Source organism: Bacillus cereus group sp. Bce019, from assembly GCF_051781745.1.
Taxonomy (GTDB): domain Bacteria; phylum Bacillota; class Bacilli; order Bacillales; family Bacillaceae_G; genus Bacillus_A; species Bacillus_A cereus.
On record NZ_JBPWJX010000016.1, the window covers coordinates 57,672 to 115,342 of the forward strand.

Here is a 57,671-nt window from a genome sequence, read left to right on the forward strand (position 1 = left end):
CAGCGTATATTACTGACTTTTTAAAAGAAGAAGGAATTTCATATAGAACATTTGATGATTGTCCAGGTGTAATTGCTGAGATTGGAGGCGGGAATCCAGTTATTGCGATTCGTGCTGATATGGATGCACTTTGGCAAGAAGTAAATGGAGAATTTAAAGCGAACCATTCATGTGGCCATGATGCTCATATGACCATTGTAATGGGACTTATTTTACAATTGAAAAATATGAGATGGAAAAGTGGTACGGTTAGATTTATTTTTCAGCCAGCAGAAGAGAAGGGGAATGGTGCTTTGAAGATGGTGGAGAAAGGTGCTGTAGATGATGCTGATTTCTTATTTGGCGTCCATCTAAGACCAATTGAAGAACTATCTTTGAAACAAGCAGCCCCATCTATTCGTCATGGAGCAGCAGGATTTTTAGAGGGTATGATTCATGGGGAGGATGCACACGGGGCAAGACCACATCAAGGTGTGAATGCAATTGATGTCATTTCCATGATTAATATCGGTTTGAAAAATATTTGGCTGCCACCGCAAAGTTCTTATTCAGTAAAAATGACGAGATGCCAAGCTGGTGGTGATAATTTAAATATTATTCCGGGAAATGGTCATTTCAGTTTAGATGTAAGAGCAGAGAGTAATATACTATTAGAAGAATTAAAGAAAAAGATTGAGCATGTAATAGAATCAGCTGCATCGATGGGATCAAAAACTTCATACGAATGGATGGATCTTGCACCAGGAGCAGAGGTTTCCGAAGAAGCAGAGCGCTTTATGCGTAAAGGTATTCTCGAAGTGTATGGGGAAGAGAGATGTACAGGGCCTCTCTATACGACAGGAAGCGATGATTTCCATTACTATACAGTGAAAAGACCACATTTAAAAGCTGTCATGCTTGGACTAGGAGCAGACCTACAACCTGGATTACACCATCCGTATATGAGGTTTGATCATAGTTGTATTATGGATGGGGTAGAAATATTGAAACAAACTGTATTGAAAGTGTTAGAAGACAGGGGCTAGAGAGCTCCTGTTTTTTTGTCGTGAATTGTCGGTAAATCGATATATTTGAAAAATCGTTGATATATTTGAAGTTATGATAGATATATTGAGAAAATCGTTGATATATTTGAAGTTACGATAGATATATTGAGAAAATCGTTAATATAATTTCACGTACCTATTAATTTGATGAAAAATGAGCCTCCAGTACATGGTGTATAATAATAAGTACCATTTTTTAATAGGAGAAAACGAATGAACGAACAATATTACGATGCAGTTTTACATATAAAAACAGTCGGTGAGCAAAAAGGGTTTAACAAGTCTATGCATTATCATCGCTATGAACCGACACCGTATAGCGGGTTAGATGAGTTATTGAATCAATATGAAATACGAAGTAGCGACCGAATTGTAGACTTTGGGTGCGGAAAAGGGCGATTAAACTTTTATATGCATCATAAATGTGGTGCTTCAGCAGTTGGAATTGAAATGAATGAAGAATTTTATAAAGAAGCGATGGATAATCGAGATCGTTATGCACGAAAGGCACGAAACAGTAAGGGGAAAATTCAATTCCAATGTTGTTTAGCGCAGGAATATGAGATTGATCCACATGATAATAGGTTTTATTTCTTTAATCCATTTTCTGTACAAGTGTTTATGAATGTAGTAAATAACATTTTGCTTTCAGTAGAAGAAACGAGGAGAGAAGTGGATATTATTTTATATTATCCTTCTGAGGACTATATTTTCTTCTTAGAAAATCAGACTGCGTTTGAGCTGAAGAAAGAAGTAAGGTTGCCTGGGGCTTATGAGAAGAATGGGAATGAGAGGTTTTTAGTGTATAGATTGGAGTGTTAATGTATGGGGGCTTGGGGAGTAGCAATATTATCAGACGATATTGCTGAAGATATTAAGTTACTGTATAAGGATTTGTTAGCAAATGAATATTCAAATGAGGACGCAAGTAGGATTGTAATTGAGGAATACAAGAATGAATTAGATAATGAAGAGACTATTGTTTTTTGGTTAGTATTTGCTTCCATACAATGGAGGTTAGGGAGACTTCAAGAGAATGTTAAGCAGGAGGCATTGCAAATAATAGAAAGTGGTGCAGATTTAGCCCGTTGGGAAGAAGAACCTAAATTACAGAAGAAACGTGAAGTAGTTTTAAATAAACTAAGAGAGCAGTTACATTCTCGGCAGCCAGAAGCTAAAAAAGTGCCGAAAAGATTTATAGCTAATACTTCTTTAAAAGCAGGTGATGCTGTTAGTTATGAATTAGTATCAGGGAGTTGTATTATTCTTAAAGTAATTGAGATTATTGAGGAATGGCACGGAGATAGGTATCCTCTATTTGAAATATGTGACTGGGAAGGCAAAGAAGTTCCTTCAAAGGAACAAATTAACCAATTTGGTTTAAAGAAAAGGATTTATGAAGATGGAAAGCAAGAAATGATGAAACTTGCTATTTATCCTTCAGGAAAAAGAGATAATCCAACTAAGAGAATGCAAATAGTAGCAGAAAATGTAAAAGTAGTATTGAATGTAGGTACACCTTATACAGTAATGAGTTGGAAGGAACTTGATAACTATTTACATGAAATATAATAAAAAAGACGCGCTACCAATAGGTAGCGCGTCTTTTTTATTAGTTACGGATTAAGTAATCAAATGCACCTAAAGCTGCGTTTGCACCTGAACCCATAGAGATGATGATTTGTTTGTACGGATTATTTGTACAGTCACCTGCAGCAAACACTCCTGGTACGTTTGTAGCGCCGTGCTTGTCTGTTACGATTTCACCGCGAACGCGTTCAACTGTTTCGCCTAACCAGTCTGTGTTTGGCACAAGACCGATTTGTACGAATACACCTTGTAACTCAACGTGATGAACTTCTTCAGTTTCACGATCGATGTAAGAAATACCGTTTACTTTATCAGTACCAGTGATTTCTTTCGTTTGAACGTTTTTCAGAACAGTTACGTTTGGTAAGCTGTTAAGACGCTCTTGTAATACAGCATCAGCTTTTAATTCTGGCATGAATTCAAGAACAGTTACGTGCTTAACGATACCTGCTAAGTCGATAGCTGCTTCAATACCAGAGTTACCTCCACCGATAACTGCTACGTCTTTTCCAGTGAATAATGGACCGTCACAGTGTGGGCAATATGCTACACCTTTATTTTTGAACTCAGCTTCACCTGGTACGCCAACATTACGCCAACGAGCACCTGTAGAAACGATTACGCTCTTACTTTTCAGAATAGCGCCGTTTTCAAGTTCCACTTCAATAAGTTCTTTTTTCTCTAAACGTTTCGCACGTTGTAGATTCATTACATCGATGTCGTATTCTTTTACGTGCTCTTCAAGGCTTGCTACTAGCTTAGGACCTTCAGTCTTTTTCACGCTGATGAAGTTCTCAATGCCCATAGTATCCATTACTTGACCACCGAAGCGCTCAGCAACGATACCAGTGCGGATGCCTTTACGTGCTGCGTAAATTGCTGCACTTGCACCAGCAGGGCCGCCACCAACAACAAGAACATCGTATGGATCTTTATCAGAAAGCTCTGATGCATCTGGACCGTTACCCATTTTAGCTAAAATTTCTTCAAGTGTCATACGACCGCTTCCGAAAGATTCGCCGTTTAGGTAAACAGTTGGTACTGCCATAATGTCTTTGCTTTCTACTTCCTCTTTGAATGCAGCGCCATCAATCATAGTATGTGTAATACCAGGGTTAAGAACGCTCATTACGTTAAGAGCTTGTACAACATCAGGACAGTTATGACAACTTAGGCTGATATAAGATTCAAAATGATATTCGCCTTGAATGTTTTTAATTTGAACGATTAATTTTTGTTCAACTTTTGGAGCGCGTCCACTTACTTGTAGTAAAGCTAACACTAATGATGTAAATTCGTGTCCTAATGGAATACCAGCGAATACGACACCAGTGTTTTCACCAGGGCGGTTTACGCTAAAGCTTGGTGTTCTCTCTAATTCAACTTTTTCTACTGTAATCTTAGATGACATAGTAGCTAATTCGTCTACTAGAGCTAACATATCTTTAGATACGTTATCGTCTCCTGCGCTTACTTTAAGTAAAATATCGTTCTCCATTAATTGAAGGTATTGGGATAGTTGTGTTTTTATATCTGCATCTAGTATCATTTTGATCGAACTCCTTAGATTTTGCCTACAAGGTCAAGGCTTGGTTTAAGTGTTGCAGAACCCTCTTGCCATTTAGCTGGGCAAACTTCACCTGGGTTGTTACGTACGTATTGAGCAGCTTTAATTTTGTTAACAAGAATGCTTGCGTCACGGCCGATACCGTCAGCATTGATTTCCATAGATTGGATAACGCCGTCTGGATCGATGATGAATGTACCACGAGCAGCAAGACCTTCTTCTTCCATTAAAACGTTGAAGTTTGTAGTGATTGTGCGAGTTGGGTCACCAATCATGATGTACTCGATTTTGCCGATAGTTTCTGAGCTATCATGCCATGCTTTGTGAGTGAAGTGAGTGTCTGTAGATACAGAGTATACTTCAACGCCTAAGTCTTTTAGAGTTGCGTATTGGTTTTGTAAGTCTTCAAGTTCAGTTGGGCAAACGAATGTGAAGTCAGCTGGGTAGAAACAAACTACACTCCATTTTCCTTTTAAACTTTCGTCAGTAACTTGGATAAATTCTCCATTATGGTAAGCATTAGCTTTAAACGGTTTTACTTCTGTGCCGATTAATAACATGTTAAAATTCCTCCTAAATGTTGGTTTTGAGCATCAAAAAATAGTGTGCTCATAAAATATATTTTTTAATTAACTATAATAATTCTAATTCGATATTAATTATCATATAGAAGTGGTTATTTTGTCAAGAGAATAAACCAACTTTATACCAATTTAATTAATATTTATTCTCAATTAAGACTAACAGGGAATGGAAAGGTAATTTTAAGTCTATAAATTTTAGATGAGTAGTTGAAAGTTTAGTGTGTATGTTAGAGATAGTGTGTAAGTTTAATTTCTTAGGAAGGAGATATTTCTTAGAAGTTGTGGTTTTGAAAAGGAACTGCTTATTTCTATTTTACAAAGAATTTTGTGATAAATAAAATAAAATGAATCGGAAATTTTTTGAACAATTTTTGTCATCTCAAATATATAATTAGGAAGTATATTACGATAATAGTTAGAAACATTGACTCAAAGTGCTAACAAGATATAATAAAACCTAGATATACATTTCAAAAAGAAGATCATATATTTTAGGATGAAAGATTTAATCCCATTATTTTTTACAGCTTTTAGAAAACGCTTACAATTAGTGTGGAGGGGAAACCATGTCTAAGTTCACGAAGTATTTTTTAATGGAAGCTAACGATGTGATTGCATATGTGAAAGAGAAATTATCTAAGTTTGAACATGCAAAGGGGCTAAAGTGTAAAGAAATAGGTGATGGCAATTTAAATTATGTGTTCCGCGTTTGGGATGAAAAAGAGAACATGTCTGTCATCGTAAAGCAAGCTGGGGATACAGCCCGCATTTCAGATGAGTTTAAGTTATCGACGAATCGTATTCGTATAGAATCAGATGTTTTGCAGTTAGAGGATGAGTTAGCACCTGGACTTGTTCCTAAGGTGTATTTATTTGATAGTGTGATGAACTGTTGCGTAATGGAAGATTTATCGGATCACACAATATTACGTACAGCACTTATAAATCATCAAATATTTCCGCGGCTTGCTGACGACTTAACTACTTTTATGGTAAATACACTTTTATTAACATCGGATGTTGTAATGAATCATAAAGAGAAGAAGGAACTTGTGAAGAATTATATAAATCCTGAATTATGTGAGATTACAGAGGACCTCGTATATTCAGAACCATTTACAAATCATAATAAGCGTAATGAGTTATTTCCTTTAAATGAGGGATGGATTAGGGAGCATATTTATAGTGATAAAGAGCTTCGTATGGAAGTAGCGAAACGTAAATTTTCTTTTATGACGAATGCACAGGCGCTTATTCATGGTGATTTACATACTGGTTCTGTTTTTGTAAGAGATGATTCTACAAAGGTTATTGATCCTGAGTTTGCTTTTTATGGACCTATGGGATATGACGTCGGGAATGTAATGGCGAATTTAATGTTTGCTTGGGTGAATGCAGATGCAACGATGCTACCTGGAGCTGAGAAAGATACGTATATGGATTGGTTACAAACTACGATGGTAGAGGTAATTGATTTATTTAAGAAGAAGTTTTTAGATGCTTGGGATATTCATGTGACCGAGATTATGGCGAAGGAAGAAGGCTTTAACGAAGCCTATTTACAATCTGTATTAGAGGATACAGCTGCAGTGACAGGTCTTGAATTAATCCGCCGTATTGTTGGATTAGCGAAAGTAAAAGATATTACTTGTATTGAGAATGAGGAAGCACGTGCTAGAGCGGAGCGAATTTGTCTTAAAGTAGCGAAGAGTTTTATTTTACGAGCGAATCAATATAGAACGGGTACAAGTTTTGTAGAAACGTTAAAAGAACAGTCAATGCACTACGTGGAGTAAGGGGAGAATATGATGGAAGAGCAATTAATACCAATTCAGTGGAAAGATGATGCTTTAGTTTTGTTAGATCAAACGTTATTACCGAATGAAATTGTTTATGAATCTTTTAAAACAGCTGAAAGTGTGTGGGATGCCATTCAAGTAATGAAAGTACGAGGTGCACCAGCGATTGGTGTTTCAGCAGCTTATGGAGTGTATTTAGGGATAAAGGAATTTGCTGAAGGTACGGAAGAAGGATTTATGGATGAAGTAAGAAAGGTATGTACATACTTGGCGACATCAAGACCGACTGCAGTAAATTTATTTTGGGCACTTGAAAGAATGGAGAATGTAGCGACGGCGAATACTGACTTATCAATCTCACAGCTGAAAAATAGATTACTAGAAGAGGCAAAAGAGATTCATAGAGAAGATGAAGAAATTAACCGTCAAATTGGAGAACATGCATTAACATTATTCCATGATGGAATGGGAGTATTAACACATTGTAATGCTGGTGCGTTAGCGACAACTAAGTATGGTACTGCGACAGCTCCAATGTATTTAGCGAAAGAAAAAGGATGGGACTTAAAAATCTATTCTGATGAAACACGCCCTAGATTACAAGGTTCAACGTTAACAGCATTAGAACTGCAGCGAGCAGGCATTGACGTTACTGTTATTACAGATAATATGGCAGCTATGGTCATGTCACAAGGGAAGATTGATGCGGTAATTGTTGGATGTGACCGTGTAGCAGCGAACGGTGATATAGCAAATAAAATTGGAACATTAGGCTTATCTATTTTAGCGAAATACTACAACATTCCGTTTTATGTAGCAGCGCCAACGCCGACAATCGACTTAAAAACACCGACAGGAAAAGAAATTCCCATCGAGGAAAGAGATGCTTCTGAAGTGATTAATCGCTTCGGACAATATTCTGCTCCGAAAGAAAGTAAAGTATATAATCCAGCATTTGATGTTACTCCACATGAAAATGTAACAGCGATTATTACAGAAAAAGGGATTGTAAAGGCACCATTTACGGAGAATTTAAAAAAGCTATTTCAATAAGTAGATAAATATAAAAGTCAGTCATCATAAGCTTCATACTTAGGGGGATGTATATGTTATTACAAAAAGAAAGAGAAGAAATTGTAGCGTATGGAAAGAAAATGATTTCTAGTGGTTTAACAAAGGGAACGGGCGGTAATATTAGTATCTTTAATCGTGAACAAGGTCTTGTTGCGATTAGCCCAAGTGGTTTAGAGTATTATGAAACAAAGCCTGAAGATGTAGTTATATTAAACCTAGATGGTGAAGTAGTAGAAGGAGAGAGAAAACCATCAAGTGAATTAGATATGCACCTTATTTACTATAGGAAGCGTGAAGATATAAATGCGCTTGTGCATACACATTCTCCTTACGCGAAGACGATTGCTTCATTAGGATGGGAGCTTCCGGCTGTGTCATATTTAATTGCTTTTGCAGGCCCGAATGTCCGCTGTGCGCCGTATGAAACATTTGGTACGAAGCAATTAGCGGAGGCTGCTTTTGAAGGCATGATTGATCGCCGTGCTGTTTTACTTGCAAATCACGGTTTAATTGCTGGTGCAAATAATATAAAAATGGCGTTTACTGTTGCAGAAGAGATTGAGTTTTGTGCTCAAATTTATTATCAAACGAAAAGCATTGGGGAACCAAAGCTATTGCCAGAAGATGAGATGGAGAATTTGGCGAAGAAGTTTGAAGGGTATGGGCAGCAGTAGAATGAAACAAAGACACCCTCAAGAAAAGATCTTGAGGGTATTTTTTACGCTTTTTTAAGCAACAAATACATAAAGTAAGGAGCCCCAATTAAAGCAACGACAATACCTGCTGGAATGCCATTAGGATCAACGATATTTCGTCCGATTGTATCAGCTAATAATAATAGCCATCCGCCGATTAAAAGGGCGATAGGCATGAAGATTTGATGTCTTGGACCTACTAAAGATTTCGCGATATGAGGAGCCATTAATCCGATAAAGCTAATTCCTCCTGTTACGGAAACAGCTGCGGCTGCAAGTGCAACGGCTGCAACTAATAAGTACCTGCGTTCTTTTTCAATTTCAATTCCAACGCCAATTGCGACTGGTTCGTTTAATGCTAAAATGTTTAATCGATTTGCTTTATAGAAAACAAACGGAATTAATACGATTAACCATGGGAGCATTGCTAAAACGAAAATCCAGTCATCTCCCCAAATATTTCCGGCAATCCATTTTGAAATAAAGTCCACTTTCATACGATCAGCGGATGAAATAAGGACAATCATCGCTCCAGATAGTGCAAATGCAAAACCGATACCAGTTAATGTTAATCGTATTGGTTGAAGTCCAGTTGATTTACTATATGAAAACACGTAAATTAGAACAGCTGTCAGAAATGCCCCAATAAATCCAACGACAGGTAGTAAGTAAAGAAATGAACCTACGTCTATTGGAAAGTATAAAAAGAAAATAGCAACAGCAACACCAGCCCCAGAGTTAATACCAAGAATACCAGGTTCAGCTAAATCATTTCGGGTAATTCCTTGCAGAATAGCCCCTGATAAAGCGAGAGCCATACCAGCTAATAATGTAATGACAATTCTAGGTAGTCTTAAAGAGTATAAAACAAACTCCTCTTTAAAAGTCCCTTGCCCCATTAATGTTGGGAGTAGTCGATCATAAGATAAAGATGCTGAACCAAGTCCCATTCCAACTACAATGGTTGTGATGATTACTATAAGTAAAGCGAGTATAATGAGACGCTGTTTTCTTAAAATAGATTGCATCATGAGAATGTTTTTCCTCCTTTACGTACAATGAATAGGAAGAATGGTAACCCTACAATCGCGACAATTGCCGCAACTGGTGTTTCGTATGGAGCGTTAATAGTACGTCCGATTGTATCTGCAAGTAGCATAAAGGAAGCTCCAGCAATTGCTGACATCGGTATAACAAATCGGTAATCTGGACCGACAATTGGGCGTACCATGTGAGGTACCATTAAGCCGATAAATGCCATATTTCCAACAAGCGCTACAGATGCACCTGCAAGTAAGATAATAATGATAAATAAAATAGTTTTAATAACAATAATTTTTTGACCTAGTCCAATAGCCACTTCCTCACTGAAACTAAGAACTGTCAATTTTTTTGCTAGTAAGATAGCGATAAAGATACTAATTGAAATGACTGGAATAATAATTTTTAATTGGCTCCAAGTTGTTCCAATTACGCCCCCAGCAGTCCAAAGTGATACATCTTGTGAAATTTTAAAGTAAATGCCGATTCCTTCTGAAATTGCGAGTAGAAATGCTGAAACTGCAGCGCCCGCTAATACAATTCGAAGAGGAGAAAGGCCGCCTTTTTTCACCATACCAATTCCAAATACCATAATTGCGCCAATTGCCGCACCGATAAAGCAAGCTAATGTTAAGTAAAGATAGCTGATGGAAGGGTTGAAAGCAAGTGTCAGTGCAAGCGCAGCATTTGCTCCACCAGATAGCCCTAATAATCCAGGATCCGCAAGTGGATTTCGTGTTAATCCTTGCATAATTGCCCCAGAAACGGCTAATCCAGCTCCTACAAAAATAGCAGCAACTTCACGTGGTAAACGTATTTCTCGAATAATAGATATTTTGTCTCCTTTAGCGGAGGAAGTGAGTGCTAACCATACATCTTTTATCGAAGTATCTGCAGCACCTAATACCATTGCAACCGTAAAAATAAGAAAGAATGCAATTAAGCTTAAAATTAGTTTGTATGTAAAAGCTATAGAACGTGGATTGTCATGATCTTTTGTCATTCGTTTCACATCTTTTCTGTTCATAGAATAAAGGAAGAGGAATTCTTAAATTAAGAATTCCTCATGTTTGTATTATTTACCAAGAAAGCTCTTCTTGAAGAAGTCTAGTTGGAAATCTAATGTAAGTGGATCATTGAAATAGAATTCCATCATGTTTGCTTCATATACGCGATTATTTTTTACTGCTGGGATGTTTTTATATGATTCTGTCTCTTGGAATGAGTTATCAGTATCTTTGTTTTTACTTACGATTAAGTAATCACCAGCAAATTCAGGTAATACCTCAGTAGATAATGCGTAGTAACCTTCTTTTAATGCTTTTTCTTTTACTTTTTCAGGCATTTTTAATTTCATTTCTTGGTACAGGATTTCTGTTCCACGGCCCCAGTTCTCGCCGTATACATAAAGCTGTTTGTTGAAGTTTTCAACAACAGAAACTGTTGCATCTTCACCGATTTTTGCTTTAATTTCTTTACCAGCTTCTTGTGCGCGTTTCTTGAAGTCATCAACCCAAGTTTTTGCTTCTTTTTCTTTGTTTAATAACTTACCAATTTCTAAATGCTGTGTTAAGTAATCAACTTTTCCGTAAGTGTAAGTTACAGTAGGAGCGATTTTCTTTAACTTATCAACATTTTTAACATTTGATAAACCAATGATTAAATCTGGATTTAGTTCAGCGATTTTTTCAACATTTTCATCTGATACTTCAGCAACATCTTTAAGTTTACTATCAAAACGTGGATTTTGTTTAGACCATGAATCTACCCCAACAAGATTTACACCTAATGACATTACGTTACCAGCGAATGATGATAATACAACAACGCGTTTTGGATTTGCAGGAACTTCTATTTTTTTACCATCTTCAGTTTGGTATGTAATTGTTTCTGATTTGCTACCTTTTGCATCATTCTTTTTGTCTGTAGAGCCATTGCTACAAGCACTCATGACAAGAACGAAAAGGACTGTTAGTGAAATAAATAACTTTTTCATCGTCTTTCTCCTTTAACATAGATAATATGTGTATACAATAATTTGTTTAACTGCAATCTTTTTGAAATAGTAGTGGTAATGCAAAATAATTTATTAAAAATCTTGAATATGAGATTTTATAATATAGTAATAACCATATTAATGAAAGAAGATGTAATCTCAAATTTGCTAATTATTAACAAAATGATAATGATTATCACTATTGATTCTTTAAATAATATAATTTTATATAGGTGTATTGTCAATAGTAATTTTGATTGTAAATTTTGCGGAAACAGGTTATATTTTATTGAGAATGATAATCAATGATTAATAGCTGAGGAGTGAGCACGAATGAATCGAGAAGAATTGTTTGATGTAACCGTGATAGGCGGAGGACCTGCAGGGCTTTATTCAGCTTTTTATAGTGGACTCAGAGAAATGAGAACGAAAATAATAGAATTTCAACCACATTTAGGTGGAAAAATACATGTGTATCCGGAAAAAATGATTTGGGATGTAGGAGGACTATTGCCAGTTACAGGTGATAAGTTAATTGAACAACTTGTACAGCAAGGGTTAACATTTAAGCCGGAAGTTGTATTAGATACAAAAGTAGAATCGATTATTCGTAATCAAGATGGTACTTTTACATTAAAAACAAGTACTGGCGAAGAACACTTTTCAAAAACAGTTATCGTCGCAACAGGAAGTGGTATATTGAAACCGCAAAAGTTATCTATTGAAGGTGCTGAGCGATTTGAAGTATCGAATTTAAATTATACAGTTAAATCTTTAAAGCGTTTCAAAGGTAAAACAGTTATTATTTCCGGTGGAGGCAATTCTGCTGTTGATTGGGCAAATGAATTAGAACCAATTGCGAAAAAAGTGTATGTAACCTATAGAAAAGAAGAATTATCTGGTCATGAAGCACAAGTAAAACAACTTATGAACAGCTCAGCGGAGTGTTTCTTTAATACATCGATTACAAAATTAATTGCTGGTGATAACCATGAAGCGATCGAATATGTAGAATTAACAAATCATGAAACAGGTGAGGTTTCTCATTTACCTATTGATGAAGTTATTATTAATCATGGATATGAACGCGACATTACATTATTAGAAAATAGTGAGTTAGACGTTGCAATTATAGATAATTATTATATTGCAGGTAATGCAAATAGTGAGTCTTCAGTAGATGGATTATATGCTGCTGGAGATATTTTAAAGCACGAAGGGAAACTACACTTAATTGCAGGTGCATTCCAAGATGCTGGAAATGCTGTGAATAAAGCAAAACAATTTATCCAACCAGATGCAAGTGAGTATGGAATGGTTTCTTCTCATAATGAAGTATTTAAGAAGAGAAATCGCGAACTGATTAAGCAGATGATGAAATAATAAGGAACAAGTATACCCCCACGTATTTCTCTATTCAAGTGAATGAGAGATGTACGTGGGGGTTTTCCTGTTTACTATATTTTCTATCATTATAATGACACCGGTTTCATCAGTTCATATGATATGAACATTTTATTGGTAAAGCATCCTAGAAAACAATTTAGCTATGTTTTGCTTACACAGAACATGGCTAAATTACGCTGTCCCTTTAGCGCGTTCATTAGGAAATGGCATATTTAGTATAGAAGCAATATACTGTTTTCCGTGTTTTCGAGCCAATGATTCTAATATTTGACGGACGCGTTTTGTAAGATGACCTTGTTTTTGGATGGCTTCACAATATGCGTCATAGAAGGCATATTTAGCCCAAAGGAAATCATCTTGTTGGAATAAGAAATGATTTTTGTACCATTCACCAATTGTATGATAACAATTGTTTTCATGTATTGCTGTGCTTTGAGAAAGAAAACGATCAGATAAAGATACATTCAAATGAGAAATTGTGTTTTCTGTTTCAACTTGTAGTGTTTTTTCTAACATTGTAATGATGTGACGAGTAGCCATATGTTAACTCTCCTTTGTGTAAATGGGTAATACCATTCTATATTTAAAAAATTCTTACTATATAATACTATACAATATATGGAATGCATCTACCTGCTTTTTGAACTGCATTTACAAAATCTTTTTTATTTGTTTACAAAAATAAAGTAAAGTAAGATACAGTATAGATGAAAAAATAATAAAGGAATGAATGCATTGTATATAACAATAGAAGAGACTGCGGAGTATTTGAATTTACCAAAATCGTATATTGAAGAGTTAATTCAGCAAAAGAAAATTCGTGCGCTATTCGATGGAGAGCAATATTTAGTAAATAAAGAACAATTCAATACGCATTTAGAACAAATGGAGAAATATAAGCAATTAGTGGAAGAAATATTGAACGAACCAATTCCAGAAGATATGGATGTTAAAGACGAAGATTAAACTATGGGAAATCCCTTATGAAGATATGCAGAAATGTATCTTCATAAGGGATTTTTTGTTTGAAGATATCAAAAACATAAGGAGTTCTTAGCCTTTCTTCAAATTTTGATAGGTAGTAGTCTACCATGTTAAAAGCATATTTTTTTCTAGCTAGGACAAACATAGAGAACGTAACCTGTACAGATACATATACTATCAGTGCAAAAGCTTATAAATTAATGGAAGGGGTTTTCTCGTGAGTTTATTTCATTGTGATTTTTTGAAAGACTTAATTGGATCTTTTGTGAGAGTAAACAGGGGTGGTCCAGAATCTCAAAAAGGAACAATAATATCAGTATGTCAGGACTACTTCGTATTGAAGAATGAAAAAGGTGAGCTTTATTACTATCAACTTAAACATCTAAAAAGTATTACAAAAAATGCGAAAGAATGTGGATCAAGTGATTGTGAGTGGGAAGATTGCGCCTGTGCAGAAGATTTTGAAGCACTACTTGAAAGTTTCAAATATTGCTGGGTGAAAATTAATCGCGGCGGTCCAGAGAAAGTGGAAGGCATTTTGCAAGATGTTTCTTGTGACTTCGTAACATTAATCGTAAAAGAAGAAATTATATTAATTGCAATAAAGCATATTAAAAGTGTTAACTATAATGCTTTAGCATGCGAAGAGAGCGATGAGAGCGACGATAGTAAGGAAAGTAGCGATAATTCAGGTCGTGCTCGTGCACAAAGACAATCAAGTAGAGGAAGATAATTAGAAAGGGGGATACGAAATTGGAGAATGTATTATGCTGTGACCAAATTAAATGTTTAGTTGGTGAGACTGTAAAAGTAAACCTTCGTGGACCAGAAAGTCGAGTTGGTGAGCTCGTATCGTTAGGAAAAGACTATCTTACATTACAACTACCTCATGGTGAATTAGTATATTATCAGTTGAAACATGTGAAGAGTCTAGTGAAGAAAGTGAAAGAAAGTAAATGTGGCGATTGCTATAGTTCATGTTTCTGCTCTGATGAGGATACTTTTCTAGATATATTAAAAGACTTGAAGTATAAGTGGGTAAAAATTAATCGTGGCGGTCCAGAGTGTGTGGAAGGATTATTAAGTGAAGTGCATGAAGAATGTATTACACTAGTAAACGGCGACGAAGTCATTTATATCATTAATTATCATATTAAGAGTGTGAGTCAAGTAGTGAAATGTAAAAAGAATGAAGATGAATAATGTTTAATAAATAAGAGGGGCATTATGAGGGAAAGAGAAGAAAAATTTCTTATTTCGATAGTATGAAAAGGAATTACTTACTATTAAAACAGAACTTTGCCCTGATTATTTTTTTAGAAGTGGAAGACAGGTAAGAAGAAATTCATAGGAAGGAGGATATAGATGAATGAGTTAAACAAAAGTATTGGAGAAAATATATATGTTAAATTAATCGGTGAAAAAAGATTTAAAGGTGTATTAATAGATGTAGGAAATGATATCGTTGTTCTTTACAATGGACAAGACTATGTATATATATCTTTATATCATGTACAATACTATAAGTTTTTAAGACCATATGACGAAGAAATATTAAAACCAGATGTTGATTCTGTAATTAAGAGGGAATCCCCTTCAATTTCTTTGAGAAAAGTATTAAGTACTTCTAAAGGAATTTTTACAGAAGTTTATGTAGCAGGAAGTGCTCCAATACATGGTTATGTTACAAGTGTGATGAATGATTATATTGTTTTTTATAGTCCGGTTTATAAAACGGTATATATATCTTTAAAACATTTAAAATGGTTAATTCCGTATAAAGAAAACCAAGTGCCGTATGCCCTCAATAAAAATGAACTCCCCGTAAATCCGTTAAATATTACGTTAGCTCGAACGTTTGAAGAACAACTTATTAAAATGGCTGGGAAAATCATGGTGTTCGATTTAGGTGAGGAATCTAATAAGATTGGAAAGATGGCGAAAATTGATGAAGGGCATATTGAAATATTAAAAGCACGTGATGCGAAAATGTATGTAAATATTCAACATGTAAAATCTGTCCATTGTCCGTAAGCTAGTTGAAAAAGGGCTGGCTTTTTCTTTTATATGCAGAAGAAAAGGTCGAGCCTATTTGTTTAGCTCGATTTGAATATGAGGGGAAAAATGAATTGAACATAAATATATTATGGTATGATTTTTTTTGAAAAATTTTGCACAAATTTATAAAGAAATGTGTACGAGCTATCTTTTTATGTATTCAATTTATTTTTTGAGGAGGAGCTGCTCAACTAATTTATTAAAGGGGTTTTGTTGGTGGAGCAGTTTCTAAATCCGTTATCGATTACATTACTTGGTAGTGCTGGTGGAGCAGCAAAAGCAGTTTTAGCAATTTTAAATCAAGCGATAGCAAATGAAAAAGATCCAATTTATGAAGTATTAAAGAATGCTAAATTTCATTTGGTGGATATAAAACAAAAAGATAGGAATTATTACGATGAGTTGTTTTCGAATTTGAAAGATCAATTATATTTATATGAAATAAACCTTCAAAATGTAGTGGAATTTAAAAAACATTTAAAAGAAAAAAGAACGAGTGTTGTGATTGATGTTTCAGGGGCAGATACAATTAGAGTATTAAGCTGCTGTAATGAACTAGGAATTTGTTATATTAATTCAGCCTTGGAAAATGAGGCAGTAGATCAGGACGATAGCTTAATCGGTTTTCAGCTTACGGAAAGATATACAAGGTTTGAGAAGGAGAAAGAGAAATTTACAAATACAAAAGCGATTATAGGTTCAGGTATGAATCCAGGTGTTGTTCAATGGATGGTTGTTGAGCTTATGAAGGAACGACCAAATGAAAGGCCAAGAGCATGTTATATTGTAGAACATGACACATCATTTTTGAATGATACAGCACTTATAAAGCCACATACACTTTATGCTTCATGGGCAGTAGAGCGATTTTTAGATGAAGCGATCTGGAGTTATCCGATGTATATGAGTCATCATCGTCCTCTTTACTTTTATGAAGATGTATATTCTTCAGAGTATAAAGTGAAGTTAGGAGAAAAAGAATTCTATGGTTGTTTAATGCCACATGAGGAAGTATTAATTTTAGGGAAAAACTTCAATATGGAAGTTGGTTTTCTTTATCGAATTAATGAGTATACAACAAATATAATTAGACAGAACTTAGATCAAGTAGAAGATTTATGGAACTGGAATCGTAAAGTGTTTAATCCAGCGGAAGAAGAGGTTGCTGGAGAGGACTTGGTCGGTGTGTTACTCGTTTATGAAAATAGTGAGACATATATGTATAATGTGATGAATAGTAGCCAAGTTTTTCGTAAATATAAAACGAATGCAACGTATTTTCAGGTAGGGTGCGGGATTTATGCGGGCTTGTCCAGTTTACTTTTAGATCAATTTGAACAAGGTGCTTATTACGTCGAGGAGTTGTTATTAAATACAGAAAGTAAGTACGGTGAGTATTTAAATTTATATATGAAGGATTTTGTAATGGGGCATAATAATTTTACGGATGGATTGTTACATGACAGGGTAAGATGGATGTAAGTTGTTACCAAAAGGAAGGAGAGATCTCCTTCCTTTCAGTATTATAAGGTTAAATATTGCCCTGAAAGCAATTTCATACTTATACTTTAAGGAGATAACAATGAAAGTTTTTTGTATCGATCAAGGGGAGTTTTTATATGAATAAATACAAGAGCTTGATTTATGAAGAAAGAAGAGCCTTAAAGGTATTTATATTATTATTTTATATTATATTCTTTTTATATGACGCTATATATTATTTTGTATATCCTGCTATGAATATTAGTGGAACAGCGGTAGGTTGGCCAGAAGGTGGTCTTGGGGTAGGTGTGCCTATATTTGTAATAGCATTATTTCCTATTTCTATATATCTTCAAAAAAGAGGGTATGTATATTCTGTAAAATATTTATTTTTATTTGGGTACATGTTTATCAATCTTGTGAATAATTTAATGATTTATTTGCGAACGGATAGACCTTTTGAACATGGCAGTATGGTAGAAATGTTATTAATTTTATTTGCCCCAGTTTTCGTGAATAAAAAATACTTTTATTTAGTGTCCTTTAGTGTAATTGGAAAGTACGTATTTTTCACATTGCTATTACAAGATTTAAAAGTGGTAATTCCACTTGTTTTATGTATATTCTATTTCATTATTTCACATTCTTTATTAAAACGATTTCAATCTTATGTAAGAACAGTGGTTGAAATGATGAACAATATGAAAGAGACGGAAAATTTAGCTGTGATTGGGACTATGTCTACAACAATTGCCCATGAAATTCGAAATCCGCTAACAGCGTTAAAAGGGTTTACGCAAATGCAAAAAGAAAGAAATCCAACTGATACGATGAGCTACGACATTATGCTACAAGAAATTGAAAGAGTCAATGGATTTGTTAGTGAATTGATGTTGTTAGGAAAACCAAAGCCAACAAATTATGAAAGGTGTAATATACGAGACATCCTTCTATATGTTGTGCATCTAATGGAAAGTTATGCAACGCAATATAGAGTTAAATGTCATTTACAAGTAGATGGGAATTTACCGGCTATAAACGGTGATGATAAGCAATTAAAACAAGTGTTATTAAATATCATTAAAAATGGAATAGAATCAATGCCAGAGGGTGGAGAAATTCATATCCGTGCATATCAAAAAACGCAAGGACATTTGTGTATTTCTGTTGAAGACCAAGGATTTGGTATAGAGAATGAGAAGTTAGAAAAAATCGGCAAGGCGTTTTACACAACAAAGGAGACTGGTACAGGACTTGGATTAATGATTACATATAAAATTATTAAGGAACATCAAGGGAGTATCACGATCCAAAGTAGTGTAGGAGTAGGAACGAAAGTAGAAATTTTTTTGCCGACCTTTTAATGTATTGGGAGAAAAGATTTTTCAGAAAAGTGTTCTTGTTGTGTAAATATAAACATTTTATAAAATGTTTCAAGAAGGGTTTTTTTTATAAAATACTTCGTTTATAATGGAGGAAAATATCGACATGAGATTGATTGCTCATGTAGCGGTTCAGTAGTGTTATGAAAAGATAAGAAGGGGTGCACACGCATCCTTTTTTCTATGCAGATATTATGAAAGAGGTGGTATGATGGAATTAACATTAAATTCGACTGTATGTTTACACACGATTCAATTTCGAAAAGAGCAAAAGAATTATATTGTAAAAGATACAATTACAGGAGAAAAATATGAAATGCCGCCACTTTGGATTGATGCATTGGCAATGATGCGTGACGGTTTTTTATTGGGGGAAATTGAGGAGAAATTAAAAGAAGAGTATCCATCCGAAGAAGTGAATATGTTAGCATTCACGAGGCAACTGTTAGAACTAGAACTTGTTGAAATGGTAGATGGAGAAGAGATAGCTTGCACAAAGAAGAAAGAGATAGATTGTTTAGCTTGGGTGCGTCCTCGTGTGGAACAATTCTTTCTTAATTTAAATAGAAAATATAGAAGCAAAGACCAGTAGTGGCCTTTGCTTTTTTTATAGGCTGTGTTTAAAAAATCACAGCAAATGCTCTTGCGAAAGCACCGTCACTATTTTTAATTTTTAAAGGTGCTGCTGAGAAAAAGAAACGTTTTGCTTCGATAGCATCTAGATTTGTTAAGTTTTCAATTAAGTAAATATCATTCCCTAGTAATATGTGATGAATCGGTGATGTTTCTGTTGTGACTTCATCAGGAGAAATGAAATCTAAACCGATAGATTTTACTTTTAATCGCACTAGTTCTTTAGCTAATTCTTCAGAAAGATAAAATGCTTCCTTCTCATAAGCTTCTGTATTCCATTTTGTGGATAGATTAGAATGAAAAATAACAATATCACCTTCTTTTATGTCAGTATTATGCAATACTGTCTTAGGTAATTTTCGCTCTTGAATATGTGTTACATCTATAAGAACAGCTTCACCTACAAATTGATCCAGCGGTAATTGATCGATGGTCGTTGCGCCTGAAATAAAATGCGCAGGAGCATCACAATGCGTGCCAACATGAACGACAGAATGAAAATCTGTAACTTGATATCCTGATTCTTCAACACTTGTAACAGCTTCTAGTTGTATTTTAGGTGTTCCAGGAAATTGAGACATATTATTTTCAAATGTTTGTGATAAATCAATTACTTTCATTTTACATACCTCCAATATATGTTTTTCAAATAATAAAAAGCTCATCCTTCAGTATCAAGAAAGATGAGCTTTACATGCTAGTTGAGTTTTATCTTCCAAAATGCATTGCATTTTGCAGGAATTAGCACCTATTCAGTTTGTATAAACTGAGGTTGCTGGGCTTCAAAGGGCCGGTCCCTCTGCCTCTCTTGATAAAGAAGTATTCAGTTTTTAAAATCGGAATTTTCCGATAGTTAAATTGTAATTCATTTCCTTTTTGCGTGCAATACAAAATAGGTATTCACCCAAATAAAGCTGCTCGCATATTGTAGCTTATGTAAATAGAATGCTGCGAAGGAGTGAGTGCAGTGACAGGAAATGTATTAAATTATTATGCTGGTGGTAATACAGCTAGGGGATTTCACAATTTATACGAAGAGAATTTAAAAGGATTAGACAGATTATTTATCTTAAAGGGTGGCCCAGGAACGGGAAAATCTTCTTTAATAAAGGCAATAGGTCGTGAATGGATTGAAAAAGGATATGATATTGAATTTTTACATTGTTCTTCTGATAATAAATCGGTTGATGGTGTAATTATCCCAAAATTAAAAGTAGGAATTGTTGATGGGACATCGCCGCATGTTATTGAGCCAAAAATGCCAGGAGTTGTTGAAGAGTATATAAATTTAGGAATTGCTTGGGACTCAGATAAACTAAGAAAGCAGAAGTTAGAAATTGAAAGATTTGTTTCAGAAGCAAGCAAAGCTTTTCAGTCTGCTTACGCACGTTTTAAAGAGGCATTGGTTATACATGATGAGTGGGAGAAGATATATATTGATAATATAGATTTTAATAAAGCAAATGAACTAACCAATCAGCTAATCCAGAAATTATTTGCAGATAAAAGCGGGAGACAATCGCTTATAAAACATCGTTTTTTAGGAGCTGCTACACCGAAAGGAGCAGTTGATTTTGTTCCTAATTTAACAGAAGGGTTACCACATCGTTATTTTATAAAAGGGCGCCCAGGTTCTGGAAAATCAACGATGCTCAAAAAGTTAGCTAAGGCAGCTGAAGAAAAAGGGTTTGAAGTTGAAGTATATCATTGCGGATTTGACCCGAATAGTCTTGATATGGTTATCGTAAGAGAATTAGGTTTTGCAATTTTTGATAGCACCGCACCACATGAATATTTTCCAAGTCGCGAGGGTGATGAAATTATTGATATGTATGCCCTTATTGTTACGCCAGGGACGGATGAGAAATATGCGAAGGAAATTCGTGATGTTTCCATTCAATATAAAGCAAAAATGAATGAGGCGATGTCTTTCTTAGCGAAAGCAAAATCGATTCGTGATAAATTAGAACGAATTTATATTGCTGCTATGGATTTTTCAATAGTAGATGCATATAAAGAGGAGATTCAAAAAGAGTTTGAACGAATTGCTGCTACTGTAATTGAAAAGCAACAATAGACGTTTCATTAGGCTGTCAGTAATTTCTGACAGTTTTTTTAGTATGTAGTAAAATTAATAGTGTATTGTCGAATTTCCAAGGAAATAATCAAAAAATGGAGATGTTATGAAATGAGAGAGAAAATCGAGTTGGAGTTAGAAAGAATTGAAAAAGAGAATGATGTAAAAATTTTATTTGCGGTGGAATCAGGGAGTCGTGCTTGGGGGTTTCCATCGAAAGATAGCGATTATGATGTTAGGTTCGTTTATATACATCCGGTAGAATGGTATTTATCAATTCATGACAAACGAGATGTAATTGAATATCCAATTAGTGATGATTTAGATATAAGTGGTTGGGATATTAAAAAGGCGTTGCAACTATTCGCGAAGTCGAATCCTGCTTTACTTGAGTGGATTCGATCACCAATTTTTTATTCGAAAAACTCTAATTTTCCAGAACTACTTCAACAGATGAGTGAGAAGAATTTTGATCCAAAAGCAACGATATATCATTATTTACATATGGCTTCGAAAAATTATCGTGAATTTTTGCAAGGTGAGAATGTAAAGCTGAAAAAGTACTTTTATGTATTACGTCCCATTTTAGCTTGTAAGTGGCTAGAAGAGAAAACGACTTTACCTCCTGTAGAATTTGATCGATTAATTACAGAATTATCATTAGAACGTAGCGTATTAGATGAAATTGAAAAGTTGTTAATAAAGAAAAAAGCAGGTACTGAATTAGATGTTGGATTGAAAATTAAGGTGCTAAATCAATTTTTAGAAGAACAAATTCATTACTATCAGCAATATGTAAAAGGAATTGAAAAGGGATCAGGAATCGATATTGAGAGTTTAAATACATTGTTTCGAGATATGTTGTTTGAAGCATATGAAAAAGAGCACAAGTAAGTTTGTGCTCTTTTTATTTTGTAGGAATGAAGAAAACAGATATAGCTGCGATAAGACCTGCAAAGGAGAATAAGTAAAAATTCCATGCTAAGTCATATTGCATTGTCATAATAATACCGACGAGAATTGGGCCAGCAATTGCACCAACTCGGCCAAGCCCCAGTCCCCAGCCTAAGGAGGTAGCTCGGATATGTGATGGGAAGTATTGTGTTACATATGCATTTAATATTTGAGTAATACCGACTGATCCAATACCAGCAAGGCCAATTAAAAGATAAATGATTGTAACAGATGGTTTGATTGTTAATAGTCCGATACATATGGCTGCCATAAGATAAGAGATGCTAATAACAATTTTTGCTCCTATACGATCAGCAATTGCTCCAGCGAATAGTGCGCCGATAGCTGCGGTAATATTTAGCATAAGTAGAAATGACAGACTAGACCCAAGAGGATATCCTGCCTGGCGCATCATCTGTGGTAACCAAGTATTTAAACCGTATATTAAAAACATTCCCATTATATAAGTGATCCAAAAAAGTAGCGTTGCTTTTATGTATTCTTTTGAGAATAAAGTAAAAAATCCATTTTTCTTTCGTATAGTAGATGGGTCTTGATGAGTTTTATCTTTTACATGAAATTCAATTTGAAAACGATTAAGAATTTGGTTCACTTCTTCTTGGCGATTACGTGATAATAAAAATTGAATGGACTCGGGTAAATAGCGAATAATGAAAGGAATGAGGAGTAGTGGAATCATTCCGATACCAAACATAATTCTCCATCCGAAATCTTCTAACATAAGCATGGACAAAATAGCACCTAACACGATACCTAAAGGATAGCCAGTAAACATAAGAGCATAAATAAAAGATTGCCTTTTTTTTGGTGAATATTCAACAGTAAGTGCTGAAGCTGTTGGGATAACACCGCCTAATCCGATTCCTCCTATAAATCGAGATAATCCAAATAACTCAGGAGAAGGAGCGATAGCCGCTAAACCCATTGTGATAGAAAAAAGTGCTAAACAGCATATAAGCGTCCATTTACGCCCAATTAGATCTGTAATCGTTCCAACTAGAATAGCCCCAATAAACATCCCAAATAAAGCATAGCTTGCAATTGTACCAGCATGCGCTGGTGATAGCGCCCAGCTTTTGTCTTCTAGGAGCTTTGGTAGAACGGCACCGTAAATACCTAAATCATATCCATCAGCTAAAATGGCTAGCCAACAAATAAAAACAACAAGTTTTGTAATAGAGCTTGGAAAGATAGTTTCTGTAGATTCTAGATGAGGTGGAGCTGAAGGTTGCATAATATTCACCCCTTTTAATTTGTAGATGAATATATTATTTTATTTAATGTTAATATTTTCCTCCTTGTGTCGAATTTTATCTGAAAAGGGTTTATAACAAATAAAGAAGTCCAACAGTAATTTTGTTGAACTTCTTTATTTGTTTACTCATTATCAACTCGTTTTAACGGTTGATCTGCTGGGCCTTCAAGAACGTCTCCCTCAATTGAAAAACGAGAACCATGGCAAGGGCAATCCCAAGTACAATCACCATTATTCCATTCAACTTCACAGCCGAGATGTGTACAAGTTGTATCGACGATATGTAATTTTCCTTCTTTGTCCTTATAAGCACCTGCTCGTTTACCGTTAACATGTACGACAGATCCTTCACCAACTTCGAGATCTTCTGGCTTACGTAATGCGGTTTCAATCTTTCCTGCAATTAAATGTTTCGCAACATCAATGTTTTGGGAGAGGAACGTTTTTATATCTGGATTTGCATGGAAGCGTGATGGTGCATACAGTTCTTTATAGGGACTGTGAACTTTTAGGATGGAGTCCTTCAGTAGGTGAGCGGCAGCAGTTCCAGTTGTCATTCCCCATTTGCGATATCCAGTTGCAACAAATATATTTGGATTTCTTTCGTTAATATGTCCGATATAAGGAAGCTTATCTAGAGTAATTAAATCTTGTGCTGACCATCTATAAGGAACTTCATCTATTCCAAAAGTGGCTTCAGCAAAAGAATAGAGTGCTTCATAATGAAGCATCGTATTTATTCCCTGACCTGTTTTATGACTCTCTCCGCCAATCAAAATTAATTTTTCTCCATTGTTTGTTATATAGCGTAAGGAGCGCTTTGGATCATCAATACTTAAATACATGCCACCTGGATACTCCGTTTTGGCTTTTATTGCAAGAGCGTAGGAGCGTTCTGCGTACATTCGCGTAAAGAAAAAGCTATTCGCATCATAAAAAGGAAAATGTGAACAAGAGACGACATATTCACAAGTGATATGATGGCCCTCTTTTGTAATTATTTGTGAATAATCGCCCTTTTCCACATCCATAGCTGTTGTTTGTTCGTAGACCTTTCCGCCCATCTCCACAAACTTTTCTAAAAGTGTTTTTAAATAAAGAAGGGGATGGAATTGTGCTTGATTTTTCATTACAAGCGCAGATTGTACTGGAATAGGAATCGATAGAGATTGAACATAGTCACAAGGTATATTTAATTTTTGATAAGCTTCATATTCTTTCGATAAATTTCTTAATCCGTTATCAGTAGTTGTATATAAATATGAATCTTCATTTGAGAAATTACAGTCGATTTTATATGTTTGAACAGTTTTATTTATGAATTGTAGAGCCTGATTATTTGATTCATAGTAAAGCCGGGCCTTTTCTACACCGAAATGATTTATTAATTCATCATAAATAAGATCATGTTGTGCTGTTACTTTCGCTGTTGTATGCCCAGTCGTTCCATTTAAAATACGACCAGAATCAATTAAAACAACATCGATGCCTTCTTTTGCAAGTAAATAGGCAGTAGTAATACCTGTAATACCAGCACCGATAATAGCAACTTTCGTCTTTATATTTTCGGATAAACGAGGGAAAGTAGGAAACTGAGTAGATTCAATCCAATAAGATAGCGGCAGTTGTGGAAATGTATCACTTGTCATTGCGGAAACCTCCTGATTTTAGAACAATTTTCCTTTTAATATTTCCATATTATATGAAATTCATGTGTGTTGTTTTAGAAGTAGTCTATTTTTATTAAAAGAGGTTATAAATTATTTTAATATAATTAATTAGGTGGGGCATTATGATGTAGTAGGATTTATATAAAACTAAATTCAAGTGATTCTGTTTGTTGATTACATAGGGAGTTATTGAATGAGATAGAGTCTATGGCGTTTAAGAAAATGTCTATATATAGTGGGTAAATCCTTATGGAATCTATACATTTTCTTTAGTGAAATAAAGTATGATTATAAAAATATAACCACCTTTTATTACTAGGTCATAAAATGTGTTGACAATATAGAAATTCTATTGTTATGATTCATCATGTGGAAAGGTTGATAGAGAGTAAAAAGAGAAATGTTTTTCATTGATAATAAAAGCGAAAAATAAGTGACGATAGAGTGAGTATATTTTCCTTATAATAGATGCTTTTTGGATCATCTAGTAAAATCAATCTGGAAGCAAGAATTGATATATGTAAGTTGCGCAAGGCGCGGCATAAGAAAGGAGCAAAAGAATGAAGGAGCTTCATACGTTTGGGTGGTATGCAGCACGTGTATCACCACATTTGCCGAAAAAAGCATTTAAACCAGTGCCTACTCGTTTATTTGGTGGACTGGCTTATTTGCTTGTGGCATTGGCGGGGTTAATATCGATTGGTGTATTTGAATTGAATGTGTGGGCGAATCTAGGAATTGCGATTGTTCTTGGATTATGTTTTGCTTCACTAGGATTTTTAGGGCATGAAATTTTACATGGAACTGTTGTAAGAAAGGCATGGCTTCGTGACTTCTTAGGCGCGATTGCATTTATGCCATTATCAACAGGGCCAAAGCTTTGGAGAAAGTGGCATAATGCAACGCATCATGTTCATACACAGCATGAAGAGAATGATCCAGATGCATGGCCGACACTTGAGAAACTTAAGAAGAGTAAGTTTTTGAGTTGGGTATATCGTATGCCTTTACATGTACGTTCATTCTTTAGTTTTCTGTCACTAACAATTCAATTTACATTGCATTCGACTCGAATGTTCTTTCATTTTATAAAAGAGTTCAAGTCATCCAATCAAAAATCTGTATGGCTTCAACTTCTTTTGCCTTGGACAGTTTGGATTAGTTTATTGTTTATTATGGGACCTGGAAAATGGTTATTTGCATATGTCATTCCGTTGTTAATTGCTAACTTTATTGTAATGGCATATATCGCAACAAATCACCGCTTAAATCCAATTGTTCCAGTAAATGATCCGTTAGCAAACTGTTTGTCAGTAACAGTGCCGCGCTGGGTAGACGTTTTACATTTCAATTTCTCATATCATACAGAACATCATCTGTTTCCCGCTATGAGTTCTAAATACTATCCGTTAGTAAAAGAGAAGATTAAAGAAATGTGGCCGGAACGCTATCATGAGATGCCGATGACAAAAGCTTTGGCAGCGCTATGGAATACACCACGTGTGTATTATCAAGGAAGTGAATTAGTGGATCCGCATAGAGAGCATTTCTATGGTTCTTTAGGAAATGGACTAGATCCTCATAATATTTCATATCGTGAGGAACATATAGAAGAAGAAAAGAGTATTAAAAAAGTAAATCAGTAAAAATTAATATATTTTTGCAGAGAAAAAGCAAGCCATCTCAGGCTTGCTTTTTCTTATAAAGAAACTTCCTTTTTGTTCCTTTTATGGACTTGGACGGAGTTATTTTCTTTTCGTTGTAATCGTTTTTCTAAAAGATTAACAAAATAAGTAAATAGAAGAACAAGTACGAGATAGTATGCACCAACGATTATGTAAGTATCTAATTGTTGGAAATTACCTGCTGCAATTGATAAACCTGAACCCCATAATTCGGACATTCCTACATAAGCAACAAGTGAAGAATCTTTTAATCCGATAATAAATTGGTTTCCTAGAGGAGGAAGAGACAGACGAAATGCTTGTGGTAATATAATTCGTCGCATAGCTAAAGGGTAAGGCATGCCTAAAGAGCGAGCTGCTTCTAATTGTCCCCGGTCAACGGATTGAATAGATCCACGGAAAATTTCCGTAATATATGCACCGTTATGAATTGCTAAAGCGATTGCACCTGCCCAAAAAGGGGTGAAAACAACAACGGATGTAATTCCAAAATAGAGAATGGCAATTTGAACAATTAAAGGTGTACCACGAATAATAGCAATGTAGACATGAGCGATACTATTTAAAACTTTATTGTTAGAGATTCGAAAGAAAGCGAATAATAATCCAATTAATGAACCGAGTACTAGGGAAGTTAATGTTAATTGTAATGTGACAATAGTAGCCTTTAAGAGTGTGGGATAGGAAGAGATAAAAATTTCAAACATGCGTTTCACCTCATATTGTATAGATTTTAGTAGAGAATGAAGTGCCCCACATCAAATGAACATTTAATCAGTGGGGCACTGTTTATGAATCTTTTGAATGGCTAACTTACTTCGTTTTTTCCTCTTCACCGAGAATATTACGCCCGAACCATTTTTTACTGATCTTTTCATACGTACCATCTTTAATGATTTCATCTAACGCTTTATTTACTTTCTCAACCATTTCTTTATCATCTTTGCGAATAGCAATTCCCATTTCATCAAGATTTAATGGTTTTCCAGCTTCTTTTATATTCGATTTTCCTTCTTTTATCATACGTAGACCAACCATTTGATCTGTAATTACTGCGTCAACACGCCCAGGCTCTAAATCCATAAGAGCAGTAATATCGCTGTCATATTCTGTGATTTGATCTGTATATTTTGCAACAAGATTTTTAAAGGTACTAGCCTTTACAACACCAATTTTCTTACCTTTTAAATCTTCTGGAGAAGAGATAGCGTTATTCTTTTTAGCTACAAAAATTTGGGCGCCAGAGCGATAGTACGGATTTGAGAAACTAACAGCTTTTAAGCGCTCCTCTGTAATTGCCATACTACCCAGTATTACATCATATTTCTTCGCTTGAAGACCTTGAATCAGCGTTTCCCATGGGTTTGTAACTGGCGTAGCCTTCATGTTCATCTTTTTAGCAAGAGCTTCACCGATTTCTACATCAAAACCGACAAGTTTGCCGTCATTTTCTTTATAGTTAAAAGGTTTGTATAGTCCACTCATCGCATAGCGAAATTCTTTTTCACCATTTGTTGAAGTAGTAGAGCTTTCTTTGCTACAAGCTCCTAGTATGAAAGATGTACATAGTGTAATGCTAGCAACGATGGTTAATAGTTTCCTTTTCATAAAACCCCTCCTATATATTGATCATACGGATGGTTTTTTAGTATGTTATTGAAATATTTTATTTGGATGATTAGTTGTGCACCGTATGAATGTATTCCTTTTCGTTTGAAACAGAAGTTACATTATAAAACGTTGCGTAAAAATTGTTTTGCCCGTTCATGTGATGGAGCTGAAAAAAATTGTGCTGGCGGAGCATCTTCTACAATCTTTCCATCATCCATAAAGATGACGCGATCAGCTACATCTCTTGCGAAATTCATTTCATGAGTAACAATAACCATTGTCATCCCTTCTTCAGCAAGTTCTTTCATAACTTGCAATACTTCTCCAACAAGTTCAGGGTCTAAAGCTGAGGTAGGCTCATCAAATAGCATAATCTTAGGGCTCATTGCAAGAGCTCGTGCAATGGCAATGCGCTGTTTTTGACCACCTGAAAGAAGATGAGGAGTTACATCCGCTTTATCTTGAAGGCCGACTTTTTGGAGAAGTTGAGTTCCAATATCCTTTGCATTTGCTTTCTCTAATTTTTTTACGTGAATAGGTGCTTCTATGATGTTTTCTAGTGAGGTCATATGAGGAAAGAGGTTAAAGTGCTGAAAAACCATGCCGACATTTTCGCGGACTTTATTTAAATTTGAATGCTTTGGATCAATTCGCTCACCTTGTAAGTGAATTTCGCCTTCATCGTACATTTCTAAAAAGTTAAGACAGCGAAGTAATGTACTTTTACCAGAACCACTGGCACCAATTAAAACAACAACTTCTTTTTCTTTTACTTCTAAATCAATTCCTTTTAACACATCAAGTGAACCGAATGATTTTACTAGATTTCGAACTTGAATCATACAAAACCCCCAGTTAAAAATATATTTTACAAATGTTGCCCTGTATTTCTGTTATTAGTCGCAAATTGTCAGAATCCTTTATTTTTTTCGTGCAATTTGATATTCAAAGAAATAATATTTTTTAAAATCTCTATATCCTTCTATAATGAAAATATGGATAATAATATATAGGTAGTATTTATATTGCTTATAAAAAGGGGGAAAGGGAAGATGGAAAAAGAAAGAAAAACATTTTCTTTTGGATTACGTACACAACTTATGCTATTCACTACAGTTTTAGCTTTCATTACATATTCAACAAGTATATTTTTTATTTACGTGATATACGATTATTTTCAAAGTTATGTAAGTCAAACTGTATATAATATTATCGTTATGTTATTAGGGGTAGTATGGTCTGGAATTTTAGCATATGGAGCAGCCGTATTTTTAATTAAACCGCTTCGCAAGTTAGAGGAGGCGGCAAGAAAAGCAGCTGAGGGTGATATTCGTGAAGATGTTCCATTACCGAAGACAGATGATGAAATTAAATCTTTAAGTGTTGCATTTAATATGATGTTAGGAAACTTAAGGGGCATGGTAAAAAATATTGATACAACATTTTCGTATACAAATAATCAAGTACAGCAGATTAGAAAACAAACAGGCGAAGCAACGAGACAAGCGCAAGGTGTATCTGAGACACTTGCAGAGATTTCTTCAGGCGCTGAGCAATCAGCGGCATCAATTCAAGCAATTGTTTCTGCTGTTGATACAACGACTTCTATTGCAAGTGAAGTAGAAGAAAAAGCGAAGCAGTCTGATACATTGTCTTCAGAAATGGTTGAAGCTTTAGGGCATAGTACTCGTGTCTTTACGTCTTTAATTCAAGGTATTCAAACATTGGCAAAAGAAAATGAAGATTCAATGCAAAATGTACAGAAGTTAGAAGAACGAATGAAACAAGTAGAACATATTGTGTCTGTTGTGAGTGCGATTGCTAGCCAAACGAATTTATTAGCACTAAATGCTTCTATTGAGGCAGCTCGCGCAGGAGAGCATGGAAGAGGCTTTGCGGTTGTTGCGGAAGAAGTACGTAAACTTGCTGATGAAAGTGATCATTCTGCAAGAAACATATCGCAGTTATTACGGAATATGCAAGATGAGGTACAACAAGTTGCAATGAAAATGACAGAACAAGTGAAAATAGCTAAAGAAGAGGCGAAACGTGGGGAAGCTACGGAATTAATTTTAAAAGAAATGTCATTAAGTGTTATGGAAGTAGCCGATGCAACTCAGCAAATTAGTAGTTATATGAATGAACAAGTGAGCCACATTCATCAAACAGGAACACAAACAAAAGCTGTAGCAGCAATTGCTGAAGAAACGTCAGCTGGTTCGCAAGAAGTGGCGCGTGTGACGCTACAACAGTCTAAAAATATGATAGTAATCGATCAATTATTAAAGGATTTAGAGAAGCAAGCAACTGATTTGAAACAAACAATTGAACGATTTTCAATGTAAAAGGAAGAACAGAATGCTGTTCTTCTCTTTTTTATTTAGCTTGATTTAATATTTACAGTTAAACTATGAACGTTTCCGCAACATTCTTTTCTGTCCCTTTCGGATGAAAATTATAGCGAGCTATAATATTAAAAGGGGTGTCTTTTATGAAAAAAGAAAAAAGACAACGGTTAATTAAACAATTTGTAAAGGAGTATGAAATAGATAAGCAAGAAAGATTAGTAGAATTGTTAGCAAAAAAAGATGTATTAGTAACACAAGCTACGGTTTCTCGTGATATTCGTGAGTTAAACTTAACGAAGGTACCTTCTCAAGAAGGATTAATGATATATAAAGTTTTTTCAGAAGAGCATTTACAAACTGATATAAAGTTAAAGAAAAAATTACGAGAAGTTGTTGTGAAAATTGATTGTGTAGATCAATTAATGGTTATTAAAACATTACCTGGTAATGCACATGTGATTGGTGTTTTATTTGATGAGTTAGATTGGAAAGAAAAAATAGGATGTATATGTGGAAATGATACATGCCTTATAATTTCACAGTCGAAATCAGATAGGGAGATTATAGAAGAAAGATTAAATTTAATTATTTAGATGCAAAAATCCTGTTTTTAATAAAATTAAAAACAGGATTTTTGTTTAAATACGGAAGTTAAATATTCAACATATATGCGTAATATATGTATTTTTTATTGAGAAAGCAAGATAGTTTGTTATAAAAATACATATTCGTATGATTTTAAAAAAATAACTTGTTTAATATTTCACAATGATAATGTGGATGCTTTCACAAAGATGAAAGTACAGAGCATTTATTATGTACTTGTAAGACATCAAACATATTTAAAAGGAGGTACAACAAATGAAACATCCGATACATGTTACTTCAGAAATTGGGGAATTACAAACGGTTTTATTAAAACGACCGGGTAAAGAAGTGGAAAACTTGACGCCAGATTATTTGCAGCAATTATTATTTGACGATATTCCATACTTACCAATTATTCAAAAAGAGCATGATTATTTTGCACAAACGTTACGCAATCGGGGTGTTGAAGTTCTTTATTTGGAAAAATTAGCCGCTGAGGCGTTAGTAGATAAAAAACTTCGAGAAGAATTTGTTGATCGTATTTTAAAAGAAGGACAGGCCGACGTAAATGTTGCACATCAAACTTTAAAAGAATATTTACTTTCCTTTTCAAATGAAGAATTAATTCAAAAAATTATGGGCGGTGTACGGAAAAACGAAATTGAAACAAGTAAGAAGACACATTTATATGAATTAATGGAAGATCACTATCCGTTTTACTTAGATCCAATGCCTAATTTATATTTTACTCGTGATCCAGCAGCTAGCGTGGGCGATGGCTTAACGATAAATAAGATGAGAGAACCAGCGCGTAGACGTGAATCATTATTCATGGAGTACATCATTAAATATCATCCAAGATTTGCAAAACATAATGTACCAATCTGGTTAGATCGTGATTATAAATTTCCAATTGAAGGTGGCGACGAGCTAATTCTAAATGAAGAAACAATTGCGATTGGAGTATCTGCTCGTACTTCAGCTAAAGCAATTGAACGTTTAGCTAAAAATCTCTTTAGCCGACAAAATAAAATTAAGAAAGTGTTAGCAATAGAAATTCCAAAATGTCGAGCATTTATGCATTTAGATACAGTATTTACAATGGTTGATTATGACAAGTTTACAATTCACCCAGCCATTCAAGGGCCAAAAGGGAATATGAATATTTATATTTTAGAAAAAGGATCAGATGAGGAAACTCTTAAAATTACACATCGTACTTCTTTAATGGAAGCATTAAAAGAGGTATTAGGCTTAAGTGAATTAGTTCTTATTCCATGTGGAGGAGGAGATGTAATTGCTTCTGCTCGTGAACAATGGAATGATGGCTCGAACACATTAGCAATTGCGCCAGGTGTAGTTGTTACATATGATCGTAACTATGTATCTAATACGTTATTACGTGAACACGGTATAGAAGTGATTGAGGTGCTAAGTTCGGAATTATCTCGTGGTCGTGGGGGTCCACGTTGCATGAGTATGCCACTTGTTCGTAAAGATATTTAGTATAAATAATGGAGAAAGTAGGGATGAATTATGTTAATGACTAGACCAAATTTAAAAGGAAGAAGCTTTCTAGCAGAAAAAGATTTTACACAAGAAGAATTGTTATATTTTCTAGATTTGGCAGCAGAATTAAAAGAGAAAAAGAAAAATGGTATCCCGCATCATTATTTAGAAGGTAAAAATGTAGCGCTCTTATTTGAAAAAACTTCTACTCGTACGCGTTGTGCATTTACAGTAGCATGTACAGATTTAGGGGCAAATCCTGAATATTTAGGGAAAGGTGATATTCAACTTGGGAAAAAAGAATCTGTAGAGGATACAGCAAAAGTGTTAGGGCGTATGTTTGACGGAATTGAGTTTCGTGGATTTAATCATGAAACTGTAGAATCTTTAGCACAAAATTCTGGTGTGCCAGTTTGGAATGGATTAACAGATATGTGGCATCCAACACAAACACTAGCAGATTTATTAACAATTAGAGAACATATAGGGAAATTGAAAAATGTGAAGCTCGTTTACGTTGGCGATGGGCGAAATAATGTTGCTAATAGCTTACTAGTTGGTGGAGCAATCGTTGGAATGGATGTACGTATTTGTACACCGGAATCTTTATGGCCTGCACAAGAAGTAATTGATTTAGCAAAAAAATATAATGAACAAGTAATGATAACAAGTAATGTGGAAGAAGCTGTTGCGAATGCAGATGTAATTTATACAGATGTATGGGTGTCTATGGGGGAAGAAGAAAAATTTGCTGAACGTGTCGAGTTATTGAAACCTTATCAAGTAAATATGAAAATGATTAAAGCAACAGGGAATGAAAACGTGATTTTCTTACATTGTTTACCTGCATTTCATGATGTTGAAACGATGTATGGCGAAGAAGTTTATGAGAAATATGGGTTGAAAGAAATGGAGGTAACTGACGAAGTATTCCGCAGTAAACATTCAAAAGTATTTGATCAAGCTGAAAATAGAATGCATACAATTAAAGCGGTTATGGCAGCTACTTTAGGAAACATGGAGTAAAGAAGAAAGGGAGTCTTCCTTTCTTCTTTCTCCTCCTTTAGACACTATCATTCACTATTGCTTTTGTATTGTTATTGCAATTAAAGAGAGGTGAGTGGAATGGGTGAAGATAAGAAATTAGGGTTGTTTACACTAACGGCTCTTGTAGTTGGGTCTATGATTGGCGGTGGAGCCTTTAATTTAGCGAGTGATATGGCAAAAGGTGCTGGTGCCGGAGCCATTATTATTGGCTGGGTTATAACAGGAATTGGGATGATTGCACTCGGATTATCTTTTCAAAATCTAACTGTAAAACGGCCAGATTTAGATGGTGGTATTTTTAGCTATGCAAAAGCAGGGTTTGGTAATTTTATGGGGTTTAATAGTGCGTGGGGATACTGGCTATCTGCTTGGCTTGGGAATGTAGCTTACGGTACATTATTGTTTTCTTCATTAGGATATTTCTTCCCGATCTTTGAAGGCGGTCAAAATGTAGAATCCATTATTGGTGCAAGCATATTATTATGGTGTGTTCACATGTTAATTTTACGTGGAGTTCAATCAGCAGCCCTTGTGAATTTAGTAACTACAATCGCAAAATTAGTACCTGTATTTGTATTTATTGTCATAGGAATCTTGGCGTTTCATATTGATACGTTCTTAGATGGATTTTGGGGGCAAACTGGTTCTTTTTCATGGGGAGCAGTTGGCAGCCAAGTTAAAAGTACAATGCTTGTAACTTTATGGGTATTTATTGGGGTAGAAGGGGCTGTTGTTTTATCCAGTCGAGCAAAAAATAGAAGTGATGTAGGGAAAGCAACCGTTATTGGCTTAATTGGTACACTCATCATTTACATTTTAATCACATTATTGTCTCTTGGACTTATGCAGCAAGCAGACATTGCAGGTTTGAGAAATCCGGCTATGGCTTATTTATTTGAAAGTGTTGTTGGAAAATGGGGTGCTATCTTTATTAATTTAGGTTTGGTCATCTCTGTATTAGGTGCTTGGTTAGGTTGGACTTTACTCGCTTCTGAAATTCCATATTTAGCGGCTAAAGATGGAGTATTTCCAAAATGGTTCGCAAAAGAAAATAAAAATAAGGCTCCAGTAAATTCATTATGGATAACAAATGGTTTAATACAAATATTCTTGTTAACATTCGTCGTTTCTGATCAGGCGTATAACTTTGCATTCTCTTTAGCATCTTCAGCTATTTTAATCCCATATGCTTTTTCAGCATTTTATCAACTGAAGCATAGCTTAAAGTCTGAAGAAGCAGATCGAAATAAAAATATAATAATTGGCTTGATCGCAAGTATTTATGGCGTGTGGTTAGTTTATGCAGCCGGTTTAGAGTATTTATTATTAACAATGACTTTATATGCGCCAGGTATTTTTATTTTTTACAATGTTCAAAAGCAAAAGAGTTCGAAGCAAATATTTACTCGAGTGGAATTAGCATCATCCGTAGCAATTGGTGCTTTAGCATTCTTTGCGATTTATGGATTAATTACAGGCAGTATTACTTTATAAAGCGCTGTGAAAGCGAAATCAACTGGAGGGCTGGAATATGGCACGAAGAAAAATTGTAGTTGCACTAGGGGGAAATGCGATACAGTCTGGAGAAGCTACTGCGGGAGCGCAGCAAGAAGCGTTGGAAAAAACGGCAGAACAACTTGTGAAAATAATGGAAAATGATGTGGATATAGTAATTGCGCATGGAAATGGCCCACAAGTGGGGAATATTTTATTACAGCAAAAAGCTGCAGAAACGGAAAAGACACCTGCAATGCCATTAGATACTTGTGGGGCAATGAGCCAAGGGATGATTGGATATTGGATGGAAAATGCAATTGAAAAGGCATTGAAAAAACGGAATATAAACAAAGATGTAGCAACGGTTATAACACGTGTTGTTGTGGATAAAAAAGATGAGGCATTTAAAAATCCAACTAAACCAATTGGTCCTTTTTATACAGAAGAAGAGGCCAGAAGATTAATGGATGAAACGAAAGCAGTGTTTAAAGAAGATGCTGGTAGAGGATGGAGACGTGTTGTTCCATCACCGAAGCCTGTAAGTATTCATGAACATAAAGTGATTAATTCTTTGGTCGAAGATGGAAATATAGTGATAGCTGTGGGCGGAGGTGGAATTCCAGTAATTGATTCTGAAGAAGGGTTAAAAGGAACTGAAGCGGTTATCGATAAAGATTTCGCTGCGCAGAAATTAGCAGAATTAGTAGATGCCGATACGCTCGTTATTTTAACTGCAGTTGATCATGTGTATGTAAATTATAATCAACCGAATCAAAAAAAATTAGAGCATGTCACAGTGAATCAATTAGAAGAATATATTGAAGAACAACAATTTGCTGCGGGAAGCATGCTTCCAAAAATCGAAGCTGCTATTAATTTTGTTAATACAAATCCAAAAAGAAAAACAATTATTACGTCTTTAGAAAAAGTATATGAAGCACTAGAAGAAAAAGCCGGTACTATTATTTCAAAACAGAATGTATGTATGTGTGTTTAAAATTATTATGTACGCTACTTAGTAGTAAAAAAAGAATGGAGTTAGTAACTTCATTCTTTTTATTTATTAATATTTTTGTATTCATTGTTCATAAAGTTTTCATGATGAAATCTGAATATGCAAGTTAAGTATGATAAAATTCAAATTGAATACGCTTTCTTGATTTTCGCTCCAACATACAGCAAGAGAGAGGGAATTTTATGAATAGACGGAACGTATTGAAAGACTTAAAGCAGTTCGAATTATTTGCTCATTTAACAGAAAAAAAATTGAAAGGCTTAACAGAGTTTGTTTATTGGCGAACTTATAAAAAAGGTCAATTTTTATTTTTAGAAGGGGATTCAAGGGAAAGAATTTACTTCATGTTAGATGGTTTTGTAAAGTTAGAGCGGGTTAATCAAAATGGGAACTTATTATACGATGACTATGTAAAGCGGTATTCTATTTTTCCTTATGGTGGTATGTTTACAGACAGAGGATATAACTATACAGCAGAAGCAATGACGGATGTGGAGGTATATTATATTCCAACGGTAATCTTTGAAGATATGGTAAAGTCCAGCAGAACGCAATTGATGTACGTTGTTCAGCAATTATCATCTATATTAAAATTGAACGAAAATCGAGTGCAAAATATTACAATTCCTAATGCACAAGATCGTGTTATCCAAACGTTAAATTATTTAATGCAGGATTTAGGAGAACAGAGTGGAGAAAAGATTGTAATTTCATGTCCACTTACAACAATTGAAATATCCAAAATATCTGGAACATCTCGAGAGACAGTTAGCAGCGTATTAAAACAATTAAAAAATGATAGCATTGTTACAATTTTAGATAAAAAAATTACAATACATGATCCAACATATTTTGAAGAAATCTCTATGTGAAAATTGTATATTGATTTTTTAATTCGTAGTGTATATTAATAAGGTTCTTTATATATTTATAAGGAACTTTTTTACGTTATCCTCTATAAAAAGATTGTATAGTATGGTAATAATAGCTAAAATCGATAATAAAATACAAAGTGAAGGGGAGAAAGAATGATTCGTATTGAGTATGATCGATTAGTAGCTATTTGTTACAGTATAGGGGTTTTGTTATTATTAAAAATTCCAAATGATAATGAATTAATTGGGGAAAAACTATTCAATGTCTATAAGATTCCGATACATACGTATGTTTATATGGATTATAAAGTCTCAAATATATTGATTGTTTCTTTCATACTACATGTAATTGCATTTATATTATTTTTAAAATGGCTAGGAAAAAAGGAGTCTAGTACATTTAGAAAAATGAATAAGATAAAAGTAGTAGGTACTAGTATTTTGATTGTAATGATGCCTTTTATTTTAAATACAATCCTTCAGACATTGAATAAAACATGGTATTACGCAGGAAAAACAGGGGTAGAAGCAATAGAATATAAAAAAGAAGATAGCCAGTGTAGAATGGAGAAAAATGGAGAGAATATCCAACCGAAGTGCATTGTTACTTTAAAAAATTATCGTAATCATTCACAAGCATTAAAAGTTGTTTTATATGATAATGCAAACGAGAATTCAAAAAGCTATTCAGTACCGAAACCAGTCTATTTACAAAAACATGAGACAAAGCAATTCGAATTTCAAGTTCCTGTTTCTTATAATAGAGGTATTGAAAAAGATAAAGTACCAAATATTAAATTACATTCATTGCATGAAAATGATACGAAATACAATTAATCTGTAAGTAAAAGTTTATGAGTAGGAGCAAGAATTTGAAACGATATAGAAAATCAACTTGAATCATCCAACATGCTGTAAGGTAACGGCATATTGGATGATTTTTTATTGTATCCCCCTTTTACATATGAAAAGGAGGGATATAAAAGAGAAAAATTATCGTAACTATGATGTCCGCTTCTTAATCGAAATGGTATACGACGTTCGCGTGCATGGACAAGAGCTGATGAGGAATGAGATTTGCTCTTGTGAGAAATAAATAAAGCATAAGAATAAAGAATCTACATAGAGTTCAATGAAAACAGTTGCAAACTGTTCATATTTTGTTATGATAGTGTTACGAAAACGTTTGCATAAAATTTCCGATGGGATGCAAAAGGAGAGAATGACTATGAATAAGACATGGTGGAAAGAAGCGGTTGCTTATCAAATTTATCCACGAAGCTTTATGGATTCAAATGGTGATGGTATTGGAGATTTACAAGGTATTATTGCAAAACTGGATTATTTAAAAGATTTAGGTATAGATGTAATTTGGATTTGTCCAATGTATAAGTCGCCTAATGATGATAATGGTTATGATATTAGTGATTATCAAGACATTATGGATGAGTTTGGTACAATGGCAGACTTTGATGCTTTACTAGATGAAGTTCATAAGCGTGATATGAAGCTTATTATTGATTTAGTTATTAATCATACGAGTGATGAACATCCATGGTTTATTGAATCACGTTCATCTAAAGATAATCCGAAGCGTGATTGGTATATTTGGCATGATGGTAAAGATGGTGCGGAGCCAAACAACTGGGAAAGTATTTTTAATGGTTCGGCATGGGAATATGATGAAGAAACAGAACAATATTATTTACATTTATTCTCACGTAAACAACCAGATTTAAACTGGGAGAATAAAGAAGTTCGCGAAGCGCTATATGATACGGTTAATTGGTGGCTTGATAAAGGTATTGATGGTTTCCGTGTTGATGCGATCAGTCATATTAAAAAAGAAGAAGGCCTCAAGGATATGCCAAATCCAAAAGGGTTAAAATATGTGCCATCTTTTGATAAACATATGAATGTGAAAGGTATTCAACCTTTATTAGAAGAGCTAAAAGAAAACACATTCTCTAAGTACGATATTATGACTGTTGGTGAAGCAAATGGTGTTAAGATTGAAGATGCTGAGCTTTGGGTTGGAGAAGAGCAAGGTAAGTTCAATATGGTATTCCAGTTTGAACATTTAAGTTTATGGGATGCAGAGAAGAAGAAAGACCTTGATGTTGTAGGATTGAAAAAAGTATTAACGAAATGGCAAAAAGGATTAGAGAATAAAGGATGGAACGCTTTATATATTGAAAATCACGATAAACCACGTATCGTTTCAACATGGGGAGATGATAAACAATATTGGCGTGAAAGTGCAACAGCCCTAGGAGCGATGTATTTCTTTATGCACGGTACACCGTTTATTTATCAAGGCCAAGAAATTGGTATGACAAATGTTCAGTTACCAAATATTGAAGATTACGATGATGTAGCAATTAAAAATTTATATCGCGAGAAAATTGCAGAGGGCGTACCACATCAAGATATGATGGAGATTATATGGGCTTCTTGCCGCGATAATTCACGTACACCTATGCAGTGGAATGATGAGATGAATGCTGGTTTCACAACAAGTACACCTTGGTTTAGCATGAATCCAAATTACAAAGAAATTAATGTTGAAAAGCAAAAAAATGAAGAAAAGTCTATTTTCAATTTCTATAAGAAAATGATTGCCCTGAAAAAAGAGCACGATGTACTGAACTATGGTACGTATGATTTACTTTTAGAAGACGATCCACAAATTTATGCATATACACGTACGTTACAGGATGAAAAAGTCATTGTAATTAGTAATATCTCAAAAGAGGAAGCTGTGTATAATGAGGGTTCATTTGCACTAGAACGCAAACGTTTGCTTTTAAATAACTATGAAGTTGCGGAACATGAAGAAGTAACAACAATTGCTTTAAAACCTTATGAAACAAGGGTTTATCGCATTTCATAATAAAAAAGGATGCTCTTTGAGCATCTTTTTTTATGAAAAAAAATAAATTTCTATTGCAAATTGAAAACGCTTTTATTAAAATAGATTTATGAAAACGGTTGCGTAAAGATAAAAATAAAGTAACATAAGGAATCGTTTTCATAAAGGGAACAGAAATTATAATTTAAATCATTATGTTGTTATAAATAAAGGGGAGGAAGAACAGATGAAAATTACGTCTTTTGATTTTTGGCAAAAGTTCGGGAAAGCGTTATTAGTTGTTGTAGCCGTAATGCCAGCAGCTGGTTTAATGATTTCCATCGGTAAGTTAATTGGTATGTCTGCTGGGGATGTTAACGCAGTTCATACAATTGCTCGCGTAATGGAAGACATCGGTTGGGCAATCATTACAAATCTACACATCTTATTCGCAGTAGCAATTGGGGGATCTTGGGCGAAAGATCGCGCGGGTGGTGCATTTGCAGCGCTATTAGCATTCGTCTTAACAAACCGAATTACAGGAGCTATATTTGGGGTAAACGCTGAAATGTTAGCGGATTCAAAAGCGAAAGTTTCTTCAGTAATAGCGGGAGATTTAATTGTAAAAGATTACTTTACTTCTGTACTTGGTGCACCTGCATTAAACATGGGAGTGTTCGTAGGGATCATCACAGGTTTCTTAGGAGCTACTTTATATAACAAATATTATAACTATAATAAACTGCCACAGGCATTAGCATTCTTTAATGGAAAACGATTTGTACCATTCGTTGTAATTCTTTGGTCTACAGTTACTGCGATTGTATTATCACTTCTATGGCCATTCATCCAAAGTGGGTTAAATGAATTTGGTCGCTGGATTGCAGCTTCAAAAGATAGTGCACCAGTTGTTGCACCGTTTGTATATGGAACGTTAGAGCGTTTATTATTACCATTTGGTTTACACCATATGTTAACGATTCCGATGAACTATACAGAGCTAGGCGGAACATATACGATGCTAACTGGTTCAAAAGTTGGACAAGTTGTAGCAGGACAAGATCCATTATGGCTTGCATGGATTACAGATTTAAATAATTTATTAGCAAATGGAGATACGAAGGCATATAACGATTTATTAAATAACGTTGTACCAGCTCGTTTCAAAGCTGGACAAGTTATCGGCTCAACAGCAGCTTTAATGGGAATTGCATTTGCGATGTTCCGTAACGTTGATAAAGAAAAGCGTGCAAAATATAAACCAATGTTTTTATCAGCAGCATTAGCAGTATTCTTAACAGGTGTAACAGAACCAATTGAATTCATGTTCATGTTTATTGCTCCAGTATTATATGTTGTATATGCTATTACAACAGGACTTGCATTCGCGCTAGCTGATTTAATTAACTTACGTGTTCATGCATTTGGATTTATTGAGTTAATTACTCGTACACCAATGATGGTTAACGCAGGTTTAACAAGAGACTTAATCAACTTTGTTATTGTTTCATTAGTGTTCTTCGGTCTTAACTTTACACTATTTAATTTCTTAATTAAAAAATTCAACTTACCAACACCAGGGCGTGCAGGTAACTATATTGATAATGAAGATGAGGCATCAGAAGGAACAGGAAATGTACAAGATGGTTCATTAGCAACAAAAGTTATCGATTTATTAGGTGGAAAAGAAAATATTGCTGACGTAGATGCTTGTATGACACGCTTACGTGTAACAGTAAAAGACTTAGATGTTGTTGCACCAGAAGCACAGTGGAAACAAAATGGTGCTTTAGGGCTTATTGTAAAAGATAAAGGTGTACAAGCGGTATATGGTCCGAAAGCTGACGTATTAAAGTCAGACATTCAAGATATGTTAGGTGCGTAATAATATGAAATTGCTAACTTTAAACTGTCATTCTTGGCAAGAAGAGAATCAAATAGAAAAGATACAATACCTTGCTAAAGTAATTCAAGAAGAAGAGTACGATGTCATCGCATTGCAAGAAGTAAGTCAGTCCATACAAGCTGAAAATGTATGCGGTAACAAGAAAAAAGATAATTTTGGACTTTTACTATTAGAAGAGTTAAAAGCGCTACATGTAAAAGATTACAATATTACTTGGGATTTCTCTCATATTGGTTATGACGTGTACGAAGAAGGATTAGCGATTATAACGAAGCATAATATTATAAAAGAAGATACGTTCTTCATTTCAGAAAACGAGGATACAACGTATTGGAAAACGCGTAAAATTGTAAGTACAACAATTGCTTATAATGGTAAGGATATAACGTTTTACTCTTGTCATCTCGGTTGGTGGAATGATGAAGAAGAGTCATTCAAAGGTCAAGTCGATCGTTTGATGGAGCGTGTAGATAGCAATAAGCTCGCCTTCTTAATGGGGGATTTTAATAATAATGCTCGATTGAAAGGCGAAGGTTATGAGTATATGATGCAAAAAGGGTTGTATGACACATATGAATTAGCAATAGAGAAGGATGAAGGAACGACTGTCCAAGGTGAGATTGCTGGTTGGGATGAAAATAAACATAATTTGCGAATCGATCTAATATTGTGTAACCAAAGTAAAAAAGTTCATTCTTCAAAAGTTATTTTTAATGGTACAAACAGAAATGTAATTTCAGATCATTTCGGTGTAGAGGTTCAATTGGATATATAATAGAAGAAATCCTCACAGAGAATAAAAGCTGTGAGGATTTTTTTTAGGAATACAAGTATTTCCAAGAGAAAATACTTGTATTTTTTATGACATTTCATATATATTTGTTATTATTGAATGTAAAACCGATTTGGTCATTTTGTATTCATACTTTGACTCACTTCGTTATATAATGAAGTAAGTGAAAGTTAATGGGAAAAAATAGTACGTTTTTGGTTAATACACGATGTAGAAAGTGATATAATTGCAAAATGTATGTATCATTTTCTAAAGAAGGAAAAATATATAATTAGGTGATAACTTCTATGAAACAGATTTGGCGTATTTATAAGACAGATTTACGGAATGTAGCCAAACATTGGGCTGCAATTGTTATTGTTTTAGGATTAATGATTTTACCATCGTTATATGCATGGTTTAACATTAAAGCTTCTTGGGATCCATATGGAAATACAAAAGAGGTTCCCATTGCAGTTTCTAACCAAGATGCAGGTTCTAATTTAAGAGGGAAAGATATTAATATCGGGAAAGAGATTGTAGACTCCCTTAAGAAAAACAAAAATCTTGGCTGGAAATTTGTAGATGAAAAACAAGCAATTTACGGAGTTGAGCGTGGAGATTATTATGCAAGTATTACGATTCCAAAAGATTTCTCTGAAAAAATTGCAACTGTTCTGGATGAAAATCCACAGAAACCAGAACTGGATTACTATGTAAATGAAAAGGTAAATGCGATTGCACCGAAAATTACAGCAAAAGGTGCATCAGGTATTACGGAAGAAATTAGTAAAAACTTCGTTAAAACAGCGAACGGTGAGATTTTTAAAATCTTCAATGACCTTGGAATCGATTTAGAAACAAACTTACCAAGTATCGAGAAAGTAAAAGATCTTGTCTTTAAGTTAGAAGCGCAGTTCCCAGAAATGAATACATTGATGGATAAGGCGTTAGATGATGCAACTCGAGCAGAAGATGTTGTGAAAGTAGCGCAGAAAGATTTACCTGTTGTAGAGAGTGTAATAAATGATGGACAGGAAGCGTTGGCGAATTTAGATAAGTTCTTTGCAAGACAAGATCAAACATTAAAAAATGCTCCAGGGACGATAAGAAATGATTTAGTAGCAGCAAAAGGCGTTATGGATAGTGCAGCTGCATTTACTGACTTTTTAATGAATCCAGGTGTAGAACTAAATATTCCTGACTTGTCTGGAATGAATGGATTACCTGAATTCCCAGCGAGACCAGATCTTTCTAAGTTGAATAGTGATGGTTATAAGAGTATAGCGCAAAATATTAATCAAACAGTAAATAATGTTTTAAGTTCATCACGTGCAGGAACAGCTTATGGGAAAAGTGTTTTAAATGGATTGCAAAATGGTCAGTTTGATCCAGAACAAGCAAAGAGAGATTTAAATGCGGTATCAGAACGATTACAAACTGGTACAGATGGTATTTCATATCTTATTAATTTCTTTACTGAACTTCAAAAATCGGCGACTACTGATTTTGGTCAAAGCTTTTTCAAAGGGCGAGTGGATCACTTAACTAATGTTAAAAAAGGTATGGAAAATGCAAATAACGGTATTAAAGATATTGTAAATGTTATTGGCAAAGGACAAGAAGTAAAGAAAGATGTAACAGATGTAGCGAATCAAAAATTAGATGCAGCAAATGGATTAATTGATCAAGCTGAAAAAGATTATAATGAAACGTTTGTAGCAGATTATAAAAAAGCAGTTAGCACAGTCGATCAAGCTAAAGTTGATGCAAATGCAGTATATGATAATGCAAAAGCAGATTACGATAGAGTAAAAAATGGTATTGAGGGTGCAAAAGCAGATTTACAGAAAGCAAAAGAAGATGTACAAAATAGAGGTATTAACGGTTTAGATTCAACGAAAGTAGCTTTAAATAGCTTAAATGGTCAATTCCAATCTGGAATCGGTTTAATTGATGATATGATTCCAGTTCTAGAAAGTACAAATAAGGTTTTAGCGGATGTAAATAGTGATAAAAACCTTAATAATGGAATCGCAAAATTAAACAAAGCGAAAAGTAGTCTGCAAAAAGGTGTAGATGCAACGAATAAGGGGATTACACTTCTTAACAATGGCCAGAAACCTACAAAAGATGTAATTGAAAGTATTAACAACGCTGCGAAGGGCGGATCAGCTCAATTAACAGATGTATTATCGACGTATGATTCAGAAATTGTACCTAATTTCAATACAGCAATTGCTCGTACAAAAGAGATGTCGAAAAATACAACTCAAATTTTAAATGATGCAGACAAAAAGCTTCCAGATGTTAAAAAATTACTAGAAGATTCATCAAAAGGTTTAGTAGATGGTAAAAAGAAATTAGCAGACATTAAAGCTGAAATGCCAGCTACTGAGAAAAAGATTAAAGAATTAGCAGATAAAATTCGTGATTTTGAATCTGAAGAGGATTTAAAAGACATTATACGTTTATTGAAAAATGATGTTGAAAAGCAAAGTGATTACTTTGCGAATCCAGTAAATTTAAAAGAAAATAAATTATTTGCGATGCCGAACTACGGTTCAGCGATGTCACCATTCTATACAGTGCTTGCATTATGGGTAGGCGCATTATTAATGGTTTCATTATTAACGGTAGAAGTACACGAAGAGGGCGCGAATTATAAGAGCCATGAAATTTACTTCGGACGTTTATTAACATTCTTAACGATAGGTCTTTCACAAGCGTTTATCGTATCGATGGGAGATATATTCTTACTCGGTACGTACGTAGTCGATAAGTTCTGGTTTGTGTTATTTAGTTTATTTATTGGTGGAGTCTTCGTTTGTATCGTATACTCACTCGTTTCTATTTTCGGAAACGTTGGGAAATCGATGGCGATCATTTTACTTGTACTACAAGTAGCAGGATCGGGCGGAACATTCCCAATCCAAATGACACCAGCGTTCTTCCAAGCGATTTATCCGTTCTTACCATTCACATACGCAATTAGCGCAATTCGTGAAACAGTTGGCGGAATGCTTTGGGATATCGTAACACGAGATTTACTTGTGTTAAGTGCTTTCGTAGTAGTTATGATTGTTGCTGCGTTATTACTGAAAACACCAATTAACAAATCAAGTGAAAAATTTGTTGAGAATGCAAAAGGAAGTAAAATCATTCACTAAAATAAAAGGTTCCTACCGATAGAGGTAGGAACCTTTTTGTTTAATCAAATTTTAATTTTTTTAATGCTTCTGCGAATGGGTTATTTAATGGTTCTTCTTCTTTTTTCTGTTGTTTCATATATTTTTGAACGTCGCGTTTATCGGCTTTGTTTCCAGATTCTTTTTTACGTCGTTCTTGGAATGTTGATAATTTCTCACGATAGCCACATTTACATGCAAAGATTTGACCTGCACCTTCACCACGTAATTCTAGTTTCTTCTTACATTGCGGACAGCGAGCGTTTGTTGTACGAGATACATTTTTACGATGACCACATTCACGATCTTGGCATACGAGCATTTTTCCCTTTTTGCCGTTTACTTCTAGCATTGGTTTACCGCAGTCTGGACAAGGCTTCGTTGAAATGTTGTCATGTTTATATTTTTTATCACTCGATTTAATTTCAGAAACAATTTCTTTCGTATAGTTCTTCATTTCCGAAATGAATACTTCTTTCTTTAATTTTCCTTTTGCAATTGCTTCAAGTTTTTGTTCCCACTCACCAGTTAGTGTAGGTGATTTTAATTCTTCTGGTACTAAATCAAGTAACTGGCGACCTTTTGAAGTAATGTGAATATCTTTACCACGTTTTTCAATTAAGAATGAATTGAATAGCTTGTCGATAATGTCTGCACGTGTCGCTACAGTACCTAATCCACCAGTCGATTTTAACGTATCAGCAAGTTGTTTATTTTGCGTATCCATATATTTTGTAGGATTCTCCATTGCTGAAAGTAAAGTCGCTTCGTTAAATCGTGCAGGTGCTTTTGTTTGACCTGATGTTTGCATAATTAACTTTACAGCTAATGTATCGCCTTTCTCAATGTGAGGTAGAAGTTGCTCTTTTACGTCATCAGTTACATCATCATCTTCAAAGCGATTTTCATATACTTCTTTCCAACCGGCATGTAGAATTGTTTTTCCGCGCGCAATGAACGTTTCATTGCCAACCTTTGTGCGTAACGTTAGTTGCTCATATTCGAATGCCGGGAATAACACAGCTAAGAAACGTTTTACAACTAAATCATAAATTTTGCGTTCTTTATCTGTGAATGCTGAGAAGTTAACGTATCCTTCTGTTGGAATAATCGCATGATGATCGCTTACTTTACTATCATCAACAAATGATTTGTTAGGTTTGATAGGCTTTTGTAATACTTTATGTGCGAAGGGACGGTATTCTCCAACACCACATGCTTTTAGACGTTCTGGAAGTGTTCCAACGATATCAGATGAAATGTAGCGTGAATCTGTACGAGGGTACGTTAGTACTTTATGCTGTTCATACAATTTTTGCATAATATTTAATGTTTCTTTAGCAGAGTAACCGAACTTTTTATTCGCATCACGTTGCAATTCAGTTAAATCGTAAAGACCAGGAGAGAATGACTTCTTCTGTTTCTTATCAATTTCCACAACAGTAGCATTTTGTTTATCTAAACGTTTTACAATACCATCGATTTTTTCTTTATTAAAACTACGGCTATTGCCATTTGCATCTTGCCAAGTAAGTTTGAGCTTCTCCATTGTTTGAGCTTCGATGCCGTAGTAAGTTTGTGCTTTGAAGTTCTTTATTTCATCCTCACGACTAGCAATCATAGCAACAGTAGGGGTTTGTACACGGCCGCAATTTAACTGGGCATTAAAGCGAGTCGTTAAAGCACGAGTTGCATTAAGACCGATATACCAGTCAGCTTCTGAACGTGCAACTGCTGAAGCGTATAAATTGTCATAGGCTTTACCTGGTTTTAAATTTGCAAAACCATCTTTAATTGCTTTATCGGTTACAGATGAAATCCATAGACGTTTGATCGGTTTATTAATGCGAACCTTATCAATAATCCAGCGAGCGACCAATTCTCCTTCACGTCCAGCATCTGTCGCTACAATAATTTCATTTACATCCTTTCTAAGTAGCTGGCTTTTCACAGCATTGAATTGTTTCCCAGTTTGTTTAATAACCGTTAATTTCAAACGCTCCGGTAGCATCGGTAAATCTTCTAAATTCCACTTTTTATATTTCACATCATAGCTTTCTGGGTCTGCTAATGTAACGAGATGGCCTAAAGCCCAAGTTACAATATATTTACTACCTTCAAGATAGCCGTTTCCTTTTTTATCACACTTCAGTACACGAGCAATATCTCGTGCAACGGAAGGTTTTTCAGCGATTACAACGCTTTTTGACATATTAAAAACATCCTTTCAAATTTCCATAAGTTAAATATAGCATACATCTTCTTGAGATTCAGTTTCGCTCCATATTTCAGCTGTTTTTAATGGAGTTAACAAAATCCCAACTGATTAAAGTTTCACTTTATCAGTTGCCTCTATATCAAATAGAAAAGTAAAGAACTTGTTATTTTATTAGAATAAGAGTAGACTTTGAAGTAGATGAATAAGAAACACATGGGAGTTTGTGGATGCAAACTGAGAGTATGACTAATCCGTCATTGACCATTTGAACCTGTTGGATAATGCCAGCGTAGGGAGAGTGTAAAAGCACATATTCAGGCACTTTGCGTACGCGCAAAGTGTCTTTTTGTGTATCTCCCATCATTATAGTTAGGAGATGAAAAGGATGAATATGAAAGAAATTAGTAAAGTAGTGGATTTGGTGAGAGAATCTAATCCGCTTGTTCATAATATTACAAATGTTGTTGTAACAAATTTTACTGCTAACGGTTTGTTGGCACTTGGGGCATCGCCTGTAATGGCGTATGCGAAAGAAGAAGTAGCAGAAATGGCTAGCATTGCTGGAGCGTTAGTATTAAATATGGGGACACTTCGTCCTGAAGAAGTAGAAGCGATGTTACTCGCGGGTAAATCAGCAAATGCGAACAATGTGCCAGTACTATTTGATCCAGTTGGTGCAGGAGCAACTTCGTATCGAACAGAAGTTGCGAGACATATTCCGGCTGAAATTGAGTTAGCAATTATCCGCGGAAATGCAGCTGAAATAGCAAATGTTATTAATGAGAAATGGGAAATTAAAGGGGTAGACGCTGGTACTGGAAATGGCAATGTTGTAAGTATTGCAAGGCAGGCAGCAGATGAACTAAATACAGTTGCGGTCATTACTGGAAAAGAAGATGTTGTTACAGATGGAGAGAGAACTATTGTTATTCGAAATGGTCACCCTATTTTAACGAAAGTTACGGGAACAGGTTGTTTACTAACTTCTGTAATAGGAGCATTTGTAGCAGTGGAAAAAGATTATGTAAAAGCAGCAGTAGCAGCATTAACGTTTTATGGTGTAGCTTCGGAACTGGCAGCTGCTAAGACCGTGGAAAAGGGACCTGGTGGTTTCCAAATTGAATTTTTAAATCAGTTAGCGAATACTACTTCTGGTGATATTGAGAAGTATGGAAAGATTGAGGAGTTAGAGTAAGAGGGAGTGAAAGAAATGGCACGCATTGAAATAGATAAAATGTCTAAGCTATTGCAAGTGTATTTTATTATGGGAAGTAATAACTGCACGAGGGATCCTTTAGCTGTATTGAAAGAAGCGTTAGATGGTGGAGTGACAATTTTTCAGTTTCGCGAGAAGGGGGAAGGTTCTTTAATCGGAGAAGATAGAGTGCGCTTTGCAAAAGAATTGCAGACGCTTTGTAAGGAATATAGTGTTCCTTTCATTGTAAATGATGATGTAGAATTAGCCATTGAATTAGATGCAGATGGTGTTCATGTAGGACAAGATGATGAAGGAATTACATCTGTTCGTGAAAAAATGGGAGATAAAATTATCGGCGTATCTGCTCATACAATTAAAGAAGCACGCTTTGCAATCGAAAATGGAGCAGATTATTTAGGCGTTGGACCTATTTTCCCAACGAGTACGAAAAAAGATACGAAAGCGGTTCAAGGAACGAAAGGATTAGCCTATTTTAGAGAACAAGGAATTACAGTGCCAATCGTTGGTATTGGTGGGATTACAATTGAAAATACAGCGGCAGTTATAGAAGCGGGTGCGGACGGTGTTTCAGTTATTTCAGCAATTAGTTTAGCTGAATCTGCGTATGAAAGTACGAGAAAATTAGCTGAAGAAGTAAAGAGAAGTTTGTAGGGAAGGACGTGTAGTATTTTAAGTGCTACATGGAGAAATAGACTGCCCCAAAATTTAAACAAACGTTTGATTAAAAAAGCACAAACCTTTTTAAATAAAGGTTTGTGCTTTTTCTTTAAAACATAATTGAAATTAAGAGCATTCCAATTCCGATAGAAGTAAATGTTGCGATTAAGCCTGGAATCATAAAGCTATGATTTAATACGTATTTACCAATACCTGTTGTACCGGTACGGTCAAAGTTAATGGCAGCAACGATTGTGCCGTAGTTTGGAATGAAGAAATATCCGTTTACTGCAGGGAACATCGCAATCAGTAGCGCTGGTGGAATACCAAGGGATAGTCCAAGTGGCATTAAGGCACGTACTGTTGCTGCTTGGCTGTACAGTAAAATAGATAGAATGAATAGTGCGATGGCAAATAGCCAAGGTGCACTTGTTACTAAATGCTGAATGGATCCTTGAATCATATTTAAGTTTCCATTAAAGAAAGTATCTCCCATCCAAGCGATACCGAAAATAGCAACAACTGCTGTTGCTCCTGCTTTAAAGACGTTACCAGATACAATGCTTTCTACATTTGGTTTACAGAAAATAATAATAAGAGCCGCGATAGTTAACATAACCATCTCAATTGTGTTCGGCATGGAAAGACGAGCTAACTTCCCATCAACTATCCATCCTGGACGAAGTGCTTCAAATGAACCAAGAAGTACAACAAGGAAGGTTCCTACTAGGAAAAGGATAACTGATAATTTTGCGCCCTTTACACCTACAAATTCTTTTTTCTCTTCAAGCTTAGGAATCATTCCTTCTTTTAATCGTTTTAAGTATTCAGGGTCTTCATTTAATTCTTTTCCCATCTTACTAGCAACGAATGCAGCTATCATACAAGCGATGAAAGTAGAAGGGATACTTACTTTTAAAATATCTAATAAGGTGATTTTATAGTCAGCTAACATTGCTAAAAGAGCAACTGTGGCAGCTGAAATTGGACTAGCTGTAATTGCTTGTTGAGAAGCGATTACGGCAATCGACATTGGGCGTTCCGGTCTAATCCCTGATTCACGAGAGACTTCTGCAATAACAGGAAGTACAGAATAGGCAACGTGACCAGTACCTGCACATAGTGTGAATAAATAAGTAACAATTGGAGCAAAAAAAGTAATACGCTTTGGATTTTTTCGTAATGCCTTTTCAGCTAGATGAACAAGATAGTCCATTCCTCCAGCAGCTTGCAAAGCACCAGCAGCTGTAATTACTGCCAAAATCATAAGCATTACATCGATAGGAGGCGCGGTTGGTTGTAGGTGGAAGACAAAAACGAGTATTGCCATACCAACTCCACCCATTACTCCTAAACCAACTCCGCCTAGGCGTGCACCAATAAAAATACAGAGTAACAAGGTAAGAAATTGTAGCCAAAACATGATAAACTACCTCCGAAATTCATTAGTTAAGATATATTCGAATAGTTTAATTTGAATGAAAATTAAATAAATACCCGAAGAAATCCTTGTTATTTATACATTTTTTATTATATAACACAAAAAAAGTAACATTCACGTACTTTTTGAAATTATTTCGAAAAAGCAATGCATTAAAAATTTGTATTTATATCTCTAAATAAGTAGACATTTTGATTTATATGTTGTAATCTTTGAAAGAGAATAAATTAATTCTCATAGAACTCCCATATCGTTCAACTCGTTCAGCGAGAAAGGCAAACTGATGGAAACATGAGGACGCAAAACTACAGGAGCTAAGGTCGAAAGGCTACGCTAGCCAGTTACCGGACGGATAGGGTTGGTCTTGGCCAATGCTTTTACATTGGCTTTTTTTTATTCTCGAACATATTGAGAAACATTTTCAAACAAAATATCCATATATTTTGTTTTTTTTGTTTGTGTTGATTAAGGAAGGTGGATATTAATGAAAAAATATTGGCATAAGTTATCGTTCCTTCAAAAGAACGTCTTATTAACCGTATTAGTTATTTTGACACTTGTTGGAAGTATGGGTGCATTAAGTTTCAATATGTTTCAAAATAGTATGATGTCTTTATTTGAAAGGCAGTCTATTGAAACAGGAGAAATAGTATTGAAAAAACTGGATGTAGAATTAGTTAGAGACATGGCGAAAGATCCTACAGCCGAAAAAGTGAAAAAAGAAAAGTTAACAGAGAAATTAGATGAAGTATCAAAAGAATTGAAAAGCGTTGGACAAACGTATGTTACAGGAGCAAAGCCGAATGAAAAGCGAGAATTACAACTCGTTGGTTTGACTACAGAGTTAACAAATGCGTTTCCTATAAAGCCGGGAGATTATTATGAACAACCCGCTCATTGGATGAAGGCATACGATAAAGTGATTGATACGAAAAAGGCTCAAATGACAGAAGTATATGAAGATGAAATAGGTTCGTGGGTGACAATATTAGAACCAATTACAGATGGAGAAAACAATATTATTGCAATTGTTGCCGCTGACTTAGATGCTTCCATTGTTCCTATTACAAAAGAGAAGTTTATGATACAGGGTTTACTCTTTATCATTATTTCATTAGCAATTGCGACTATTACTCAATTCTTTATCGTGCGTCACTCGCTAGCTCCATTAAAAGATTTACGAGAAGGGTTACGTAAAATTGGTGAAGGTGACTTGAGTATTAAATTAAAAGAAAGACCAGATGATATTGGAATTATTAATGTTTATTTCAATAACACGATTGAAAAGTTTAAAGGGATTATAGATAAAGTAAGGCAAACTGCTGAGCAAGTTTCTTCTTCTTCACAAGAATTGTCGGCGAGTACAGAGGAAAACAGCATGGCAGTTCAAGAGATTGCAAGTTCTATTGAAGGTTTAAGAGTAGGGGCACAGTCTCAAAAAACTTCAGTACAACAATGTTTAGGAATTGTACATGGAATGGAAGATAAGGTAGAAGAAATAACTGGGGCTGCAAAACAAGTTGCGGTTGCTTCTGAAGGTATGGAACAACATTCAATTGAAGGTAATGAAGTGATTGGACAAATTATTAATCAAATGAGTTTAATCCAAAATGCAGTACAAGATTTATCTTCCATTATTTATTCGTTAGAAACAAGGTCAAAAGAAATTAGTGATATCGTAACTGTAATTACAGGCATTTCAAATCAAACAAATTTATTAGCTTTAAATGCTTCTATCGAGGCTTCACGTGCTGGAGCAGCTGGAAGAGGGTTTGCAGTTGTTGCTGATGAAGTACGAAAATTAGCAGAACAGACGGAAGCGTCTGCTAAAGATATAGCGAAATTAATTGGTGAAACACAAGCTGAGACAGAAGATGCTGTAGTTTCCATGCAAAAAGGTTCAAAAGAAGTAGAAACTGGAATTTCGCTTGTTCAAAGTAGCGGAGATTTCTTTGAAAAAATCTCCAAATCAGCGCAATCTGTTACAGATCAAGTAAAAGCTGTTTCTGGTAATTCGAGTGATATTTTACAAAATAGCCAGAATATTGTTCAAGTCGTAAATGAATTATCACATATTGCAAATACTTATGCCAACAGCAGTAGTAATGTTGAAGAAAGCATGAAAGAGCAAGAAATATCAGTACAAGATATTGCAGAATTAGCGACTTCTTTAAGTTGGCTTTCTCAGGAATTACAAGAGCTTATTGGTGAGTTTAAAAGCGAATAAGGAGAAAGTTCAATTCTAATCAAGGGGGTATCTCCGCTACTGATTATGAATTGAACGAATCTGCCCTTTAATAAGGGATAAAAAAGGTGTGAATTTTCACACCTTTATTATATTTAAGAGAGGAATTTACATAAATATGAAATTAGCAATTTCTTATAGTGAGATGGTAAAAGAATTTTTAGAAAAAGTAGAAGGAAGTATTAAAATACCTAAAGATGTGCAAGGAACAGAACTTAGGATAAAAAGGAAAACGGAACTGTTTTCAAATTTGACTCACATTGTAGATTTAATAGGAGCGACTGCAACGTGGTTATATCATATTTCTAAAGAAAAACATATTGTCGTGCTTTATCATGTAAGAGGAAGTTTATTTCCGATTACTATTGAAGTTTCTAATTTTCTCTCCTATGAAAGTTTAAATTTACAAATTGAAGAGCAACTGGAGCAAATTAAAGAAATGAATGAGGAAGAAATAGAAGAGTTTCAAAACGGTAATACGTTATATGAAATGTCACCTATTATTATTGGTGAAACATATTATGAGCTAAAAGACACGAATACATTACAATTTGTATTTAGTAAAAATATGCAAAGTGTAGAAATAATATTTAATAGTGTTAATTGGAAAGAGACAACAATTACTCGTTATGCACAACAAATACAAGGTGTTTTAATTAATAAATCACAAAATAATAATAATCATATAAATAATTTTAATGTTATTACAGAGGCCGAGATGGCACTTTATAGTCAAGTGAATGATACGACAGCAGTATATCCTGAGAAAAGTATCGTCGATATGTTCTATAATACTGTTACTCAATTTCCAAATCGTATAGCTTTATCTTCAAGGGAAGGTACTTTAACTTATGAGGAGCTAAATAAAAAAAGTAATCAAATAGCTCATATGTTAATTAAAAACGGCGTCCAATTAGGAGACTATGTTGGAATATTTATGAAACGTAGCATAGACACAGTAGTAAATATGGTAGCTATATTAAAAGCTGGTGCAGCGTATGTTCCGATTGATCCAGATTATCCGGAAAGTAGAATACAGTACATTATTCAAGATAGCCAAGCGAAAGTTATATTGATGAAAGAGACGCCTATAACATGTGATGGGGTTCAAACAGTTTCAATGTATGATAGTGAAACTTATGAAGATACAGATGTAAAGTTGTCTATTCATTGTGATGATGTAGCTTATATGATTTATACATCTGGTTCAACAGGGAATCCAAAGGGAACGATGTTAGCACATAGAGGCGTTGTTAATCTGTATACTTGGATGAAAAAGCAATATGAATTGACAGAAGAGGATGTATTTGCCCAATTTCCTTCCTTTAGTTTCGATGCTTCTGTATGGGAGTCATTTGCTTCTTTATTCTGTGGAGGAAACTTATATGTACTATTAGAGGAAGAGCGATTGTCTGTAGAAGCATTTGCAAATGCAATCTATAAAGTGAAAGCAACTTCAATCTTGGCATTAGCAACAATTTTTGTTCGACAAGTAGCAACTTATTTAGCAGAAGAAGATATATATAAGCTAGCTTCCCTAAAAAGAATTGCGATTGGCGGTGAAATGTTGCCTGTAGAGGTTATTAAATTGTGGAGAGAAAGAATAGGTACAAATGTTGAAATTCATAATGTATACGGACCGACAGAATGTACTGTAGTGACGACAACCTATAAAATACCTAGTCAGTTAAATGAGGATGTTGCGAGTATTCCCATTGGTAAACCATGTGCTAATTATCAAGTTATGATTTTGGATGAGAATATGAATCTTTGTCCAATTGGTGTACCTGGTGAATTATATATAGATTCAGTGGGATTAGCAAAAGGGTATTTTAATAAGCCTAATAAAACAATTGAAGCTTTTATTCCGAACCCTTTTAATCCTATAGTTAATATATACAAAACAGGTGATATCGTTAAGTTGCTAGAGGATGGAAATATAGAGTTTTTACATCGGAAAGATGATCAAGTAAAAATTAGAGGACATCGTATTGAACTAGGCGAAATCCAAAGTAAAATTTCTCAAAATCATAATATAAAAGAAAATGCTGTTTTTGCTAAGAAGAGTAAGGAAGGTAGCCAATATTTAATCGCGTTCTATACAACTTTAAATAAAAAAGAAATACCAGAATTAGTTTATCAGTTACAAGAGCAATTACCAGATTATATGGTGCCATCTAAACTAATTTATATTAATGAATTGCCACTTACACCTAATAAAAAGATTGATGTTAAGAAGTTAGCTCAGTTAGAAGAAAAGTATGAACCGGTTCGGCTACAAGAATATGTTGCACCTTCTAATAAAGCAGAAAAACAAATAGCGAACGCCTGGGCGGAAGTATTAGGAATTTCAAAAGTTGGAGTGCATGATGATTTCTTTACAATTGGTGGACATTCATTAAAAGTATTACGAGTCTTAACATTGTTAAAAGAAGATTTCTCACATTTAACAATTCAAGATTTCTTTAAAGAAAGAACGATATATGGATTAGCTCGAATTGAGCGAGAAGTAAAAGTAGAGAAAGAAGAAGTATTTCGTGAATATAAAGTGATTCACGAACCAGATACTATCACGTATGCAAACGTTTTGGAAGAAAACCAGATTTCAAATGTCTTTTTAACAGGAGTTACTGGTTATTTAGGATCACATATATTATATGAATTGTTGAGAGATACATCTGCTACTATTTATTGTTTAGTAAGACCAACTAAAGATGTGCAGCAAAGAATTATAGATACATTAACAGGCTACTTTAATGATATATGTGAAGAATGGTTACAGCGTATACAGGCCGTAGCTGGTGATCTGGGAGAAGAGTATCTTGGGATGAGCGAAGAAGAATTTATGTTCATCAGTTCTAAGATGGATACGATAATTCATTGCGGTGCAGATGTAAGACATTTTGGAGATGTAAAACAATTTGAAAATATAAATGTCCAAGGAACTAGCCGTATGCTAACATTAGCGGAGAAAGGTGCTACATTCCATTTTATTTCTACAATTGGTATTCCGTTAGAATTAGCGGTAGATCAATGGGATACATACATGAAAACTGGTGATTTTAATTACAGTGTAGACTTAGAGAATGTATATTCAAATAGTAAACTACAAGCGGAAAACATTGTTCGTGAAGCAATGAAAAATGGTTTGCGTGGAAATATTTATCGTGCAGGTAATTTAGCATGTCATTCAGAAACAGGTTCGTTCCAACAAAATATTGAAGGAAACGCATTTTATCGTCTTATTAAAACAATGCTATTAATTGGAAAAGCACCAAATGTGAAGTGGAAAGTTGATTTCACACCAATTGATTTTGCTAGTAAATCAATTGTATCGTATTTGCAAGATTCGCAAATTATAGGAGAGACGTTACATATTTGTCATCCACATCAAATTGAGTTTGAACAATTTATACAGCTAATTGGAGAGTGTGGATACAATCTTGAAATGGTTCCACTTTCAGAATATGTAAATACCGGACTTGCATTAGCGAAGGGAAATGAAGTAATAGCAGAGTTAATTGCTTCTCAAGTTGCAGGAGATGGAGCGCAGCAATCTGAAATTGTAATGGGTACGCGTAGAACGAATAAATGGATTAAGAAAAAAGAATTGATAGTACCAGCAATTAATAAAGAATTTATTCAGCAGTTATTAGCTCATGGTGAAAAAGTTGGTTATTTTCC

Annotated in this window: 47 protein-coding genes, 2 pseudogenes and 3 riboswitches (2 of these 52 cut by a window edge); of the genes and pseudogenes, 35 read left to right on the top strand and 14 right to left on the bottom strand. The window is 34.7% G+C overall.

Annotated elements, in window-relative coordinates:
* The 3 genes from ACS2QP_RS19800 to ACS2QP_RS19810 all read left to right on the top strand — a co-directional run.
* On the top strand, window positions 1-1,025 hold the 3' portion of the coding sequence (locus ACS2QP_RS19800) for a M20 peptidase aminoacylase family protein (RefSeq protein WP_000853516.1). 91 nt of this gene lie to the left of the window's left edge; only the last 1,025 of its 1,116 coding nucleotides appear in the window; the start codon falls outside the window, past its left edge; it ends in the stop codon at window positions 1,023-1,025.
* Between the two features lie 234 nt (window positions 1,026-1,259).
* Complete coding sequence (locus tag ACS2QP_RS19805; protein ID WP_438882760.1) at window positions 1,260-1,868, top strand: SAM-dependent methyltransferase; 609 nt, start codon at window positions 1,260-1,262, stop codon at window positions 1,866-1,868.
* 3 nt (window positions 1,869-1,871) lie between these two features.
* Window positions 1,872-2,618, top strand: coding sequence for a hypothetical protein (locus tag ACS2QP_RS19810; protein WP_000501503.1), 747 nt, complete (start codon window positions 1,872-1,874; stop codon window positions 2,616-2,618).
* A 40-nt stretch (window positions 2,619-2,658) separates the two neighbouring features.
* On the opposite strand, the gene ahpF is transcribed toward ACS2QP_RS19810, so the two are convergent.
* Together ahpF and ahpC are read right to left on the bottom strand one after the other, a co-directional pair.
* Window positions 2,659-4,185, bottom strand: a complete 1,527-nt coding sequence (gene ahpF / locus ACS2QP_RS19815) for an alkyl hydroperoxide reductase subunit F (protein WP_438882761.1) — start codon at window positions 4,183-4,185, stop codon at window positions 2,659-2,661.
* Between the two features lie 14 nt (window positions 4,186-4,199).
* Window positions 4,200-4,763: an alkyl hydroperoxide reductase subunit C gene (gene ahpC / locus ACS2QP_RS19820; RefSeq protein WP_000924420.1), complete on the bottom strand. Its 564-nt coding sequence runs from the start codon at window positions 4,761-4,763 to the stop codon at window positions 4,200-4,202.
* A gap of 590 nt (window positions 4,764-5,353) precedes the next feature.
* Between ahpC and mtnK the strand changes: the two genes are divergently transcribed.
* The 3 genes from mtnK to ACS2QP_RS19835 are packed head-to-tail and all read left to right on the top strand — an operon-like array spanning window position 5,354 to window position 8,334.
* Complete coding sequence (mtnK, locus tag ACS2QP_RS19825) at window positions 5,354-6,583, top strand: S-methyl-5-thioribose kinase (RefSeq protein WP_078421465.1); 1,230 nt, start codon at window positions 5,354-5,356, stop codon at window positions 6,581-6,583.
* Window positions 6,584-6,592: 9 nt separating this feature from the next.
* Complete coding sequence (gene mtnA, locus ACS2QP_RS19830) at window positions 6,593-7,639, top strand: S-methyl-5-thioribose-1-phosphate isomerase (protein WP_332284980.1); 1,047 nt, start codon at window positions 6,593-6,595, stop codon at window positions 7,637-7,639.
* A 53-nt stretch (window positions 7,640-7,692) separates the two neighbouring features.
* Complete coding sequence (locus ACS2QP_RS19835; RefSeq protein ID WP_000926557.1) at window positions 7,693-8,334, top strand: L-fuculose-phosphate aldolase; 642 nt, start codon at window positions 7,693-7,695, stop codon at window positions 8,332-8,334.
* Window positions 8,335-8,378: 44 nt separating this feature from the next.
* Here the strand turns inward: ACS2QP_RS19835 and ACS2QP_RS19840 are convergent, their stop codons facing one another.
* Genes ACS2QP_RS19840 through ACS2QP_RS19850 form a run of 3 tightly spaced genes read right to left on the bottom strand, consistent with a single transcriptional unit; the run spans window position 8,379 to window position 11,392 of the window.
* Entirely contained in the window at window positions 8,379-9,386 is a 1,008-nt protein-coding gene (locus tag ACS2QP_RS19840) for a FecCD family ABC transporter permease (RefSeq protein WP_000983752.1), read from the bottom strand.
* Window positions 9,383-10,423, bottom strand: a complete 1,041-nt coding sequence (locus ACS2QP_RS19845) for a FecCD family ABC transporter permease (protein ID WP_061456717.1) — start codon at window positions 10,421-10,423, stop codon at window positions 9,383-9,385. Before ACS2QP_RS19845 ends, ACS2QP_RS19840 begins: the two co-directional genes overlap by 4 nt.
* Window positions 10,424-10,471: 48 nt before the next feature.
* Entirely contained in the window at window positions 10,472-11,392 is a 921-nt protein-coding gene (locus ACS2QP_RS19850; RefSeq protein ID WP_000732585.1) for an iron-hydroxamate ABC transporter substrate-binding protein, read from the bottom strand.
* A gap of 333 nt (window positions 11,393-11,725) precedes the next feature.
* Here ACS2QP_RS19850 and ACS2QP_RS19855 point away from each other — a divergent pair, with 333 nt between their 5' ends.
* On the top strand, window positions 11,726-12,775 hold the full coding sequence (locus ACS2QP_RS19855) for an NAD(P)/FAD-dependent oxidoreductase (protein WP_001078299.1): 1,050 nt from the start codon (window positions 11,726-11,728) through the stop codon (window positions 12,773-12,775).
* 195 nt (window positions 12,776-12,970) lie between these two features.
* Here ACS2QP_RS19855 and ACS2QP_RS19860 read toward each other — a convergent pair whose 3' ends face one another.
* The gene (locus ACS2QP_RS19860; RefSeq protein ID WP_016121517.1) at window positions 12,971-13,339 is read right to left on the bottom strand and encodes a hypothetical protein; all 369 of its coding nucleotides are present in this window, start codon (window positions 13,337-13,339) and stop codon (window positions 12,971-12,973) included.
* A 186-nt stretch (window positions 13,340-13,525) separates the two neighbouring features.
* Here ACS2QP_RS19860 and ACS2QP_RS19865 point away from each other — a divergent pair, with 186 nt between their 5' ends.
* From ACS2QP_RS19865 to ACS2QP_RS19895, 7 genes are all read left to right on the top strand, one after another.
* Window positions 13,526-13,765 (top strand): helix-turn-helix domain-containing protein, encoded by a 240-nt coding sequence (locus ACS2QP_RS19865; RefSeq protein WP_002025240.1) that lies wholly within the window; start codon window positions 13,526-13,528, stop codon window positions 13,763-13,765.
* Between the two features lie 235 nt (window positions 13,766-14,000).
* Window positions 14,001-14,516, top strand: coding sequence for a hypothetical protein (locus ACS2QP_RS19870; RefSeq protein WP_017673756.1), 516 nt, complete (start codon window positions 14,001-14,003; stop codon window positions 14,514-14,516).
* 20 nt (window positions 14,517-14,536) lie between these two features.
* Complete coding sequence (locus ACS2QP_RS19875) at window positions 14,537-14,986, top strand: hypothetical protein (RefSeq protein WP_017673757.1); 450 nt, start codon at window positions 14,537-14,539, stop codon at window positions 14,984-14,986.
* Between the two features lie 162 nt (window positions 14,987-15,148).
* Window positions 15,149-15,817 carry a hypothetical protein gene (locus ACS2QP_RS19880; RefSeq protein WP_001004274.1) on the top strand — a complete coding sequence of 223 codons (669 nt, stop codon included), beginning with the start codon at window positions 15,149-15,151 and terminating at the stop codon, window positions 15,815-15,817.
* A gap of 240 nt (window positions 15,818-16,057) precedes the next feature.
* On the top strand, window positions 16,058-17,323 hold the full coding sequence (locus ACS2QP_RS19885; RefSeq protein ID WP_332284978.1) for an S-adenosylmethionine decarboxylase related protein: 1,266 nt from the start codon (window positions 16,058-16,060) through the stop codon (window positions 17,321-17,323).
* A 137-nt stretch (window positions 17,324-17,460) separates the two neighbouring features.
* Entirely contained in the window at window positions 17,461-18,687 is a 1,227-nt protein-coding gene (locus tag ACS2QP_RS19890) for an ATP-binding protein (RefSeq protein ID WP_001046096.1), read from the top strand.
* A 229-nt stretch (window positions 18,688-18,916) separates the two neighbouring features.
* Window positions 18,917-19,297, top strand: a complete 381-nt coding sequence (locus ACS2QP_RS19895; protein WP_000424116.1) for a hypothetical protein — start codon at window positions 18,917-18,919, stop codon at window positions 19,295-19,297.
* A gap of 28 nt (window positions 19,298-19,325) precedes the next feature.
* On the opposite strand, the gene ACS2QP_RS19900 is transcribed toward ACS2QP_RS19895, so the two are convergent.
* Complete coding sequence (locus ACS2QP_RS19900) at window positions 19,326-19,958, bottom strand: cyclase family protein (protein WP_006926178.1); 633 nt, start codon at window positions 19,956-19,958, stop codon at window positions 19,326-19,328.
* 85 nt (window positions 19,959-20,043) lie between these two features.
* A riboswitch (SAM riboswitch) is annotated at window positions 20,044-20,156 on the bottom strand.
* Window positions 20,157-20,305: 149 nt separating this feature from the next.
* Between ACS2QP_RS19900 and ACS2QP_RS19905 the strand changes: the two genes are divergently transcribed.
* Both ACS2QP_RS19905 and ACS2QP_RS19910 read left to right on the top strand, forming a co-directional pair.
* Window positions 20,306-21,415 carry a PRK06851 family protein gene (locus ACS2QP_RS19905; protein WP_332284976.1) on the top strand — a complete coding sequence of 370 codons (1,110 nt, stop codon included), beginning with the start codon at window positions 20,306-20,308 and terminating at the stop codon, window positions 21,413-21,415.
* Between the two features lie 111 nt (window positions 21,416-21,526).
* Entirely contained in the window at window positions 21,527-22,309 is a 783-nt protein-coding gene (locus ACS2QP_RS19910) for a nucleotidyltransferase domain-containing protein (protein ID WP_001208237.1), read from the top strand.
* A 13-nt stretch (window positions 22,310-22,322) separates the two neighbouring features.
* Here ACS2QP_RS19910 and ACS2QP_RS19915 read toward each other — a convergent pair whose 3' ends face one another.
* On the bottom strand, window positions 22,323-23,624 hold the full coding sequence (locus tag ACS2QP_RS19915) for an MFS transporter (RefSeq protein ID WP_001183082.1): 1,302 nt from the start codon (window positions 23,622-23,624) through the stop codon (window positions 22,323-22,325).
* Between the two features lie 143 nt (window positions 23,625-23,767).
* Window positions 23,768-25,294 (bottom strand): FAD-dependent oxidoreductase, encoded by a 1,527-nt coding sequence (locus ACS2QP_RS19920; RefSeq protein ID WP_000199986.1) that lies wholly within the window; start codon window positions 25,292-25,294, stop codon window positions 23,768-23,770.
* A 581-nt stretch (window positions 25,295-25,875) separates the two neighbouring features.
* Between ACS2QP_RS19920 and ACS2QP_RS19925 the strand changes: the two genes are divergently transcribed.
* Window positions 25,876-26,961 carry a fatty acid desaturase family protein gene (locus ACS2QP_RS19925; RefSeq protein WP_000661226.1) on the top strand — a complete coding sequence of 362 codons (1,086 nt, stop codon included), beginning with the start codon at window positions 25,876-25,878 and terminating at the stop codon, window positions 26,959-26,961.
* A gap of 53 nt (window positions 26,962-27,014) precedes the next feature.
* Here ACS2QP_RS19925 and ACS2QP_RS19930 read toward each other — a convergent pair whose 3' ends face one another.
* The 3 genes from ACS2QP_RS19930 to ACS2QP_RS19940 form a co-directional block, all read right to left on the bottom strand.
* Window positions 27,015-27,707 (bottom strand): amino acid ABC transporter permease, encoded by a 693-nt coding sequence (locus ACS2QP_RS19930; RefSeq protein WP_153581525.1) that lies wholly within the window; start codon window positions 27,705-27,707, stop codon window positions 27,015-27,017.
* A gap of 106 nt (window positions 27,708-27,813) precedes the next feature.
* The gene (locus ACS2QP_RS19935; protein WP_000823768.1) at window positions 27,814-28,608 is read right to left on the bottom strand and encodes an ABC transporter substrate-binding protein; all 795 of its coding nucleotides are present in this window, start codon (window positions 28,606-28,608) and stop codon (window positions 27,814-27,816) included.
* 122 nt (window positions 28,609-28,730) lie between these two features.
* Entirely contained in the window at window positions 28,731-29,453 is a 723-nt protein-coding gene (locus tag ACS2QP_RS19940) for an amino acid ABC transporter ATP-binding protein (RefSeq protein ID WP_000616925.1), read from the bottom strand.
* 375 nt (window positions 29,454-29,828) lie between these two features.
* Between ACS2QP_RS19940 and ACS2QP_RS19945 the strand changes: the two are divergent.
* The 14 genes and pseudogenes from ACS2QP_RS19945 to ACS2QP_RS20010 form a co-directional block, all read left to right on the top strand.
* Window positions 29,829-30,014: pseudogene (locus ACS2QP_RS19945) on the top strand (HAMP domain-containing protein); the annotation flags it as partial.
* Window positions 30,015-30,383: 369 nt separating this feature from the next.
* A pseudogene (locus tag ACS2QP_RS19950) lies at window positions 30,384-30,956 on the top strand (methyl-accepting chemotaxis protein); the annotation flags it as partial.
* Between the two features lie 146 nt (window positions 30,957-31,102).
* Window positions 31,103-31,552, top strand: coding sequence for an arginine repressor (argR, locus tag ACS2QP_RS19955; RefSeq protein ID WP_000711826.1), 450 nt, complete (start codon window positions 31,103-31,105; stop codon window positions 31,550-31,552).
* Between the two features lie 268 nt (window positions 31,553-31,820).
* On the top strand, window positions 31,821-33,053 hold the full coding sequence (arcA, locus tag ACS2QP_RS19960) for an arginine deiminase (RefSeq protein ID WP_326263682.1): 1,233 nt from the start codon (window positions 31,821-31,823) through the stop codon (window positions 33,051-33,053).
* 30 nt (window positions 33,054-33,083) lie between these two features.
* Window positions 33,084-34,082, top strand: coding sequence for an ornithine carbamoyltransferase (gene argF / locus ACS2QP_RS19965; RefSeq protein WP_000930289.1), 999 nt, complete (start codon window positions 33,084-33,086; stop codon window positions 34,080-34,082).
* A 99-nt stretch (window positions 34,083-34,181) separates the two neighbouring features.
* The gene (gene arcD / locus ACS2QP_RS19970) at window positions 34,182-35,597 is read left to right on the top strand and encodes an arginine-ornithine antiporter (protein WP_332284973.1); all 1,416 of its coding nucleotides are present in this window, start codon (window positions 34,182-34,184) and stop codon (window positions 35,595-35,597) included.
* A gap of 37 nt (window positions 35,598-35,634) precedes the next feature.
* Entirely contained in the window at window positions 35,635-36,597 is a 963-nt protein-coding gene (gene arcC, locus ACS2QP_RS19975) for a carbamate kinase (RefSeq protein ID WP_153581529.1), read from the top strand.
* Window positions 36,598-36,797: 200 nt separating this feature from the next.
* Window positions 36,798-37,487: a Crp/Fnr family transcriptional regulator gene (locus ACS2QP_RS19980; RefSeq protein ID WP_153581530.1), complete on the top strand. Its 690-nt coding sequence runs from the start codon at window positions 36,798-36,800 to the stop codon at window positions 37,485-37,487.
* A 156-nt stretch (window positions 37,488-37,643) separates the two neighbouring features.
* Entirely contained in the window at window positions 37,644-38,327 is a 684-nt protein-coding gene (locus ACS2QP_RS19985) for an ABC transporter permease (RefSeq protein WP_153581531.1), read from the top strand.
* A 127-nt stretch (window positions 38,328-38,454) separates the two neighbouring features.
* Window positions 38,455-38,586, top strand: a complete 132-nt coding sequence (locus ACS2QP_RS19990) for an FAD-linked oxidase (RefSeq protein WP_088349493.1) — start codon at window positions 38,455-38,457, stop codon at window positions 38,584-38,586.
* 132 nt (window positions 38,587-38,718) lie between these two features.
* Window positions 38,719-40,383 carry a glycoside hydrolase family 13 protein gene (locus ACS2QP_RS19995; protein ID WP_332284971.1) on the top strand — a complete coding sequence of 555 codons (1,665 nt, stop codon included), beginning with the start codon at window positions 38,719-38,721 and terminating at the stop codon, window positions 40,381-40,383.
* A 205-nt stretch (window positions 40,384-40,588) separates the two neighbouring features.
* Window positions 40,589-42,226: a PTS transporter subunit IIBC gene (locus tag ACS2QP_RS20000; RefSeq protein WP_000705560.1), complete on the top strand. Its 1,638-nt coding sequence runs from the start codon at window positions 40,589-40,591 to the stop codon at window positions 42,224-42,226.
* Between the two features lie 4 nt (window positions 42,227-42,230).
* Entirely contained in the window at window positions 42,231-43,022 is a 792-nt protein-coding gene (locus ACS2QP_RS20005) for an endonuclease/exonuclease/phosphatase family protein (RefSeq protein ID WP_000771997.1), read from the top strand.
* Window positions 43,023-43,327: 305 nt separating this feature from the next.
* Complete coding sequence (locus ACS2QP_RS20010; protein WP_332284970.1) at window positions 43,328-46,189, top strand: YhgE/Pip domain-containing protein; 2,862 nt, start codon at window positions 43,328-43,330, stop codon at window positions 46,187-46,189.
* Between the two features lie 40 nt (window positions 46,190-46,229).
* Here the strand turns inward: ACS2QP_RS20010 and topB are convergent, their stop codons facing one another.
* The gene (topB, locus tag ACS2QP_RS20015) at window positions 46,230-48,419 is read right to left on the bottom strand and encodes a DNA topoisomerase III (RefSeq protein ID WP_438882762.1); all 2,190 of its coding nucleotides are present in this window, start codon (window positions 48,417-48,419) and stop codon (window positions 46,230-46,232) included.
* 209 nt (window positions 48,420-48,628) lie between these two features.
* Window positions 48,629-48,738: riboswitch (TPP riboswitch) on the top strand.
* A gap of 72 nt (window positions 48,739-48,810) precedes the next feature.
* Here topB and thiM point away from each other — a divergent pair.
* Both thiM and thiE read left to right on the top strand, forming a co-directional pair.
* Complete coding sequence (thiM, locus tag ACS2QP_RS20020; protein ID WP_119682900.1) at window positions 48,811-49,620, top strand: hydroxyethylthiazole kinase; 810 nt, start codon at window positions 48,811-48,813, stop codon at window positions 49,618-49,620.
* A gap of 15 nt (window positions 49,621-49,635) precedes the next feature.
* Window positions 49,636-50,295: a thiamine phosphate synthase gene (thiE, locus tag ACS2QP_RS20025; RefSeq protein WP_017657404.1), complete on the top strand. Its 660-nt coding sequence runs from the start codon at window positions 49,636-49,638 to the stop codon at window positions 50,293-50,295.
* Window positions 50,296-50,410: 115 nt separating this feature from the next.
* Here the strand turns inward: thiE and ACS2QP_RS20030 are convergent, their stop codons facing one another.
* The gene (locus ACS2QP_RS20030) at window positions 50,411-51,724 is read right to left on the bottom strand and encodes an anaerobic C4-dicarboxylate transporter family protein (RefSeq protein WP_025710029.1); all 1,314 of its coding nucleotides are present in this window, start codon (window positions 51,722-51,724) and stop codon (window positions 50,411-50,413) included.
* Window positions 51,725-52,006: 282 nt separating this feature from the next.
* Window positions 52,007-52,091, top strand: a riboswitch (cyclic di-GMP riboswitch).
* A 135-nt stretch (window positions 52,092-52,226) separates the two neighbouring features.
* Between ACS2QP_RS20030 and ACS2QP_RS20035 the strand changes: the two genes are divergently transcribed.
* Together ACS2QP_RS20035 and ACS2QP_RS20040 are read left to right on the top strand one after the other, a co-directional pair.
* Complete coding sequence (locus tag ACS2QP_RS20035) at window positions 52,227-53,969, top strand: methyl-accepting chemotaxis protein (RefSeq protein WP_000761079.1); 1,743 nt, start codon at window positions 52,227-52,229, stop codon at window positions 53,967-53,969.
* Between the two features lie 136 nt (window positions 53,970-54,105).
* Window positions 54,106-57,671 carry the 5' portion of an amino acid adenylation domain-containing protein gene (locus ACS2QP_RS20040; RefSeq protein WP_438882763.1) on the top strand. It continues 16 nt past the right edge of the window, so the window shows 3,566 of its 3,582 coding nt (coding positions 1-3,566); the start codon lies at window positions 54,106-54,108; its stop codon lies off the right edge, out of view.

Coding starts and splice junctions, on each gene's coding strand:
- ACS2QP_RS19805 (WP_438882760.1), top strand. CDS start 1,260: ATGAACGAACAATATTACGATGCAGTTTTACATATAAAAACAGTCGGT.
- ACS2QP_RS19810 (WP_000501503.1), top strand. CDS start 1,872: ATGGGGGCTTGGGGAGTAGCAATATTATCAGACGATATTGCTGAAGAT.
- ahpF (WP_438882761.1), bottom strand. CDS start 4,185: ATGATACTAGATGCAGATATAAAAACACAACTATCCCAATACCTTCAA.
- ahpC (WP_000924420.1), bottom strand. CDS start 4,763: ATGTTATTAATCGGCACAGAAGTAAAACCGTTTAAAGCTAATGCTTAC.
- mtnK (WP_078421465.1), top strand. CDS start 5,354: ATGTCTAAGTTCACGAAGTATTTTTTAATGGAAGCTAACGATGTGATT.
- mtnA (WP_332284980.1), top strand. CDS start 6,593: ATGATGGAAGAGCAATTAATACCAATTCAGTGGAAAGATGATGCTTTA.
- ACS2QP_RS19835 (WP_000926557.1), top strand. CDS start 7,693: ATGTTATTACAAAAAGAAAGAGAAGAAATTGTAGCGTATGGAAAGAAA.
- ACS2QP_RS19840 (WP_000983752.1), bottom strand. CDS start 9,386: ATGATGCAATCTATTTTAAGAAAACAGCGTCTCATTATACTCGCTTTA.
- ACS2QP_RS19845 (WP_061456717.1), bottom strand. CDS start 10,423: ATGAACAGAAAAGATGTGAAACGAATGACAAAAGATCATGACAATCCA.
- ACS2QP_RS19850 (WP_000732585.1), bottom strand. CDS start 11,392: ATGAAAAAGTTATTTATTTCACTAACAGTCCTTTTCGTTCTTGTCATG.
- ACS2QP_RS19855 (WP_001078299.1), top strand. CDS start 11,726: ATGAATCGAGAAGAATTGTTTGATGTAACCGTGATAGGCGGAGGACCT.
- ACS2QP_RS19860 (WP_016121517.1), bottom strand. CDS start 13,339: ATGGCTACTCGTCACATCATTACAATGTTAGAAAAAACACTACAAGTT.
- ACS2QP_RS19865 (WP_002025240.1), top strand. CDS start 13,526: ATGAATGCATTGTATATAACAATAGAAGAGACTGCGGAGTATTTGAAT.
- ACS2QP_RS19880 (WP_001004274.1), top strand. CDS start 15,149: ATGAATGAGTTAAACAAAAGTATTGGAGAAAATATATATGTTAAATTA.
- ACS2QP_RS19890 (WP_001046096.1), top strand. CDS start 17,461: ATGAATAAATACAAGAGCTTGATTTATGAAGAAAGAAGAGCCTTAAAG.
- ACS2QP_RS19895 (WP_000424116.1), top strand. CDS start 18,917: ATGGAATTAACATTAAATTCGACTGTATGTTTACACACGATTCAATTT.
- ACS2QP_RS19900 (WP_006926178.1), bottom strand. CDS start 19,958: ATGAAAGTAATTGATTTATCACAAACATTTGAAAATAATATGTCTCAA.
- ACS2QP_RS19910 (WP_001208237.1), top strand. CDS start 21,527: ATGAGAGAGAAAATCGAGTTGGAGTTAGAAAGAATTGAAAAAGAGAAT.
- ACS2QP_RS19915 (WP_001183082.1), bottom strand. CDS start 23,624: ATGCAACCTTCAGCTCCACCTCATCTAGAATCTACAGAAACTATCTTT.
- ACS2QP_RS19920 (WP_000199986.1), bottom strand. CDS start 25,294: ATGACAAGTGATACATTTCCACAACTGCCGCTATCTTATTGGATTGAA.
- ACS2QP_RS19925 (WP_000661226.1), top strand. CDS start 25,876: ATGAAGGAGCTTCATACGTTTGGGTGGTATGCAGCACGTGTATCACCA.
- ACS2QP_RS19930 (WP_153581525.1), bottom strand. CDS start 27,707: ATGTTTGAAATTTTTATCTCTTCCTATCCCACACTCTTAAAGGCTACT.
- ACS2QP_RS19935 (WP_000823768.1), bottom strand. CDS start 28,608: ATGAAAAGGAAACTATTAACCATCGTTGCTAGCATTACACTATGTACA.
- ACS2QP_RS19940 (WP_000616925.1), bottom strand. CDS start 29,453: ATGATTCAAGTTCGAAATCTAGTAAAATCATTCGGTTCACTTGATGTG.
- argR (WP_000711826.1), top strand. CDS start 31,103: ATGAAAAAAGAAAAAAGACAACGGTTAATTAAACAATTTGTAAAGGAG.
- arcA (WP_326263682.1), top strand. CDS start 31,821: ATGAAACATCCGATACATGTTACTTCAGAAATTGGGGAATTACAAACG.
- argF (WP_000930289.1), top strand. CDS start 33,084: ATGTTAATGACTAGACCAAATTTAAAAGGAAGAAGCTTTCTAGCAGAA.
- arcD (WP_332284973.1), top strand. CDS start 34,182: ATGGGTGAAGATAAGAAATTAGGGTTGTTTACACTAACGGCTCTTGTA.
- arcC (WP_153581529.1), top strand. CDS start 35,635: ATGGCACGAAGAAAAATTGTAGTTGCACTAGGGGGAAATGCGATACAG.
- ACS2QP_RS19980 (WP_153581530.1), top strand. CDS start 36,798: ATGAATAGACGGAACGTATTGAAAGACTTAAAGCAGTTCGAATTATTT.
- ACS2QP_RS19985 (WP_153581531.1), top strand. CDS start 37,644: ATGATTCGTATTGAGTATGATCGATTAGTAGCTATTTGTTACAGTATA.
- ACS2QP_RS19990 (WP_088349493.1), top strand. CDS start 38,455: ATGAAAAGGAGGGATATAAAAGAGAAAAATTATCGTAACTATGATGTC.
- ACS2QP_RS19995 (WP_332284971.1), top strand. CDS start 38,719: ATGAATAAGACATGGTGGAAAGAAGCGGTTGCTTATCAAATTTATCCA.
- ACS2QP_RS20000 (WP_000705560.1), top strand. CDS start 40,589: ATGAAAATTACGTCTTTTGATTTTTGGCAAAAGTTCGGGAAAGCGTTA.
- ACS2QP_RS20005 (WP_000771997.1), top strand. CDS start 42,231: ATGAAATTGCTAACTTTAAACTGTCATTCTTGGCAAGAAGAGAATCAA.
- ACS2QP_RS20010 (WP_332284970.1), top strand. CDS start 43,328: ATGAAACAGATTTGGCGTATTTATAAGACAGATTTACGGAATGTAGCC.
- topB (WP_438882762.1), bottom strand. CDS start 48,419: ATGTCAAAAAGCGTTGTAATCGCTGAAAAACCTTCCGTTGCACGAGAT.
- thiM (WP_119682900.1), top strand. CDS start 48,811: ATGAATATGAAAGAAATTAGTAAAGTAGTGGATTTGGTGAGAGAATCT.
- thiE (WP_017657404.1), top strand. CDS start 49,636: ATGGCACGCATTGAAATAGATAAAATGTCTAAGCTATTGCAAGTGTAT.
- ACS2QP_RS20030 (WP_025710029.1), bottom strand. CDS start 51,724: ATGTTTTGGCTACAATTTCTTACCTTGTTACTCTGTATTTTTATTGGT.
- ACS2QP_RS20035 (WP_000761079.1), top strand. CDS start 52,227: ATGAAAAAATATTGGCATAAGTTATCGTTCCTTCAAAAGAACGTCTTA.